This window comes from Rhizobium leguminosarum (assembly GCF_002953715.1).
Taxonomy (GTDB): domain Bacteria; phylum Pseudomonadota; class Alphaproteobacteria; order Rhizobiales; family Rhizobiaceae; genus Rhizobium; species Rhizobium leguminosarum_V.
Genome location: NZ_CP025012.1, coordinates 2465166 through 2520020 on the forward strand (window position 1 = coordinate 2465166; position 54855 = coordinate 2520020).

56 protein-coding genes and 2 pseudogenes (2 of these 58 running past the window's edge) are annotated in these 54855 nt (G+C 61.1%); 28 read left to right on the forward strand and 30 right to left on the reverse strand.

The features are described from left to right. On the forward strand, positions 1 to 1433 hold the 3' portion of the coding sequence (locus CUJ84_RS12455) for a chloride channel protein (protein WP_105006434.1). Its footprint begins 358 nt before the window's first position; 1433 of the gene's 1791 nt are visible here — the last part of the coding sequence; its start codon lies off the left edge, out of view; the stop codon is at positions 1431 to 1433. A 28-nt stretch (positions 1434 to 1461) separates the two neighbouring features. Here the strand turns inward: CUJ84_RS12455 and CUJ84_RS12460 are convergent. From CUJ84_RS12460 to CUJ84_RS12475, 4 genes and pseudogenes are all read right to left on the reverse strand, one after another. After that, a pseudogene (locus CUJ84_RS12460) lies at positions 1462 to 2759 on the reverse strand (adenylate/guanylate cyclase domain-containing protein). A gap of 103 nt (positions 2760 to 2862) precedes the next feature. Beyond that, the gene (locus CUJ84_RS12465; RefSeq protein ID WP_105008172.1) at positions 2863 to 3084 is read right to left on the reverse strand and encodes a DUF1127 domain-containing protein; all 222 of its coding nucleotides are present in this window, start codon (positions 3082 to 3084) and stop codon (positions 2863 to 2865) included. Between the two features lie 89 nt (positions 3085 to 3173). After that, positions 3174 to 3446 carry a DUF4242 domain-containing protein gene (locus CUJ84_RS12470; protein ID WP_003560176.1) on the reverse strand — a complete coding sequence of 91 codons (273 nt, stop codon included), beginning with the start codon at positions 3444 to 3446 and terminating at the stop codon, positions 3174 to 3176. 42 nt (positions 3447 to 3488) lie between these two features. After that, positions 3489 to 3974: a hypothetical protein gene (locus tag CUJ84_RS12475; RefSeq protein ID WP_105006435.1), complete on the reverse strand. Its 486-nt coding sequence runs from the start codon at positions 3972 to 3974 to the stop codon at positions 3489 to 3491. A gap of 186 nt (positions 3975 to 4160) precedes the next feature. On the opposite strand from CUJ84_RS12475, the gene CUJ84_RS12480 reads away from it, so the two are divergent. Then, on the forward strand, positions 4161 to 5294 hold the full coding sequence (locus CUJ84_RS12480; RefSeq protein WP_105006436.1) for a helix-turn-helix transcriptional regulator: 1134 nt from the start codon (positions 4161 to 4163) through the stop codon (positions 5292 to 5294). Between the two features lie 81 nt (positions 5295 to 5375). Here CUJ84_RS12480 and CUJ84_RS12485 read toward each other — a convergent pair whose 3' ends face one another. Continuing rightward, positions 5376 to 6146, reverse strand: coding sequence for an SDR family oxidoreductase (locus tag CUJ84_RS12485; RefSeq protein WP_105006437.1), 771 nt, complete (start codon positions 6144 to 6146; stop codon positions 5376 to 5378). Positions 6147 to 6268: 122 nt separating this feature from the next. Then, positions 6269 to 7723 carry a cobyric acid synthase gene (locus CUJ84_RS12490; RefSeq protein ID WP_105008173.1) on the reverse strand — a complete coding sequence of 485 codons (1455 nt, stop codon included), beginning with the start codon at positions 7721 to 7723 and terminating at the stop codon, positions 6269 to 6271. A gap of 669 nt (positions 7724 to 8392) precedes the next feature. Here CUJ84_RS12490 and CUJ84_RS12495 point away from each other — a divergent pair. Together CUJ84_RS12495 and CUJ84_RS12500 are read left to right on the forward strand one after the other, a co-directional pair. After that, positions 8393 to 9394: a glycine betaine ABC transporter substrate-binding protein gene (locus CUJ84_RS12495; RefSeq protein WP_199788701.1), complete on the forward strand. Its 1002-nt coding sequence runs from the start codon at positions 8393 to 8395 to the stop codon at positions 9392 to 9394. Positions 9395 to 9414: 20 nt separating this feature from the next. Next, the gene (locus CUJ84_RS12500; RefSeq protein WP_199788702.1) at positions 9415 to 9777 is read left to right on the forward strand and encodes a hypothetical protein; all 363 of its coding nucleotides are present in this window, start codon (positions 9415 to 9417) and stop codon (positions 9775 to 9777) included. A 79-nt stretch (positions 9778 to 9856) separates the two neighbouring features. Here the strand turns inward: CUJ84_RS12500 and CUJ84_RS12505 are convergent, their stop codons facing one another. Next, entirely contained in the window at positions 9857 to 10012 is a 156-nt protein-coding gene (locus CUJ84_RS12505) for a hypothetical protein (RefSeq protein WP_003560194.1), read from the reverse strand. Between the two features lie 168 nt (positions 10013 to 10180). Beyond that, a complete protein-coding gene (locus CUJ84_RS12510; protein WP_199788703.1) occupies positions 10181 to 11122 on the reverse strand; it encodes a LysR family transcriptional regulator in 942 nt (313 codons plus the stop codon). A 73-nt stretch (positions 11123 to 11195) separates the two neighbouring features. Between CUJ84_RS12510 and CUJ84_RS39275 the strand changes: the two genes are divergently transcribed. Continuing rightward, complete coding sequence (locus CUJ84_RS39275) at positions 11196 to 11384, forward strand: hypothetical protein (RefSeq protein ID WP_105006439.1); 189 nt, start codon at positions 11196 to 11198, stop codon at positions 11382 to 11384. Between the two features lie 112 nt (positions 11385 to 11496). Here the strand turns inward: CUJ84_RS39275 and CUJ84_RS12520 are convergent, their stop codons facing one another. Then, positions 11497 to 12105, reverse strand: a complete 609-nt coding sequence (locus CUJ84_RS12520; RefSeq protein WP_042954529.1) for a LysE/ArgO family amino acid transporter — start codon at positions 12103 to 12105, stop codon at positions 11497 to 11499. A 99-nt stretch (positions 12106 to 12204) separates the two neighbouring features. Here CUJ84_RS12520 and CUJ84_RS12525 point away from each other — a divergent pair, with 99 nt between their 5' ends. Continuing rightward, positions 12205 to 13098, forward strand: a complete 894-nt coding sequence (locus CUJ84_RS12525) for a LysR family transcriptional regulator ArgP (RefSeq protein ID WP_027684283.1) — start codon at positions 12205 to 12207, stop codon at positions 13096 to 13098. Between the two features lie 39 nt (positions 13099 to 13137). Here the strand turns inward: CUJ84_RS12525 and CUJ84_RS12530 are convergent, their stop codons facing one another. The 6 genes from CUJ84_RS12530 to CUJ84_RS12555 form a co-directional block, all read right to left on the reverse strand. Then, on the reverse strand, positions 13138 to 13497 hold the full coding sequence (locus CUJ84_RS12530) for a hypothetical protein (RefSeq protein WP_105006440.1): 360 nt from the start codon (positions 13495 to 13497) through the stop codon (positions 13138 to 13140). A gap of 110 nt (positions 13498 to 13607) precedes the next feature. Then, entirely contained in the window at positions 13608 to 14090 is a 483-nt protein-coding gene (gene greA, locus CUJ84_RS12535; RefSeq protein WP_105006441.1) for a transcription elongation factor GreA, read from the reverse strand. Positions 14091 to 14300: 210 nt separating this feature from the next. Further along, positions 14301 to 14486 (reverse strand): DUF3008 family protein, encoded by a 186-nt coding sequence (locus CUJ84_RS12540; protein WP_003560205.1) that lies wholly within the window; start codon positions 14484 to 14486, stop codon positions 14301 to 14303. A gap of 108 nt (positions 14487 to 14594) precedes the next feature. After that, on the reverse strand, positions 14595 to 14828 hold the full coding sequence (locus CUJ84_RS12545; protein ID WP_105006442.1) for a DUF2171 domain-containing protein: 234 nt from the start codon (positions 14826 to 14828) through the stop codon (positions 14595 to 14597). A gap of 81 nt (positions 14829 to 14909) precedes the next feature. Continuing rightward, a complete protein-coding gene (locus CUJ84_RS12550; protein WP_105006443.1) occupies positions 14910 to 15866 on the reverse strand; it encodes a DUF2950 domain-containing protein in 957 nt (318 codons plus the stop codon). 20 nt (positions 15867 to 15886) lie between these two features. Next, complete coding sequence (locus CUJ84_RS12555; RefSeq protein ID WP_105006444.1) at positions 15887 to 17254, reverse strand: DUF3300 domain-containing protein; 1368 nt, start codon at positions 17252 to 17254, stop codon at positions 15887 to 15889. 396 nt (positions 17255 to 17650) lie between these two features. Here CUJ84_RS12555 and CUJ84_RS12560 point away from each other — a divergent pair, with 396 nt between their 5' ends. Together CUJ84_RS12560 and CUJ84_RS12565 are read left to right on the forward strand one after the other, a co-directional pair. Continuing rightward, positions 17651 to 20362, forward strand: coding sequence for an MGH1-like glycoside hydrolase domain-containing protein (locus CUJ84_RS12560; protein WP_105006445.1), 2712 nt, complete (start codon positions 17651 to 17653; stop codon positions 20360 to 20362). A 28-nt stretch (positions 20363 to 20390) separates the two neighbouring features. Then, positions 20391 to 21395, forward strand: a complete 1005-nt coding sequence (locus tag CUJ84_RS12565; RefSeq protein ID WP_348632675.1) for an SDR family oxidoreductase — start codon at positions 20391 to 20393, stop codon at positions 21393 to 21395. Positions 21396 to 21529: 134 nt separating this feature from the next. Here the strand turns inward: CUJ84_RS12565 and CUJ84_RS12570 are convergent, their stop codons facing one another. From CUJ84_RS12570 to CUJ84_RS12580, 3 genes are all read right to left on the reverse strand, one after another. Beyond that, positions 21530 to 22558: a DUF2955 domain-containing protein gene (locus tag CUJ84_RS12570; protein WP_105006446.1), complete on the reverse strand. Its 1029-nt coding sequence runs from the start codon at positions 22556 to 22558 to the stop codon at positions 21530 to 21532. Continuing rightward, the gene (locus CUJ84_RS12575) at positions 22548 to 23654 is read right to left on the reverse strand and encodes an HlyD family secretion protein (protein ID WP_105008177.1); all 1107 of its coding nucleotides are present in this window, start codon (positions 23652 to 23654) and stop codon (positions 22548 to 22550) included. The genes CUJ84_RS12570 and CUJ84_RS12575 overlap by 11 nt, the downstream gene beginning before the upstream one ends. A gap of 187 nt (positions 23655 to 23841) precedes the next feature. Beyond that, positions 23842 to 24099, reverse strand: a complete 258-nt coding sequence (locus tag CUJ84_RS12580) for a hypothetical protein (protein WP_105006447.1) — start codon at positions 24097 to 24099, stop codon at positions 23842 to 23844. Between the two features lie 144 nt (positions 24100 to 24243). Here CUJ84_RS12580 and CUJ84_RS12585 point away from each other — a divergent pair, with 144 nt between their 5' ends. The 7 genes from CUJ84_RS12585 (at position 24244) to CUJ84_RS12615 (ending at position 32787) form a co-directional block, all read left to right on the forward strand. Continuing rightward, positions 24244 to 26061 carry an adenylate cyclase gene (locus CUJ84_RS12585; protein WP_105006448.1) on the forward strand — a complete coding sequence of 606 codons (1818 nt, stop codon included), beginning with the start codon at positions 24244 to 24246 and terminating at the stop codon, positions 26059 to 26061. 142 nt (positions 26062 to 26203) lie between these two features. Further along, a complete protein-coding gene (locus CUJ84_RS12590; RefSeq protein ID WP_105006449.1) occupies positions 26204 to 27514 on the forward strand; it encodes an alpha/beta hydrolase in 1311 nt (436 codons plus the stop codon). A gap of 47 nt (positions 27515 to 27561) precedes the next feature. Then, positions 27562 to 29718, forward strand: a complete 2157-nt coding sequence (locus CUJ84_RS12595) for a mechanosensitive ion channel family protein (protein WP_105006450.1) — start codon at positions 27562 to 27564, stop codon at positions 29716 to 29718. Between the two features lie 55 nt (positions 29719 to 29773). Beyond that, a complete protein-coding gene (locus tag CUJ84_RS12600; protein ID WP_027684270.1) occupies positions 29774 to 30187 on the forward strand; it encodes a hypothetical protein in 414 nt (137 codons plus the stop codon). Between the two features lie 107 nt (positions 30188 to 30294). Then, positions 30295 to 30942 (forward strand): MarC family protein, encoded by a 648-nt coding sequence (locus tag CUJ84_RS12605; protein WP_105006451.1) that lies wholly within the window; start codon positions 30295 to 30297, stop codon positions 30940 to 30942. Positions 30943 to 31271: 329 nt separating this feature from the next. Next, positions 31272 to 31472: a hypothetical protein gene (locus CUJ84_RS12610; protein ID WP_027684136.1), complete on the forward strand. Its 201-nt coding sequence runs from the start codon at positions 31272 to 31274 to the stop codon at positions 31470 to 31472. A gap of 295 nt (positions 31473 to 31767) precedes the next feature. After that, positions 31768 to 32787: a GlxA family transcriptional regulator gene (locus CUJ84_RS12615; RefSeq protein ID WP_003540607.1), complete on the forward strand. Its 1020-nt coding sequence runs from the start codon at positions 31768 to 31770 to the stop codon at positions 32785 to 32787. Positions 32788 to 32935: 148 nt separating this feature from the next. Here CUJ84_RS12615 and CUJ84_RS12620 read toward each other — a convergent pair whose 3' ends face one another. The 3 genes from CUJ84_RS12620 to CUJ84_RS39180 form a co-directional block, all read right to left on the reverse strand. Then, positions 32936 to 34267: a diguanylate cyclase gene (locus tag CUJ84_RS12620; RefSeq protein ID WP_047620983.1), complete on the reverse strand. Its 1332-nt coding sequence runs from the start codon at positions 34265 to 34267 to the stop codon at positions 32936 to 32938. Positions 34268 to 34453: 186 nt separating this feature from the next. Further along, positions 34454 to 35284, reverse strand: coding sequence for a response regulator (locus CUJ84_RS12625; protein WP_105006452.1), 831 nt, complete (start codon positions 35282 to 35284; stop codon positions 34454 to 34456). Positions 35285 to 35429: 145 nt separating this feature from the next. Then, a complete protein-coding gene (locus CUJ84_RS39180; protein ID WP_281069929.1) occupies positions 35430 to 35555 on the reverse strand; it encodes a hypothetical protein in 126 nt (41 codons plus the stop codon). A gap of 129 nt (positions 35556 to 35684) precedes the next feature. Between CUJ84_RS39180 and CUJ84_RS12635 the strand changes: the two genes are divergently transcribed. Then, the gene (locus tag CUJ84_RS12635) at positions 35685 to 36668 is read left to right on the forward strand and encodes a squalene cyclase (protein ID WP_105006454.1); all 984 of its coding nucleotides are present in this window, start codon (positions 35685 to 35687) and stop codon (positions 36666 to 36668) included. Here CUJ84_RS12635 and CUJ84_RS12640 read toward each other — a convergent pair. The 3 genes from CUJ84_RS12640 to CUJ84_RS12650 form a co-directional block, all read right to left on the reverse strand. Then, positions 36654 to 37265 (reverse strand): TetR/AcrR family transcriptional regulator, encoded by a 612-nt coding sequence (locus CUJ84_RS12640; protein ID WP_105006455.1) that lies wholly within the window; start codon positions 37263 to 37265, stop codon positions 36654 to 36656. The genes CUJ84_RS12635 and CUJ84_RS12640 overlap by 15 nt on opposite strands. A 19-nt stretch (positions 37266 to 37284) precedes the next feature. Next, on the reverse strand, positions 37285 to 37788 hold the full coding sequence (locus CUJ84_RS12645) for a DinB family protein (RefSeq protein WP_105006456.1): 504 nt from the start codon (positions 37786 to 37788) through the stop codon (positions 37285 to 37287). Between the two features lie 130 nt (positions 37789 to 37918). Then, complete coding sequence (locus CUJ84_RS12650) at positions 37919 to 38443, reverse strand: DUF6428 family protein (RefSeq protein WP_105006457.1); 525 nt, start codon at positions 38441 to 38443, stop codon at positions 37919 to 37921. A 42-nt stretch (positions 38444 to 38485) separates the two neighbouring features. Here CUJ84_RS12650 and CUJ84_RS12655 point away from each other — a divergent pair, with 42 nt between their 5' ends. The 5 genes and pseudogenes from CUJ84_RS12655 to arsK all read left to right on the forward strand — a co-directional run bounded on the left by CUJ84_RS12655 (position 38486) and on the right by arsK (position 41938). After that, on the forward strand, positions 38486 to 38842 hold the full coding sequence (locus CUJ84_RS12655; RefSeq protein ID WP_105006458.1) for an ArsR/SmtB family transcription factor: 357 nt from the start codon (positions 38486 to 38488) through the stop codon (positions 38840 to 38842). Between the two features lie 52 nt (positions 38843 to 38894). Further along, positions 38895 to 39590, forward strand: coding sequence for an MIP/aquaporin family protein (locus CUJ84_RS12660; protein WP_105006459.1), 696 nt, complete (start codon positions 38895 to 38897; stop codon positions 39588 to 39590). Next, entirely contained in the window at positions 39587 to 40009 is a 423-nt protein-coding gene (arsC, locus tag CUJ84_RS12665; RefSeq protein WP_105006460.1) for an arsenate reductase (glutaredoxin), read from the forward strand. The genes CUJ84_RS12660 and arsC overlap by 4 nt, the downstream gene beginning before the upstream one ends. Then, positions 39984 to 40709 (forward strand): arsenical resistance protein ArsH, encoded by a 726-nt coding sequence (arsH, locus tag CUJ84_RS12670; RefSeq protein ID WP_199788704.1) that lies wholly within the window; start codon positions 39984 to 39986, stop codon positions 40707 to 40709. Before arsC ends, arsH begins: the two co-directional genes overlap by 26 nt. After that, positions 40706 to 41938 (forward strand): annotated as a pseudogene (gene arsK / locus CUJ84_RS12675) (arsenite efflux MFS transporter ArsK). Before arsH ends, arsK begins: the two are co-directional and overlap by 4 nt. Positions 41939 to 41948: 10 nt before the next feature. Here the strand turns inward: arsK and CUJ84_RS12680 are convergent. From CUJ84_RS12680 to CUJ84_RS38750, 6 genes are all read right to left on the reverse strand, one after another. After that, positions 41949 to 42215, reverse strand: coding sequence for a hypothetical protein (locus CUJ84_RS12680; RefSeq protein ID WP_003560251.1), 267 nt, complete (start codon positions 42213 to 42215; stop codon positions 41949 to 41951). A gap of 112 nt (positions 42216 to 42327) precedes the next feature. Then, positions 42328 to 44862, reverse strand: coding sequence for a mechanosensitive ion channel family protein (locus tag CUJ84_RS12685; protein WP_105006462.1), 2535 nt, complete (start codon positions 44860 to 44862; stop codon positions 42328 to 42330). Between the two features lie 92 nt (positions 44863 to 44954). After that, positions 44955 to 45506 carry a DUF924 family protein gene (locus CUJ84_RS12690; protein WP_105006463.1) on the reverse strand — a complete coding sequence of 184 codons (552 nt, stop codon included), beginning with the start codon at positions 45504 to 45506 and terminating at the stop codon, positions 44955 to 44957. A gap of 129 nt (positions 45507 to 45635) precedes the next feature. Further along, positions 45636 to 46700, reverse strand: a complete 1065-nt coding sequence (locus CUJ84_RS12695; protein WP_105006464.1) for a sensor histidine kinase — start codon at positions 46698 to 46700, stop codon at positions 45636 to 45638. Between the two features lie 277 nt (positions 46701 to 46977). Then, complete coding sequence (locus CUJ84_RS12700; protein ID WP_105006465.1) at positions 46978 to 48423, reverse strand: MFS transporter; 1446 nt, start codon at positions 48421 to 48423, stop codon at positions 46978 to 46980. A 149-nt stretch (positions 48424 to 48572) separates the two neighbouring features. After that, on the reverse strand, positions 48573 to 48920 hold the full coding sequence (locus CUJ84_RS38750) for a hypothetical protein (RefSeq protein ID WP_245457470.1): 348 nt from the start codon (positions 48918 to 48920) through the stop codon (positions 48573 to 48575). Between the two features lie 71 nt (positions 48921 to 48991). Between CUJ84_RS38750 and CUJ84_RS12710 the strand changes: the two genes are divergently transcribed. The 7 genes from CUJ84_RS12710 to CUJ84_RS12740 form a co-directional block, all read left to right on the forward strand. Further along, positions 48992 to 50317: an ABC transporter substrate-binding protein gene (locus CUJ84_RS12710; RefSeq protein WP_105006466.1), complete on the forward strand. Its 1326-nt coding sequence runs from the start codon at positions 48992 to 48994 to the stop codon at positions 50315 to 50317. A gap of 134 nt (positions 50318 to 50451) precedes the next feature. After that, positions 50452 to 51420, forward strand: a complete 969-nt coding sequence (locus tag CUJ84_RS12715) for a carbohydrate ABC transporter permease (RefSeq protein WP_024322135.1) — start codon at positions 50452 to 50454, stop codon at positions 51418 to 51420. Continuing rightward, the gene (locus CUJ84_RS12720) at positions 51417 to 52370 is read left to right on the forward strand and encodes a carbohydrate ABC transporter permease (RefSeq protein ID WP_024322136.1); all 954 of its coding nucleotides are present in this window, start codon (positions 51417 to 51419) and stop codon (positions 52368 to 52370) included. The genes CUJ84_RS12715 and CUJ84_RS12720 overlap by 4 nt, the downstream gene beginning before the upstream one ends. Then, a complete protein-coding gene (locus CUJ84_RS12725) occupies positions 52367 to 52579 on the forward strand; it encodes a hypothetical protein (protein ID WP_027684119.1) in 213 nt (70 codons plus the stop codon). Before CUJ84_RS12720 ends, CUJ84_RS12725 begins: the two co-directional genes overlap by 4 nt. A gap of 3 nt (positions 52580 to 52582) precedes the next feature. Then, positions 52583 to 53680, forward strand: coding sequence for an ABC transporter ATP-binding protein (locus CUJ84_RS12730; protein WP_105006467.1), 1098 nt, complete (start codon positions 52583 to 52585; stop codon positions 53678 to 53680). Beyond that, the gene (locus tag CUJ84_RS12735; protein WP_018074533.1) at positions 53673 to 54680 is read left to right on the forward strand and encodes an ABC transporter ATP-binding protein; all 1008 of its coding nucleotides are present in this window, start codon (positions 53673 to 53675) and stop codon (positions 54678 to 54680) included. The genes CUJ84_RS12730 and CUJ84_RS12735 overlap by 8 nt, the downstream gene beginning before the upstream one ends. Before the next feature lie 53 nt (positions 54681 to 54733). Beyond that, on the forward strand, positions 54734 to 54855 hold the 5' end (the start) of the coding sequence (locus tag CUJ84_RS12740) for a dihydroxyacetone kinase subunit DhaK (protein ID WP_105006468.1). 1522 nt of this gene lie beyond the right edge of the window; 122 of the gene's 1644 nt are visible here — the first part of the coding sequence; the start codon lies at positions 54734 to 54736; its stop codon lies off the right edge, out of view.

Consider the following 54855-nt stretch of genomic DNA (forward strand, 5'->3'; position numbering starts at 1 on the left):
GCCGCCTGTCCTTGACCGACAGCATCATCGTTGCCGTGCAGAACCTGATCTCCAACGGTTTCGGCGCCTCGGTCGGCCTGGAGGCCGGCTATACCCAGCTTGCCGCCGGGCTCGCCTCGAAATTCGGCCTGAAGCTGCAGCTTCGCCGCTCGGACCTGCGCACCCTCGTTGGCTGCGGCGCGGCGGGCGCCATCGCCGCCGCCTTCAACGCGCCGCTGACTGGCGCTTTCTATGCTTTCGAGCTGATCATCGGCACCTATACGATCGTGTCGCTGACGCCTGTCGTCGTCTCTGCCCTTGTCTCCACCCTGATCGCAAGGCTGCTTGCCGGCAGCGATTTCACCATCGATATCGGCAGCTTCGGCTCGGTCGTGCCGGCCGATTATATCCCGGCACTGCTGCTCGGTGCTTTCTGCGCCGGTGTCGGCATCCTGATCATGCAGGGCGTCGCCTTTGTCGAAGAGCTGGCGCGCAAGAGCTCGATCGCCCCCCCCTTCCGCCCGGCCCTCGGCGGCATCATCGTCGGGCTGTTGGCGATGATCTCGCCGCAGGTGCTCTCGGCCGGCCACGGCGCGCTGCATCTCAATCTTTCCCGTGAGGTGGCAATCCCGACGCTGATCGGCCTCTTCCTCTTGAAATCCTTCGCCTCGGCGATCTCGATCGGCTCCGGCTTCAGGGGTGGGCTGTTCTTCGCCTCGCTGTTCATGGGCGCCCTGCTCGGCAAGCTCTTCGCCTATTGCGGCCCCTATTTCGCCGATGCGACGCTGACGCCCGTCATCTATGCCGTGGTCGGCATGAGTTCGCTCGCCGTCGCCGTCATCGGCGGGCCGCTGACCATGACGTTCCTGGCGCTCGAAATCACCGGCGATTTCCCGATCACGGCGCTGGTGCTCGCCGCCGTCATCACCTCCTCGCTCGTCGTGCGTTCGACCTTCGGTTACTCCTTCGCCACCTGGCGCTTTCATCTTCGCGGCGAAAGCATCCGCAGCGCCCATGACGTCGGATGGATCCGCAACCTGACGGTCGACAAGCTGATGCGCGCCGACGTCAAGACGGCAAGGGCGGGCATCTCTCTGGAGGAATTCAAGCAGGCCTTCCCGATCGGCTCGACCCAGCGCGTCATCCTCGTCGAGGAGAGCGACAAATATGCGGGCCTTGTGCTGGTGCCGGAGATCTACGCCAATCCGACCGACGCCCAGGACGAGGGCAAGGCGCTTGCCGATTTCATCCGCTACCGCAACGATTTCCTGCAGCCGCAGATGAATGCCAGGCAGGCGGCGGCGATCTTCGACAAGAGCGAAAGCGAAGCGCTCGCCGTCGTCAACAACCTGATCGAACGCAAGGTGATCGGCCAGCTCAGCGAAAGCTATACGCTGCGCCGCTACAGCGAAGAACTCGACCGCCGCCGCCGCGAGGTCTCAGGCGAGATCTGATCCGTCGTCGCGCCATCGGATCGACGCTTCAGGATACGGCGTCGGCGAGCTTGAACACGTTTACCGCTTTCGAAACCCCGCGCAACTCGAAGGATCCCAGACATTCGTTGGCGACGGCGCAGGTGACGGCGAAGCTTTCCGACATCAGAAGGTGATGTCCGAGCGTGCTGCAGAGTTTTTCGAGGCGCGAAGCCTCGTTGACGGCGCTGCCGATCACCGTGAAATCAAGCCTGCCGCGTGCGCCGATATTTCCGTAGAAGACCTCGCCGAGATGCAGCACGACATCGACGCCGATGTCAGGACCTCCATCATTCCTCCGCTGACCGTTCAGCACCTTGTTGGCTTCCAGAATATTCTTTGCGGAAGCCAGTGCGGCCATGCAGGCCTTTTGCGGATCTTCAGCATCGGTCGGAAAGATCGCCAGCACGCTATCACCCATGAACTTGAGGATCTCGCCCGAATTTTCCTCGACATGCCAGCCGATCAGCTCGAAATGTTCATTCAGAAACCCGGCGATTTCGCCCGGCTGATAAACCTCGGTCAGCGCCGTGAAGTTTCTCAGGTCCGCAAGCAGGATCGCAGCATTGATCGCCCCTCCCTTTCCCCTCTGAATATCGCCTGCAAGGATGCGTGCACTTGTCTTGGCGCCTGTATAGACGGCGAGGATATCCGATGCGGTTTTCGTTGCCGCGATACGGTAACAAGCCAGCCCCAGCGCCGGGAAGAGCTTCGCGACGATCGCCAGTTGATCATCAGAAAATCCGCCCGGCCTGTCGCTTGTGAGAGACAGACTGACTCCGCGTAGCGCAGCCTCCTTCGGGAACTCCAGCAGGCTGACCAGGTGATCCGTGCCGCCGCTATGCGCGAATTCCGCAAGCTGCGGGTAGTCATCGACACCCTCACCCTTGGCGATGTTCCAGCGACCTGACGTTTCGCCACGGCCCAAAAGAAAATAGATCGGGGTCTTTTCGAAATTCAGCACTCCTGCAGTGCCATATTCGGCATTCTCGATCGTGGTCGCACCGCCGCGCACGAAATTGGCCGAGACGCCGCCATACATGGGATGAATAGACGGCATTGAAATGCTTCCCCGCCAGATCGGAAAGCCATCCGCGATCAGCCGATCGCACAATCCGGCTATCAGCACGGCTATATGCTCGGCCGTGATTCCATGTTCTATAAGCCACTGAATATGATTGTTAATTTTCAAACCTCCACATGAGCCGCCACAATCTTAAGATGGCAAATCGGGCAAATGGGCGGCAATCCGAACCGGGTCGCCACGACATCCAGTGATAGCCCGACCAAACCGATGTTTCTAGCCATCGAGCTCAGCCACCACAACCGTAGGGCAGATGGCAGAGAGATTGATACCGGTATCGACGCACTGCGAGGTTTTACGCCCGATGCGGACGCCCGCCGTGAGACACTAGCGGAACCTGCTCCAGTCTGCATCCTGGGAGGCGACGAAGGGTATTTCGCCCCTCGACACGGCAATGTCTTTCAGCATGTGATCTGGCAAGGCGCCAAGCTGATTTGCCGCCGATCGCCTGCGCCGCCGGACGACAAGGGCGCGCAGCGGAGAGGTAAGCAGCGCCATCACTTTGCGCAGTCGCACCTCGACCGCGCCGGACAAGAGCTTCTCGTTCATTGTGATCCCCATGAATTTGCGCATGCCGATGGCAAGATCGCAACCCGGAGAACCGGCCGGTGACTCGTTCGCCGGCCGGTTCCGACATCCTAGCGCGCCGAATGAGGGCCGATGAGCGTCGTGATCTCCGTCACCCGGTCCGCCGGAAAGCCACCCTTTTCCGCGTGCCGATAGACCGCTTCCGCGCTCTCGGCCTCATGAACGCAGTACATCTTGTCCCCGGTCACATAGCTGGTGATCCAGGTATAGGGTTCGCCGAGGGACGCCACGACGGCGTTGGATTTCGCCGAGATCTCGCGCAGGGTTTCCTTGTCCATGTCCCCGAGACCTGGAATGTTTCGTTCGACAACGAATTGCGGCATTGTTTTATCCTTTCATGATGTTTTGAGTGAGCTGGCGCTTCATCAACCGTGCGCATGCCGGCAACTGACGTCAGGGTTCATGTCGGCGAACGGTCCCTTCGGATTGTTCTTCCATGCCCAGACGTGCAGCTCGTAGAAAGCTGGAAGGCCGTAGCGGTTCGGGGCGTTCGTGAAACTGAACAGCTGGCCGCCGAGATTGGCGGGACCTTTCGTGGTGATGTATTCGACAGCGACGAGTTTCATCTTGCCGTGTTCGTCAGGCTCGTACATCACGGCCTCCGGCCTGGTGAGATCAATGGCCTCATCCTTGATGAGGTCGGCACTGACATAGTGGATACCCATCGCACCTCCATCTACGCCGCTGGTGCATGGGATCGGCGAATAGCCTTCCTTGACGGCCTGGTTGACGTCCCGGAAGCGCGCATTGGCCTCCCGGACCTGTTCCGGCAGGCCGCCGCCGCCGAGCGCTGCAGCCGGAAGAGCTGCCATAATGAGAAGCGCCGCGATCGGCGCTTTTGTCGCTTTCATGAAGATTGCCCTCCAATTTCTGGTTGTCCAAGCCGATTGGATTCCGGCCGGCAGTGCGTTGTAAAAAATCCGCGCGATGAAACATCTCCCGCATGGGGGATGAAATCTTCCGCAAATCCCGGAAATGAAGGCGCCATGGCCGGCGACAATTGACCGGGCTGGCCGGGCTGATGCAGGATTGTGATCATGGAACAGCAGCTGTCGGAAATTATTGGCGCTATTTATGATTGCGTGGCCCGGGAGGATGCCTGGCCAAACGCTCTTCGTCTGATCAATGGTCAGGTGAATGGTTTTCTAACCACGCTTGCCGTCTTCGACACCACCACGCGGTCCGCACGGCTGGCCCAGATCGCCTGCGACGACGGAGAGGCCATCCGCACCCTCGTCGCGCATGCGAAGGACGTCCCGTTCTTCCACCTTCTCCACCGAATGGAGATCGATCAGCCGGATACGCTGGAGCGGATGTTTTCCCTCTATGGACCCGATGGCGAAGCCGTCTGGAAGAGTGGTGCGCTCTACCAGAACTTTCATGCCAGGTATGGGGTTCTAAACTCGATCGACATGGCCGTGCTGAAGCGCCCGACCCGTGTCGGGACGATCAACATTTCGGTGCAATACGAACCGAGCGAACGACGTGGCTTCGACATCGTCGGGCTGCTCGGTCCGCATATCCGCCGTGCCGTGACGATCCACGACATGTTCGAGATGGAGCGCGCCGAAGCCGCCGTCCTCAGGGAGGTCATCGACGCCCTCGATCATGCGGTCTTCATCGTTGCAGAAGACATGACAATCCTCTTCGCCAATGAAGCCGCCGAAGCACGGCTGCGCGAGCAGCACGTGGTCCACTCGCTTTCAGGCCGTCTGGCCGCTCGCTACAGTTATGCAGGCGCCGCCCTTTCCAACGCCGTGGCGCTTGGCGCGCGCGACGAAATCAGTCTCGCAGCCGCTGGGATCGATGTTCCTCTTGCCTCGGCGGAGCGCCCCGCCGTCGCTCACGTTCTGCCGTTGCAGCGGCGCTCCGAAAGGGGACGCTTTGAAAGCCGGGCGGCGGCGGCGATCTTTCTCGCCGCGGCGGGAACGGTGATCCAGTCGGCCGTCGATGCCGTTGCTGCCCTTTTTGCTCTCACGCCTGCCGAACGGCGCGTGGTCGGCTACGTGTCCGAAGGCATGACGCGATCCGAGATCGCAAATGCACAGGGCGTTGCCGACGGCACCGTGAAATCGCAACTGGCCGCCATCTACGACAAGACGGGAGCGGAAGACCAGCGCAGCCTGCAGCAGCTCGTACGCGAACTCAGCCCACCTGTCAGGCGCACCTAAGAAGTCGACATCAACCTTCGGCCGACTGACAGCAGATGCGAAAAGGCACGCCGGCGCGACAGCAGATGCGGGCATCTCCGCTCACATCCTGATCGTCATTCCGCCGTCGACCGTCAGCACATGGCCGTTGACGAAGGAAGCGGCGCCGCTTGCCAGAAACAGCGCCGCGCCAGCGATCTCGTCTGGCCGTCCCCAGCGCTGGACCGGGATGCGCTGGCGCACGAAGGGCATCAATTCCTCATTCTGAGCCATCACCGCATTCGTCTCGGTGGCGAACCAGCCGGGCGCAATCGCGTTGCTGGTGATGCCGTACGGGCCGAACTCGACCGCCATGCCGCGCATCAGGCCGGTCAGGCCCTGCTTGGCTGCTGGATAGACGCAGTCGCCAGGCATGACGACATGGCCGCTGATCGAGGTCACCGCGATCAGCCGGCCGTGATTGCGTCGCTTCATCAACACGGCAGCGTCGCGCGAAAGCGTGATCGCCGCCGCCAGATCGGTGCGCAGCAGCTCTATGATCGCATCATCGTCGAATTCAGCCAGCGGCCGCCGGTCGCGGGCACCGACATTGTTGATCAAAATATCGAGACGACCATGGATCTTGTCGATATCGGCCACCGCAGCACGCTGTGCCTCGCGATCGGCGATATCGAATGCGGCGGCCTCCGCCGTGCCGCCCGCGGCACGGATGGCCCTGACGGCGCCTTCCAGCGTCGCCGCCGTGCGTCCGTTGACGATGACATGCGCGCCGGCTTCTGCGAGGGCGCGCGCCATCTCGAAGCCCAGACCACGGCCGCCGCCGGTCACCAGCGCTACCTGCCCTGCCAGTGAAAATCTATCCAATACGCTCATAGTTTTCGTCACTCTCAACCGGGTCAGTCGCGACAATTAATGGACTCAGTCAACTAATTTGGCAATAGCCGAACGACGGCACCGAATGATGGAGAGGCAGCCCCGTCCGGTACACATCGGGCCTAACCGAGCAGCCCGGCCAGCCAGCGTGGATCGAGATGACGTTCCAATTCCCGGGCGACGTCGTCGAGCGCCTGCTCGACGCTCTCGCGGTAATTCCTCCGCTCGCCTGATAGCCCGAAGCTTTGAAGCAGCCGGGCGCGGTAGGCGTCGCTGCCGAAGAGCCCGTGCAGATAGGTGCCCATGATCCGGCCGTCGGCCGACAGCGCCCCGTCGGGCGCGCCATCGATGATCGCCGAAGGCCTGATGCAATCCGGACCGCGGGTGATGCCGAGATGGATCTGGTAGCCGGCAAGCGGCGCGTCAAATTCCGCGGAGCGAGCCTGGCTGTTGCGCACGGTCTTTTCCGGCGCCATCTCGGTCTCGATGTCGAGCAGCCCAAGCCCCGGCGTCTCGAGCGTCCCGCCCTCGATGCCGAGCGGATCATGTACCGCGCGGCCGAGCATCTGATAGCCGCCGCAAATGCCGATCACCCGGCCGCCGCGCCTGACATGCGCCTGGAGGTCGCGGTCCCAGCCCTCAGCCCTGAAGTCGGCGAGATCCGATATCGTCGATTTCGAGCCGGGAAGCACAACGAGGCTCGCATCGGCAGGGATCCGCTCGCCTGATCGCACGAAGACCAGTTCGACATCCGGCTCGGTCTTCAGCGGATCGAGATCGTCGAAATTGGCGATGCGCGGCAGCACCGGCACGGCGATCTTCAGCGCGCCCGTCCCGCCCCTCGCCAACCGTTCGAGCACGGCCGAATCTTCGGCCGGCAGGCGCGCAGCACCCCTCAGCCAGGGCACGACGCCGAAACACGGCCAGCCGGTAAAGCCTTCGATGGCGCGGATGCCGTCGTCAAACAGCGAGACGTCGCCGCGGAACTTGTTGATGATATAGCCCGCAATCATCGCCCGGTCGCCATCATCGAGGATCGCATGCGTGCCGACCAGCGAGGCGATGACACCGCCGCGGTCAATATCGCCGACAAGCACGACGGGCACGCCGGCCCGCGTCGCAAAGCCCATATTGGCGATATCGCCGGGCCTGAGATTGATCTCGGCCGGCGATCCCGCACCTTCGACGATAACGAGGTCGGCACCCGCAGCCACTTTTTCGAAACTTTCGAGCACGGCGCCGAGCAACTCAGGCTTCAGCCGCTGATAGTCGCGTCCCTTCGCCTGTCCGAACACCCTGCCCTGGACGATGATCTGGCTGCCATTGTCCGATTGCGGCTTGAGCAGCACAGGGTTCATGTGGACCGAGGATGGCGTGCGCGCAGCCAGCGACTGCAGCCACTGCGCCCGGCCGATCTCGCCGCCGTCATCGGCGACCGCCGCATTGTTCGACATATTCTGTGGCTTGAACGGCCGGACCGTCAGCCCGCGATTGGCCGCCAGCCGGCAGAGCCCTGCGACCAGAACCGTCTTGCCGACATCGGAGCCGGTTCCCTGCAGCATGATCGCTCTTGCCATGGTGGCCCGCATTCGCCTCTCGTTCAGGCGAGGCCTACAATGGGCGGTAATCCCAGGTCAAGACTTGGCCTCGGTCAAGACTTGGCCCCAGTCACGTTCCCACACAAACGCGAAAACCGCGCATGGCCTTGGCTCTGCGCGGTTTGCCGATAAACTCAGGCGTCTTCGCCCTTACACGGCGAAGCTCGCTTTCTCCGGTACGCACTACCTGAACCAGAGAAGCGGCGGTCATTGCTGCCACGCCCCAACTGATAACGGCACATTCTTACCGGAGAGTTATTGAAGGCTTACGCAAATGTTAATTTCGATCTTTTTTGACATTCTCGTCGAAATTTCTGCCGAAGATCCGCCGCCGGTCGCCAAGAGCGTGCTTTTCGCCCAAGGGCGCCAATTTCGGGATGCCGACATAAATTCTTCGAATTCAATAATTTAGTCACGCAACCATAAGCAGAAGATGGTTGATTTCTGCGAGCGAACGCGTAGGCTCCGTCATAACGCGCCATTGTCGAACATGGCCTGCGACGAGTTGCCGGAGCCGCAAGGACGGACGGTGCCATGAACCGGAAAGCCTGTTGCTGTATCGCCCGGCAGGCGTTTTCCCCTCGGGTGCCAGAGATATTTGTCGGTTGATTTCAGAGCCTGCGCGTCCGCCTAAGAAGAATTCGGGGAATGACGATGAAGACGTTTCTGATTCCGGCCGTCTTTGCCGCGGCTCTTTCTACCGTTGCGCCGGCTGAAGCAGCCGAATGCGGCAGCGTTTCGATCGCCGAAATGAAGTGGGCCTCGGCAGGCATTGCGGCGAGCTTCGACAAGATCATCCTGGAAAAGGGATACGGCTGTTCCGTCACCATCGTCGATGGCGACACCCTGCCGACCTTTGCCTCGATGAACGAGAAAGGCGCCCCTGACATCGCCTCGGAATACTGGATCAATTCGGTTAGGGCCCTGCTCGATCAGGCCGTCAATAGCGGCCGGTTGGTGCAGGGAGCCGAGATCCTTGCCGACGGCGCCGTCGAAGGCTGGTGGATCCCGAAATTCATCGCCGACGCCCACCCCGACATCCGCTCGGTCGAGGACGCGCTGAAACATCCCGAACTCTTTCCAGCCGAGGACGACCTGTCGAAGGGCGCAGTTTACAACTGTCCCGCCGACTGGAGCTGCCAGATATCAACCACCAACCTGTTCAAGGCGCTTGCCGCCGACAAGAAGAGCTTCGAGCTTGTCGAGACCGGCAGCCCCGAACGGCTCGATGCCTCGATTGCCCGCGCCTTCGACAACAAGATCGGCTGGCTCGGTTATTACTGGGCGCCGACTGCCATCCTCGGCAAATACGACATGACGCGCCTGAGCTTCGGCGTCGGCCACAACAAGAATGAATGGGACCGCTGTACCGCGGTTGCCGGCTGTGTCAGGCCCGAGCTCAATTCCTACCCGGTCTCGCGCGCCTTCACACTGATGACCAGGTCCTTCGCCAGCCGCGCCGGACCTGTCACGACCTATCTCAAGACCCGCAAATGGGACAATGCGACGATCAACCAGGTGCTCGCCTGGCAGGACGAAAACCGCGCAAGCAACGAGGATGCCGCGATCTATTTCCTTCGCAACTACGAGAGCCTGTGGACGAAATGGGTGCCGGTCGATGTAGCCGAGAAGGTTAAGGCGAGCTTATAACGGCCAAAACACGATCAAGCATGGACGATTCGATGACAGGCAATGTTCCCTTTCCCGACCGCGATACCGTTGCGGAAAAGCTCGCTGGGCTGTCGGAGACCGACAAGTCATACCTGGCGCTGCTCATGGAAAACGCCGCCCAGGACGACAACCTACTCGACGGCCTGCGCCGCCATCTCGATCTCGCCGCCGGATCGCGTTTCCTGAACTCGCTGAAGCTCGAAAATCTGGGAATCTGGCTCGGAAGTCATACGCCGGACCGGCTGCAGATCCGGCTGATGGAAACCGCCCGCTCTAGCCAACATCCCGCCTACCAAGCCTTCCGGACCGGTCTCGACCGATCCGGCGGGCTGGAAAAGCTTTATCCCCCGGTCATCCGTTAGGATGATCCGGACGCGGCCGATAGTTGATCCCCGGGGTCAGCACCTGATCCGGCGACTCTAGCAGCGATCTGAACGGTCGTTACTTCTTCGCGGCGCGGTCGACTGAGCGGCCGGCGTCCTGCGTGGCGTTCACGGTATTTGCCGTATCTTTTCCGATGCCGCGGATCGTATTGCCGCAGGAGGAAAGGGCAAGAAGAACCATAAAAGCTGCGGCAATTTTGGCCGTTGTCGTCATCTCGGATATCCTTGTTTGAAATCAACCCCGAACGGCGACAATTGCCGTCCCGCGCCAATAACGCACGACAAACCAAAAGGTTCACTGGCCATAAATATACCCGCTAGAGACACGCGTCCGATAGGACGCGCTATCACTTTCGATCGGCGCATAATCTGTCCGATACAGCTAGGCAGCGACCGCCTTTGCTCTCTCGGCAAAGGCGCCGCGAATGCTGTCAGCCACCGTCTCGATCGGCCCCGACACCTGCGAGGCGGTCAGCAGGCGGATGTCGAAGGCGCCGAGTTCCGGCAGCCCTTCCTGGGGCCCGAGGATCGCCATGTCTTCGTTGACATAGGACAGCGGCAGCGGCGCGATGGCGAGATCGGAAAGCACGGCGGCGCGCTGCGCCATCGTGTGGCCGCTGAGATAAGCGACGCGATAATGCCGCTTGTTGCGTTCGAGCTGGGAGAGCGCCTCCTGGCGCCAGATGCAGCCGTCTTCCCAGATCGAGATCGGCAGCGGATCGCGGCGATGCGCCGAACCGCACTTGGCGCCGGCCCAGACCAGCCGCTCGCGGAACACCACCTCTCCGCCCGTCGGGAACGGCCGTGTCGCACAGTTGATCAACGCGAGGTCGAGCCGCTGCTCCTCCATGCGCTTCTTCAAACCCTGGCTCATGTCGATCGTCACATCGACCATGATGCCGGGATAGCTCTCGGCGAAACTCTTCAGGATGCTCGGCAGCAGCCGTTCGCCGATATCCTCCGGCGCGCCGAGGCGCACGACGCCGCTGAGCTCCGGCATGATGAATCGCGACACCGCCTCGTTCGACAGAGCCAGCATGTTGCGGGCATAGGACAGCAACATCTCACCGTGGCGCGTCAGCGATACCGAGCGGGCGTCGCGCAGAAACAGCGTTGCCCCCAGTTGTTCCTCAAGCTTCTTGATCTGCATCGACACCGCCGATGGCGTGCGGAAGACCGCCTCTGCGGCGGTCGAAAAATTGCCTGTCTCTGCGATCGCCACGAAGGTACGCAGCACCTCGTTGTCAAGCAGCGGAATGGGACGGCGAAATGGAATGCTCATCGTCACATCTTTCAATTTTTCTGATTTATAACCCCATATCATTTTGTTTGATTGAATGTCAATTGAACCCGATATTTCGCGTGTCGGCAGCTAAATGCAGCCAAGGAGGCCCGACATGTCTCAAACAACCATCTGGAATATCGTACAGGCCCTTTCCGCATTCAAGGCGCAAAGGCGCAGGGATGCCAACCACGAGCATGCGCTCCGGGAGTTAAGGCGCTTTCCGCCACATCTGCTGGCAGATTGCCAGCGCGAGCTAGAGTTGGCCGTCCCGGAGCGCCGCGCGTGCGATGGGACGCGGTAGAGACGCTTGATCGCTTTGAATCCGGTCATAATCTGGGCAGATCGATGCCGGTCAACTCACAACGTCGCCGCTCGACCTGCGCTGCAGCGGATGATCGACGGTCGAACGCCGATCACATCCCGCCCAGCAATTTGAAGGCAATGATCCACATCGTGAAAGCGACGAGCGTTTCCAGCATGCGCCAGGATGAAGGTTTGGAGAAAATCGGCCGCAACCGCTTTGCGCCATATCCGAGCGAAAAGAAGAACAGGAAGGAACCCGTCACCGCCCCTGCCGCAAAAGAAGTCTGCTCTCCCGGATATCGAGTCGATATCGTGCCGAGCAGCACGACCGTGTCGAGATAGACGTGCGGATTGAGCCAGGTGAGTGCGAGGCAGGTCGCGAGTGTCTGCCGAAAGCTTGACGACTTTGCTTCCCCGGCCGTCAGAGCAGCGGAGGATCGCAAGGCGGAATAGAGGCTTCTTGCTCCGTACCAGACCAGAAATGCGGCTCCGCCGTAGCGCATGACCGGATCGAGCCAGGGCATGAACCTGGCGATTTGCTGGAGACTGGTCACGCCAAGCACGATCAGCGCAGCATCCGATACAGCGCATGCGAGGCAGACGGCAAAGACATGTTCGTTGCGCAAGCCCTGGCGGAGGATAAAGGCGTTCTGCGCGCCGATGGCGACAATCAGGCTAAGGCCCATCATCAGGCCGGTTCCATAGATCGAAAAATTCATCGCTTCGGCCAACGCCCTCATTTCGGTGAGGTTGCGCTATCGTGATTGGAAGAATTAGGCTAATTAATCCAGCTTACTCCAATTGAGTAAAACTAATCCATGCTCGACTATCCCGCTCTGCGCGCCGTCGCAACCATTGTCCAGACAGGCAGCTTCGAAAGAGCTGCGACCGTCCTGAATGTGACGCCTTCGGCCATCTCGCAACGTGTGAAGCAGCTCGAGGAGCGTCTTGGCCTCGTCCTCATCGTCAGAGGCACGCCGTGCACGGCGACGGAAAAGGGAGAATGGCTCTGCCGCCATATGGAAAATGTCGGCATGCTCGAAGCCGAACTCTTCGGGCAACTGCCGGCTCTCGTCCATCCTGACGAACCACGGCAAAGGGTCACGCTTCAAATCGCGACGAACGCCGACAGTCTCGGCACATGGTTCGTCGAAGCCATGTCGAATTTCGCCAGGAGCTCTTCCTATCTGCTGAACGTCGCTGTCGACGACCAGGACCATACTGCCGAATGGCTGCAGCGCGGGCGGGTGATCGCCGCCGTCACCAGCCTGGAAAAGCCGGTCCGCGGATGCCGGCGTTTTGCCCTCGGCATTCTGCGTTACCACGCAACGGCAACCCCCGACTTCGTCGCACGCCACTTTCCGCATGGCGTGACATCTGAGGCAATCCGCAACGCTCCGGCGCTGACCTTCAATCAGAAGGACCGGCTGCAAAGCAGCTGGGTACGACGGATGTTCGGCCGCGATCTCGACTATCCCACCCACTGGCTGCCGTCGCCGCAGAGTTTCGTCGAGGCGAGCCTCTCCGGCATGGGATGGGGGATGAACCCGACCCAGCTGACCCGCGAGCATCTCGCGTCCGGACGGCTGGTCGAGCTGGTGCCCGACACACCGCTCGATGTCCCGCTCTACTGGCAGATAAACCGCCTCGCCGCCGATCGCCTGGCGGATCTGACGCGCGACGTCATCACGGTGGCCAAGCGCCGTCTTTGACGCGTCACTCAAGAATGCAGCAGAACCGGGTCGCTTTTATCAGACGTAAGCCGTGCGGCTGCCGAACTCGCTGGTCTCGTCAAAATTCGTCGTGCCGATACGCTCGCTTTCGCCGGAAAGTTCTTTCGGAGCGTCACCGGCAGGCTTCGATGCAGCAGACGCCTGAGTTTGGCTGCTCTCGCTCGCTTCGAGCTTGGCGATCTTCGCCTCCAGCGTATCGATGGATTTTTCGATCGTGGCCTTCTCTTGCTCGTCCTGCGTTTCCGACAGGGCTGCCTTCTTTTCGGCAAGCTGCGCCTCAAGAGAGGCAAGCTGATCCGACGAACTGGAAGACGAGGTTGTAGCGGCTGAACTCAAAATGGTGGATGCAGAACTGGAAATTGCGCTGACCATGAGCATGACTTTCGATGGTGGAATGTCATCGTTCTAGCCACGGATGGTAAAGGTTCGATAAATAAAGTACCGGATGGTACCAAAATAATGAGGAAGGCTACGCGAATAGCGCTCTCCTATGCGATGGCGATGATTTCCAGTTCCTGGCCGCCCGTCTCCACTACATCGCCGACAGCCTTGCCCATCAGCAACCGCGCCACCGGGGAAACGTAGGAAATTGATCCGGCCTTAGGATCGGCTTCGTCCTCTCCGACGACACGATAGGTCTGCACACGCCCGTCGTCACGGCGAAAAGTCACCGTGCCACCGAAGGCGACGGTGTCGGTTGACGTAGGGTAAGGAACGAGCTGGGCGGTGCGAAGTCTCACGGCTAAGTAACGAAGATCACGCAAAGGATTGGCTGTCTGCCGCCGCCGTTCGTTCACGTCGTCGATGGTGCTCGCGCCATCATAGGCCTCGCGAGCCTCTTTAAACTGCAGCTCGAGAGCCTTCAATCCCGCTTCCGTGACAAGGTTCGGATGCGCCGAAATCGGACGATCGGGCAGCAGGGTTTCCGAAGCGGTTTCGAAACTCTCTTCCTTGGTAAAAGCGACGGCCAATCTCGGACTCCGTTTTAGCGCGATGCGCTCTTCTAGCTGATGGGCAATTGCCTCGAAACGATTGTCGGAACCATACACCGACCGCGGACGAACCGCCAATCTTGCTTCATAAGCAGCCGTCACCGGCGGCAGGGGCAACCGCTTTCAAGGTCACCGCCCCGTAGTTAAGAGGCGGGAATGTCCTGCAAGGCATGGCGGTGCTCGGCACCCCTACTTCGAAACGTGCTGGGGTTTGCCCTTCCTCTTGGTCGAGGCGAACTCCTCGAGCTGCTTTTCGCTCATGGATTCGACCATTTGTTTCGAGGCGCCTTTGAGTTCGCTCTTGGGCGTCTCGCCGCGCTTGGCCGAAAGTGCGGCGCCTGCCGCCTTCTGCTGGGCCTTGGACTTGGCTGGCATATCGATCTCCTATCGCTTGAACGGGGCGGTGGCCGGCGTCAAAGCCACCATGCTCTAACCATCCTGTTCTAAGGAGGCTGCGGCCCGCAAGCCGCAGCCAACCGGCTGTCAGTTGATGGTGGCCCATTGCATCCGGACATCCCTGGCGCTCTTCGACAGATGGACGTGAGCATCCACGTGATCGACCCAATCGATCGGGATCAAGTGGTGCTTGCCGTCTTCCGAGTCGAGCTTCGTCAGCTTGATGCGCGTGGGGCCGTCGAGATGATCGACTGTGCCGACATGGGTGCCGTCGGCAGCCCGCACTTCCATATGTTCACGGATCTGCTCTGCGGAAATCATCGTTTCCTCCTTTGCATCATTGTCAGGTACGAAGCGGCAACGAGGTGGAGCAGACTTGGTTCCCAACACGCGCGACCGTGTTCAATCAGCAGTCACGTCCCAGTTGTCACCCGGGTTGAAGGTCCTGACCCCGGCAGCTATTTTTTCGGTCTCCCGGCCGAGATCGGCCTGGTAGACCGTGCCGTTCGCATTCACGACGAAGGTGTGCACGCCGGTTTCGCCATATCGGATCGGCCAGGCGATAAGGGCAAATCCTGCGATCATGTTGCCGTTGATCACATAATCGAACTCTCCGCCCGCGATGTTCGGTCCCTGGCTGTCGATGATCCTGTAGCGATAGCCGTAATAGCCCTCGCCGGCCTTGGCCTTATCAAGCGCCGCATTATCTTCGAGGGCGTTGCCCGCCGGGCTATCACCCTCGCCCAGATCAGGCGACCAATAGAGACCGTCCGTTTTGCCGTCGCTGCTGATCAGTTTCTGGGCATATTCCAGAACGCCGTCACCGTCGTGGTCGGCGGAAGAATATTCCTTTTGGGCGTCGACATAGGCCTGCATCGTGTCGATGGTCTGCAATTCGTTCTCGCCGACGCGACGATCGATGATCTCCTCGAATCCGGCATAGGTGTCGAAGCCCCATTTGCCATCATCGCCCTTCACGATCGGAAATGGCAGAGGCCATAATTTGTCGCCGATCTCGATGATCTTGCGGTCATCGACATCCCTAACGACGGTCTTCTTCTTCGTGCCGTCCCGGATCTGTGCGTAGGTGTCCATCACCCCTTCGCCTGCCTTCGCTTTGGCTGCATCAATACCCAGCAGCGCCGCAAACTTATCGAAGTCGTCGGCCGCCAGGGCCGCCTTGAAGGCGTCAACGGCTTGTTCCGGCGTCTCGAATACGGGCGGATCGCTCTGCGAAGCGAAGCCCGAGATGACGGTCGCATCGGATGGCTCTGCTGCAGATGCAGGAACCGGATTGGTGGCGAGAGCCGCAAAAGCGAACACCGAACCCAGAAGCATGTTTCTGACTGACTTGGTCATGACTTTCCTCCTTCTTCCGGTTATCGACGACGGCCGCCACCACCACCGCCGCGGCGGATTTCTCCCCGACCGCCGCCGCGATTGCCGCCGGCCATGGCCTGTCTGCCACGGTTGGACTGCATCTGGGCGCGCCTGCCACTGTCGACCTGACCGAGCGCCGACGGCTTTCTGGGCCGGCTGTCGACCCGGGCAGCAGGTTTCGGCTTTGCGACCGGGCGTTTGGCGTTGGGCGCTGGTCTGGCGTTTTCGGCAGCCCTGTTCGGCGTCCTTGCGTCGGGCCTGCGGTTCTGTGCTGCCTGCGCTCCCTTCCCGCCCCCGGGAGCCGCTCCTATATTGCCCGCCTTGTTGCGAGCAGCATTTACCCTGTCCGCATCGATCTTGCTCTTGCGGACATCGTTGACGCTGACTTTGCCTGGCTGGTCGCGGATCGTGTTCGCACGGTCGTTGCCTCTTGTGCCGACCCTGTTGCTGGCGTTCGCCTCGATGCTGGTCCGGAAGGAGCTGCGGTCGATCTTGTTGAACTGCGCGCCGTCGAAACCGATCTTGCTGCGGTCGACATTCTTCCAGTCGACGTCGTTGATATTCACTTTGCCGTTGATGTTGTTGAAGCACTTGTTGCAGTCGATATCGACGTCGCCGTTCCAGCGCCCGCCCCATACACCCCAGCGGTTCCAGTCGACGGCGGCGGCCCACACAGCTCCCGTCACCACGCCCGCGAAAAAGGTGGCTGTGGGATAGTAGTAGTTCGGATAGGGCTCGGAATAGTAGCCGACAGGCTCGGCCACATAGTTCGGTTCATACAGCATCTCCGGCGCGTATTGCGGAACGTAGATCTTCTCAGGACTGGCGGAGACGATCACGACGTTGTCGTTCTCCTGGCTGACTTTGATCTTGTCATCGGTCTTGATGATGCCGTCGGCGACCGCTTTGTCGCGCAGTTGCTGTATAGCGATCAGAACGTCCTTTTGCTGGTAGGAGAGCGCCTCTCCGAGAGACTGCGTCCAGTCCAGATCCTCGCTCATCATCGTCACGATCTGAGGGTAGTTCAGCAGCGATACGATGCTGCCGTCCCACGTCGTCTTCGGCTTGAGCCCGGGCTGCTTCTTCAGGGTTTCGAGGAACCGGGCAGCTTCCACCACCTGCAGCGGATAGAGCGACGCCGACGTGACAAGCGCAACCAGTTCGTCCGGATAAAGCGCGATCCGCGCCACCAGGATTTCGAGTTCGTCCTCGCTCAGCGGCGCCGGCGCGTCATCCTCCGCCGCGACGGGATTGGAAGCGGCAGGCTCCTGCGCGACGGCAGTCAGAGTCGGATGTGGCGAAAACGGGAAACCTGCAAAAGGCAGGAACAGGCCCGTGGCGAGTAACAATGCGTGAGGTCTAGCCATCTCAAATCCTCCTTGCGGTCAGACATGGTGTGTAGGCTGTCGACTATTGTATCTTCGCTCGTGCCGCATGCTCCTCCGAGTGGAGGAGGATTGATAGTTAAACATCGGCCAAGCCGTCTTTGCTCCGAATTTACAGCAAATACCGCTCCAGGCGTAGTCGCGGGACTGATCTGTTACGTATGTTACAGTAACACACTTACAAAAACGGAGTTCAGCGCGCAGGCTGAAATCGACCGCGTGCAGGATCTCCCCTCTGCTTTTGCGGGAGTGTAGATGGGCCGCCATAGCTACCCCTCCGTCAGTTCAGCCGCCTGATCACGAAGTCATGGGCACGGACCACTGCCTCCTTTGAAGGCGATATGGCACGCCAATTATCAGTGACCGCGAGGGCGCGTGATGAATGCTGAATCCCAGCGCCTCCGAGAGGCGCGAGACGGAAAAGCCGACTGGAAAAAATGGGGTCCCTACCTGTCCGAACGGCAATGGGGAACCGTCCGCGAGGATTACAGCGAGGGTGGCGATTCATGGGACTACTTCACCCACGACCAGGCCCGGTCGCGCGCCTATCGCTGGGGCGAAGACGGTCTGGCGGGTATCAGCGACAGCAAACAGCGGCTGTGTTTTGCGCTGGCCCTCTGGAATGGACAAGATCCCATCCTGAAGGAGCGACTGTTCGGCCTTACCAACAGTGAGGGCAATCACGGCGAGGATGTGAAGGAGTACTACTTCTACCTGGATTCGACCCCGACCCACTCGTACATGAAGTATCTCTATAAATATCCTCAAGCCGCCTACCCCTACGACGACCTGGTGAACACCAATAGCCGGCGTGGGAAGGGCGAGCTCGAATACGAACTGATCGATACCGGCGTGTTCGACGCCGATCGCTACTTCGACGTCTTCGTCGAATATGCCAAGGCAGCACCCGAGGACATCCTTGTCGAGATCACCATTGCCAATCGCGGGCCGGAAGCCGCCACCCTGCACGTGCTGCCGACATTATGGTTCAGGAATAGATGGTCCTGGGGTGAAGAACGTGACAAGCCAACCCTGAAACGTGTGGAGTGGAATGACCCTCCGGCTGTGATCGCGGCCAAAGCGGCACCTGGGCTGCCGGCAGAAGCGGACGCCACACGGTATCTCTATTGCGACGGCTCGCCGGCACTGCTGTTCACCGAGAATGAGACGAACACGCAACGTCTATTCGGCATTCCAAGCACGACTCCGTTCGTCAAGGATGGGATTGACAGCTTCGTCGTGCATGCCCGTCCCGCCGTGAACCCGCAACAGATCGGAACCAAGGCCGCAGCCCATTACGTCGTTATCGTGGATGCAGGGCAATCCCAGACGTTGCGGTTGCGGCTCTGCGACGTGCCGCCGGCTGCAGGATCCAAGCCTGTCCGGCCAATGTTCGATCGTTCGTTCGATGACGCGATGCGGGCGCGTCGGCGCGAAGCCGACGAGTTCTACGCTTCGATCACGCCGCCGTCGATGACGACCGACGCCGCCGCTGTCATGCGTCAGGCTCTGGCAGGCATGATGTGGGGCAAGCAATTCTATCTATACGACGTGAACAGATGGCTGGACGAACACGGCGTCGATCCGTTCGATCCGAAGCGCCGGATCGAACAGCGCAACGTCGGCTGGCATCATATGTACAATGCCGACATCATCTCCATGCCGGACAAGTGGGAATACCCCTGGTATGCGGCCTGGGATCTGGCATTCCAGGTGATCGCTCTGACGATGGTCGATCCCGACTTCGGCAAGGATCAGATCGATCTGATGCTGCGCGAAGCCTATATGCATCCGAACGGGCAAATACCGGCGTACGAGTGGAACTTCGGCGACGTCAATCCGCCTGTCCACGCCTGGGCGACGATCTTCACCTACCGCCTGGAGCAGGCGCAGTCAGGCAATGGCGACGTCGCCTGGCTTCAGAGATCCTTCCAGAAACTGCTTCTGAACTTCACCTGGTGGGTCAACCGCAAGGACCGATCCGGCAAGAACGTCTTCGAAGGCGGCTTCCTCGGGCTGGACAATATCGGGGTGTTCGACCGCAGCGCGCCGCTGCCGACCGGGGGCTATCTGGAGCAGGCAGACGGCACGGCATGGATGGCGCTCTACTGCCAGAACATGATGGAGATCGCCACCGAACTGGCTCTCAAGGGCGCCGGCGGCGAGGAGATGGTGCTCAAGTTTACGCAGCATTTCCTATGGATAGCGTCGGCGATGATCCACGCCGGCGACGAGGTCGGAATGTGGGACGAGGAGGACGGGTTCTTCTACGACGTCCTCCGCCTGCCGGATGGGCAGGCTCAGCGTCTCAAAGTCCGCTCAATGGTCGGTTTGCTTCCGCTTTGTGCCGCCACCGCATTCGAGGGCGACCTCTTCCAACGGTATCCCGAGGTCGTCAGGCAGATGAAGCATTTCTTCGATGCGCGCCCGGAATTGATCGCCTTCATCCATGACCCGCGCAAGCCCGGCCACGCCGATCGCCGGCTCGCCTCGATACTGGACGAGAGCAAGCTCCGCCGTGTGCTGTCGACGATGCTCGACGAGAACGAATTCCTCAGCTCCTACGGCATCAGGGCACTGTCGCGCTATCACGATGAGCATCCCTACGTCTTCCAGGTCGGCGATCATGAGCACCGCGTAGCCTATCTCCCGGCGGAATCCGACAGCGGCATGTTTGGCGGAAACTCGAATTGGCGTGGCCCGATATGGATGCCGATGAACGGTCTGATCATCCGGGCGCTGCTGCAATACTACAGCTACTACGGCAACGATTTCACCGTTGAATGTCCCACGGGTTCCGGCCGTCACATGAACCTCTATCAGGTCGCTGAGGAACTTACCCAGCGCTTGTCGGCCATCTTCCTGCGAGGAAGCGACGGCAAACGACCCGTGTTCGGCGGGCAAGCCAGGTTCCAGGACGGTCAGTACTGGCGCGACTGCCTGCAGTTCTACGAATATTTTCACGGCGACAACGGCGCCGGTCTTGGCGCGAACCACCAGACGGGCTGGACCGGCTTCATCGCTCGGGCGATGCATCTCTTCGCCTCGGGTTCCGCTGAGGCGTGGCTTGAACGCGCCAGGACCTCCTAGAGCAACTTCAGCAAAGTGCGCAGCGGTTTTGCGTTCGGAATTGCATGAAAACAAAGAGATAGAGCGCTTCCGCGATTCAAAGAAAACGGGGGTGCTCCAGGCGCAAATGCTGGGCGGCGCCGATCGAATTCACGCCGGACGGCTCGGTTCCGGCAAACGAGGAGTGGTCATCATGGAAAGTTACTACGAGAACCGGCAATTGCCTCAACCGGTAATCCCAACCCTGTCACCGGTCCATCTGCTGAAGGGCCAGACCGCCCTCGTTACCGGTGCCAATTCCGGAATCGGTCGTGGGATCGCCCTTGCTCTCGGCATGGCCGGAGCGAACGTGGTCGTCAATTACGTCACGGCGCCTGAGGACGCCACACGGGTTGTCGACGAGATCCAGCAGGGCGGTGGGCGCGCGCTTGCGGTCGCGGCCGACGTCGCCAACGAGGCGCAGGTCGAGGCGATGTTCGCGACCGCCATCAAGGAGTTCGGCACGGTCGACGTGTTCGTCAACAACGCCGGGCTTCAGAGGGATGCCCCCTTTCATGAGATGACGAGCGCCCAATGGGACACCGTCATGAACGTCAACCTCAAGGGAGCGTTTCTATGTTCGCGCGCCGCTGTCCGGGAGTTTCTCCGGCGGGGCGTACGGCCCGATGTTTCCGTGGCGGCCGGCAAGATCGTATTCATCAGCTCGGTTCACGAAGTCATTCCCTGGGCCGGACACGTGAACTATGCGGCGTCGAAAGGAGGACTGATGCTCCTCATGAAAAGCCTGGCCCAGGAGGTCGCCGAAAAGCGCATCCGCGTCAACAGCATCGCCCCCGGTGCCATTCGCACGCCGATCAATACCAGCGCGTGGGAAACCTTGGAAGCCTACGCGGAGCTGATGAAGCTCATCCCGTACAAGCGCATCGGCGAGGCGGAGGAGATCGGCCGGACGGCGGTGTGGCTTGCATCTGATTTCACCGACTACATCGTCGGCTCGACGATCTACGTCGACGGCGGAATGACGCTCTACCCCGGTTTCGAAACCGGCGGCTAACGCATGTCGCGCAAAAGTGTGCAGCGGTTTTGCGATAACGACATGCGTAAAAAGAAAGATCTAAAGCGCGAGGAGCAGATCTGAAAGACTGGGACGCGCTTTAGCTTTTCAGGGCGCTGCAGAAGCGAAGTGCGTCATGCCGATATTCTCGTCGCATTGCTGGTCCGCGGCCACAGGATGGCGGCAAACAGCAGCGCGTAGATCAAGGCCGCCGCAACATAGACGATACGGGTGGCGAAGGATTCTGCGGCACTCCCCGGCAGAGGCGAAACCCCGAGGCCAAAGAGGATCAGGAATGTCGTCAGGGCGCCGGCAAAAACCGGGGCGTCCTTCGAGCGGGCGGCCGCGCGCCCTCCGATGAGCAGGACAACGACGAGAACGATGAGGAAGATCGAGAGGAGATTGGGGCGCAGCGACAGCGCGGCATAGGCAACGGAGGCAAGCACGCCGCCGAACAGATTGACGAGCACGAGCCCGATCGCCGTCCGCGCGCTCGCGGCAACGTCGAGCTGCCCGAGCAACGACGCCACGGTGATGGGAATAACCGCCGCAGCGTTCAGATTGTCGCTCGTCAGGCAGATCACGACGGAGCCGAGAAGGATGACCGTGTTTGCCAGTGCCCGAAGAAAGGCCGGCGGCCGCTCGTCGATTGCCACCACCTCGACCTCCTGGGAGAACGGCTCGGGAAAGACCGCATGGGCGAACCACATCAGGACCGTGCCTGATAATACCCCGGCGACCAGGATGGACAGGATGGAGTTGGCGAGTTCCTTGTTCAGGATGCCGAGCAGAGGCACGATGATCGAAACGACGAGCACGAGAAAGACCGCCGGTCCTCCCTTTCCCGTCGACTGTGCGGCGAAGCACGCAAAATAGGTCAGCCCCAGGATCAGAAGAAAGGGCGCCGGATGGTCGCCGAGCACGTTGGTCAGAACCATCATCGCCATCCCGGCGATCAGGATGACCATCGCTGCGCCGACTGTCTTCGCAAGCGGCATGGGTCGCGAACTTCCGAGCAGAAACTGGGCGGCAAAGAGCGGACCGAGGAAGGGCACGATAGCCCCCGCATAGACTGCGAGCGTGAAGCCGATGGAGACCGCGAACGCAACCCGAAGCCCCTTGCGTTTCTGCTCCTCGACCGCGGGGCTCCTCTCAGTTGACATAGGTCAGCACCGACATGATGCGGATCCAGAGCGATCCCCAGGCATTGGTGACCGGGTTGTCGCCGGTGTAGATGACGACGGTCGCCTGCGATCCGTAGCGCACGCCGCCCTTGGGCCGCTGCGCCTCCTCGATGATGAGCCGGACTGGAAACCGTTGCGGCTCCTGCACCCAGCCGCTATCGCTCCGGATCGTCGGCAATCCAGTGTTCGGGTCCGTGCTGCCTTGTGATACGCCGAAACCAACGCTCTCGACTTGCGCCGGAAACACCCGACCGGGAAGCGCGTCGAAAAGGACTTCCGCCCGGTTACCGACTGCGACCTTCTCGAGGCTGTTCTCCTTGAAGGCGGCGGTGATCCAGATCGTTCCGACATCGATAAAGGTCATGGCTGACTGTCCAGCCGACACGACCTTACCGGTCGTAAGTTGGAGGTTGGTCACGACCCCGGCCGAAGGTGCCTGAACGGTGGTCCGCACCAGATCGAGTCGTGCCTTTTCGAGCGCTGCCAGAGCTGCCCGGAGCTGCGGATTGTCATTTCCGCTCGGCCCGAGCTGCTCCTTGGCCTTGGCCAGCTCAGCCTCGGCACCGGTGACGGCCGCCTCTGACTGACCGAAAGCCGATCTGGTTGATTCAGCCCGCGCTTTTGAATACACACCCCTCTTTTCCAGCTCTTCGGCGCGCGCAGATTGTTCGCGCAGATTGTCCCGATCGACCTGGGCCGTTACGAGCTTTGCCTGCGCCGCATCGACAGCAGCCGTTGACGCGCCCATTGACTGGCCGACACTTGCAAGACTCGCCTCGGCCTCACTGACCGCGAGCTCGTAGCGCTCGGGATCGATACGAAAGAGAACCTGATCGGCCTCGACGCGCGAGTTGTCGACGACGCCGACTTCCACCACCCGGCCGGTGACTTCGGGCGCGATGCCAACGATATAGGCCTGAACCTGAGCCTGCGAGGTCGATGGCGTGCGCCGTTCCATGAAGATGGAGAGGGCAAACAGGACGAGCGCCAAGAGGACGACGATGAGGGCTATCCTGCGGAGTGGATTCCGAGGCGTCGGGGAAATGACAGGCTCGTCCAAGTTTTCGGAAACCACGGCAATATCCTTCGGAAGCATTTCGTTTCGTGGAAGCGCAAAGTTTCAGCGCAGGACGTCTATCGCGATGGTCGCTACCGGGCGATGGAACGCAAGTAGGTAACCGTAACATACGCCTCGCGATGGCTTGCGCCGGCCTAATGCATGTCGCGCAAAACTGTGCAGCGATGCGCTTTAGGCGCGCGTATCAGCGACCGGGTGGCGGTACCGAGGCGTCAAGCGCGCCCTCTATCTCCTTGGAGAGTTCTACGATCAGTTCCTGGTATTCGACGACGCGCTCATCGCGCTTCGGATCGGTTGAGACGTTCCATTTTTGCAGCGCCGATTGGGCGTCGGCAAAATCCCTGCAGATTTCCCGAAAGTCCTCACTGCGGGCAGAGAGATCATCGATCGCCTTGATCCTGGCTGGAAATTGCCGACGGACTGCGGTCATGCCTTCGTCCATGGTTCACTCCTTAACGGCAGTTGGAACGCTGCTTCTGCAACCTGTGCCAAGCCTGATCTTCGTGGACGACGGAGGGTTCGTGGAGTATGTTACTGTAATATACGGTCTGGCAGTGATGTGACTCAACGGGGGATTGGGGCAGACATGCAGACGTGGATACCAGCAGAGGGGTCTCCAGCACCCATTTCTTTGAGGCCGGCGCCTCGAGCCGACGACATCAGGGAGCAACTGGAACGTGTCGTCTCCAGCCCTGAATTTCCAGGTGTCGGTCGCGCCGCAGCGTTTCTCCGCTATGTCGTCTCGGAAACCCTTGAGGATCGGGGCAACCGGATCAAAGCCTATTCGATTGCGATCGAGGTATTCGGCCGAGATGCCGGCTTCACCCAGGACGATCCGGTGGTCAGGATCGAGGCCGGACGGCTGCGGCGGTCGCTTGAGCGCTACTATCTCGTCGCCGGGCAACATGATCCGGTCAGGATCGACATTCCCAAAGGCGGATATATCCCAACCTTCACCTGGTCATGTCCGGCGTCAGTCGACATTGGACACGAAGAAGCGGGCGAAACATCGCGCTCTGAGGTCCGCTCCCGACGCTGGTGGCACGCAAGGCGGATCTTGTTGCCGGGTGTTGCCCTCGCTGCAGTGGCTATTTCGCTCTATTGGATCGGAACGCGGCCTCCCGCTCCCTCGCTCGAACGCGCCACAAGCCTGTCACCGGATCGTCCGGCCCTCGTGGTGGCCCCCTTTACCAATCTCGGCGAAGGGCCGGAGGCGCAGCTCTACACGGCCGGCCTGACCGAGGAACTGATGACCATCCTGCCACGGTTCAAGGAGATCAAGGTCTTCGGCCGCGAAACGTCCAAATCCCTCCCCGCGGATGTGGGCGCATCCGAGATCCGGGCCGAATTCGGCGCACGCTATCTCCTTGCCGGCGGCGTACGTATTTCGGGCAAGCGTCTTCGTGTGACGGCCAGGTTGCTCGACACGTCGGACGGCGAGATCCTCTGGTCGGAGAACTATGACAATGATCTCGCATCAGAGGACCTGTTTGCGATCCAGACGGATGTCGCCAGAAAGGTCGCGACCGCCATCGCCCAACCCTACGGGGTCATGGCACAGGTCGACTCCGCCAGTCCGCCGCCGGACGATCTCGGTGCATATGAGTGCACTTTGCGCTTCTATGCCTATCGTTCGGAACTGAGCGCCGAAGCGCATGCGCGCGTCCGGGATTGCCTCGAGGCCGCGCTCGCGCGGTTTCCGAACTACGCGACCGCTTGGGCAATGCTGTCAATCGTCTATCTCGATGAGGACCGCTACAAGTTCAATCCGACGCCAGGCCAGGATGCAGCCATACAGCGTGCCCTCGATGCCGCCAGGCGCGCAACGCAGATCGATCCGAACAATACGCGCGGACTTCAAGCGCTGATGACGGCGCTGTTCTTCGACAGGCAGCTCGCTGAATCACTTCGTGTTGGCGAGCAGGCGCTCGCCACCAACCCCAACGACACCGAACTGATGGGCGAGTTCGGAACCAGGCTTGCGATCGCCGGCCAGTGGCAGCGTGGAGCGGCCCTCCTGGACCAGGCCATCGCTCTTAATCCGGGCAGCGGCGGCTTCTACCACGGAACGCGAGCTCTGGCCGCCTACATGCTCCACGACAACCACACCGCCGTGCTGGAGATCCGGCAGGCGAACATGCAGAAATTCCCTCTCTTCCATGTTGTCGCCGCCATCATCTACGCGGAGGCTGGCATGATGGACGACGCCCGCCGGGAAGGACAGGTGTTCGTCAGCATGCGACCTGACTTCCTGCCGAACCTTGTAACGGAACTCGCAATGCGCAACATGCAGCCTGAAGATCGCGACCGTCTGATCGAAGGACTTCGCAAGGCGGGGATGACGGTGCCCGATCCCGATGCAATCGCGTCGACCGCCGTGACCTCGGATCTGCAACCCCGCTGATACTGTCTCGCCGACCGTAACATACCCGATCATACGGGTAAGCTAGCTGATCTTCGCATAGTCTCGCCCGGTGCCGACTTCGACCGCCGCGGCGTGCGGCGTCGAGGCCTGCCCGAACTTGACAGGGCGATGAGGAACAGCAGTGAGCACAAAGTGTCGCAATGGCCGAATTCGACCAAGCCCTTCCCCAGGTCTGCAATGGATCTCGGCTCTCCTGCTGCTCTGCGCATTAGCCGGATGTGGCGGCCACGCAAAGAACGTGCTCATCCCCGTTGCCGATAGCGCGCCCAATTCCACCAAGGTCGACATGCTCGTGGCCACGACGCGCAGCCGCTCGACGATACAAGGCGAGATGTTCACGGGCGAACGCGCACTCGCCCCGGCTTTTGCCGACATCACAGTGTCCATTCCCCCAGCGAACGTCCGCAAGGTCGGCGAAGTCGCCTGGCCGCGAAGGCTTCCATCCAACCCGGCAACCGACTTCGCAACCTTGAAAGCCGACGAGATCACGCGCGACGACGCCAAGAAATGGCTGAGCGCCTCGGTCAGGAAGAGCCGCGACCGCAGCGTGCTGGTGTTCATCCACGGCTTCAACAACCGCTTCGAAGACTCCGTCTATCGCTTCGCCCAGATCGTCAAGGATTCCGGCGTCCATAGCGCGCCCGTGCTGGTGACATGGCCGTCGCGCGGCAGTCTGCTTGCATATGGATATGACAGGGAGAGCACGAACTACACGCGTAACGCATTGGAGACGCTCTTCCAGTATCTCGCCAAGGATCCAGAGGTGAAGGAAGTCTCGATCCTTGCGCATTCCATGGGGAACTGGCTGGCGCTGGAAGCCCTTCGCCAGATGGCGATCCGCAACGGCCGCCTTCCCTCAAAGTTCGAGAATGTGATGCTGGCCTCGCCCGACGTGGATGTCGATGTCTTCCGCCAGCAGATCGTCGACATGGGCAAGCAGCACCCAAAGTTCACTCTGTTCGTTTCGCGAGACGACCGCGCGCTCGCAGTATCCCGCAGGGTATGGGGTGACGTCGCCAGACTCGGCGCCATCGATCCCGAGCAGGCACCCTTCAAGAAGGAACTGGCCGACAGCCAGATCACGGTGATCGACCTCACCAAGGTTAAGGCGGGCGACAGGCTGAACCACGGAAAGTTCGCGGAATCGCCCGAAGTCGTTCAACTGATCGGGGCGCGGATTTCCGACGGCCAGACACTAACCGACAGCAAGGTCGGGCTCGGGGATAAGATCCTCGCCGCGACGACGAGCACGGCGGCGGCGGCGGGCAGCGCAGCCGGCCTGATCCTTGCCGCCCCTGTCGCCGTCGTCGATGCCGACACCAGAGATAATTACGCCGGCCAGGTGAGTGGCCTCACGGGTCCTGTGGGTACACAGCCGCGAGCGCCCGACTGCACTGCCGCAGGCCGATCGAAGGAGTCGTGCAGGCCGTGACGGTTCAGAAACCGGCAAACTGACGTTCTTAGAGATCAGGATAGACAATGCCACTACTTTCCAAGATCCGTATGTTTAAACCGCTTTTCACCGGGGCCGCCCTGGCTTCCGTTCTCCTTTGCGCCTCGATTGCCGTGGCGCAGAGCGTGACGCCTGCGACCCCACAGCCAGAAAGTGTCCAGCGCTTTATCGGGATGTTCTCGGATCCCGATGTCCAGCGCTTCCTGCAGCAGCAGTCGGAAGCAGCCAAGGCCGTGGCGGAACCACCCTTGGAAACCCCGAACGCCGACCCTTCATTCTCGGAATTCGCAATGCGATTCCGTGCCCACGCCTCCAATCTTCTCGGCGCCATCCAGTCCTTTCCCCTGGAGACGATGCGAGGCGGGGCGGTGCTCGAACGGGACATCCAGGCGAACGGCGGGACACGGCCGATCTTCCTGGTCGCTGCCTTCGTCGCCGTCGGGCTGGCCGCGCAATGGCTATTCTGGTGGATCAGCGCCGGCTGGCGCTCATGGATGGCGCGCGCGCCCTTTGCCACGGTTCGCGAGAGGGTGGTCGCGCTGGCCGCGAGGCTTCTATGGGCGGCATGTTACGTCCTTTCCTTCGGGCTCGGCAGCATCGGCTTCTTCCTGCTGTTCCAATGGCCGCCTGTTATCAGGGAGATCGTCGTCGGCTATCTCTTCGCGATCGTTGTCTTCCGTCTGGCAAGCGCATTTTTCGACGTGCTTCTGGCGCCACGGGCGGAGGAAGAGGGCCGGTTCCGTGTCGTCCCGATCACTAGGGATGCCGCCGGCCACTGGGCGAAACGCCTGAGTTATCTCGTCGGCTGGTATGCCTTTGGCTGGGTGACCATCCGCCTGCTCGGCACCCTCGGCTTTTCCGTTCCGGCCCGGCAACTCGTCGCCTATTCCCTCGGCCTCGTGCTCCTCGTCATCGGCATCGAAGCCGTTTGGAGACGTCCGTCCCGATTGTCTGCCGGCCAAGCCAGCCGGATCGGCCTGCGGGCGCGGAACTGGCTCTGGACGGTCTACTTCGTCGCCGTCTGGCTGCTGTGGGTGGTCGGAGCCATGAAGCTGTTCTGGATCGCGGTAGTCTGTGCCGCCCTGCCCGGCGCCATCGCCCTCACCAAGGCGTCGGTCAACAATATTCTGCGCTCTTCCGCGGACGAAGACGACGGGCACAAGAAAGGCACCGTCGTCTCGGTGATCGTCGAGCGTGGTATCAGGGCAGCGCTGATCGTCGGCGCGATCGTTCTGCTTGCGGACGCCCTGGACGTCAGGCTGACGCAGATGACGATGCAGGATTCGCCGATTCTGCGCCTTGTTCGCGGCCTCCTCAGTGCCGGGATCATTCTCCTGGTTGTCGATCTCGCCTGGAGCGTCGTGAAAGTGCTGATCGATCGCAAGCTGGGCGACACCGAGGCCGTCCTTGAAGTCGGCAGCGAACGGGAGCGGCGGCGCACGCGTCTTAGAACCCTGCTGCCGATCCTTCGCAATTTCCTGATGATCCTCTTCGTCGCCATCGCGATCATGATGGCGCTGTCGTCGCTCGGCGTGGAAATCGGCCCGTTGATCGCAGGTGCCGGCGTGGTCGGCGTCGCCATCGGTTTCGGGGCACAGACCGTGGTCAAGGACGTGATCAGCGGGATGTTCTACCTGCTCGACGACGCCTTCCGGGTTGGCGAGTATATCCAGAGCGGCAGCTACAAGGGCACCGTCGAATCGTTCAGCTTGCGATCCATCAAGCTCCGGCACCAGCGCGGTGCGGTCTACATCGTCCCCTTCAGCGAGCTCGGAGCAGTCCAGAATATGAGCCGCGACTGGGCGATCGAGAAGATGACGATCACCATTACCTACGATTCCGACATCGAGAAGGCCCGCAAGATCATCAAGAAGATCGGCCTGGAGCTGTTCGAGGATCCGGAATTCAAACCGACGACGCTCGAGCCGCTGAAGATGCAGGGGATCGACAGCCTGGGCGACTCCGGTCTGCTCTTGCGGATGAAGGTCATGACGCTTCCGGGCCAGCAGTTCACGCTGAAGCGGCGAGCCCTGCGAATGATCCACGAGGCGTTCAACGAAAATGGCATCAAGCTCGCCGTGCCCACAGTCCAGGTCTCAGGCGGGAAGGACGACGCTGTTGCAGCCGCTGCCCAGCAGACGCTCGCAGCGCAGAGTGCGGCGACAGCCGCGAACCCGGCCTGAGAGCGGCACGCTTCAGGCCATGAAACAAGACACGAAAGCAATGGGAGGAAATGAAATGAAGTTCCTGATCAACCTATCGCATGTGCTTGCGACACTTGCCGTGCTGATGATGGTCTGCGCGCCCGTCCTCGTTCCGGCGACGGCCGAAGCCGCACGCCGCGGCGTGGCGGCATGCGGCCCTAGGGGCTGCGGTGCTGCGGCCTGCGGGCCGCGCGGATGCGCCGCAGTTGGACGCGCCCGTCCGGCATACCGTCCTGCCGTTCGGCCGCCCGTGCGGCGCGGCGTCGTGGTCGTCGCCCCTCGCCGCTACTGGCGTCCGGGTACTGCTATTGCCGCGGGTGCTGCCATCGGCTTCGTCGCCGGAGCTGCTGCCGTTTCATTGGCAGGTACGCCGCCGCAGTCTGGTCAATGCTGGTACTACACCTCGCCCGCCAAGACGACGGGCTTCTGGGACGTATGCCCGCGCTGAACGACTCGCAGAAAGACTGGCGAGTCTGTTTGGTTCACTTCTTCACCACCCTCCCCAAAGTGGGGAGGCCTCGATTTTCGCGTCACAAATTCTAGAGGGTACGTTCAATGGATTTCACAGTCATCGATGCCGCACTCGTCGGAAAACTTCTGCTGCTGCTTCTGATCGGCCTCGGGCCGAAGATCGCCCTGGTGCCGTTTCTGGAAAAGACCCACGCCTTCGATACCGAAACCAAGGCGCGCATCGGCCGCCAGATGGTTATGATAGCCGTCGTCACGGCCCTGATCCTTTTCGCCACCGGCGCTCTGCTGATGCGGCTTCTCCACATCACGGGTGGCGCGGTCGCCGTCGCCGGCGGCATCATCCTCGCGCTGATCGCCATCAAGATGGCATCAGGACCGACAGAGAAGCCGCATGACGACATTGCGGCTCCGGTCGATCCAGACAAGCTGGCCGTATTTCCGCTTGCCGTCCCTTACCTGCTCAATCCTGTCGGCATCACGGTCGTCATCATCGCCTCCGGTGAAGTCGTCTCGATCGCCAGCGCGATACTCGTCATCGGCCTGATCCTGATCGTCGGCGCGTTGGACTATCTGGTGTTCACCAACATCGACAAGCTAGCCAAGCGTATGAAGCCAGTCACCATGATCGTCTCGGAGGTCGTTTTCGGCATTCTACTGACCGCAGTCGCAGTCCAGCTGATCGTCGCCGGGCTTGGAAATCTTGGCATCATCACCCCGACTGCCGCGCATTAGATGCGGATGATTTTGGCCCGTGTCGGCCTAAAATCTGAACCCGGATTTAAATCAAGGAAATAGAGCCGAAAGCCGCTCGGTTTTCGGCACCATGCTCAGCTGCGGATTTGCTATCCCCTGCGTGGAATGTCCGGGGATTAAAGTCGGTGACAGACTGCAATGTTGTCGCCGCCGGCTGGCGAGCGTACGGCGATCATTCAATATCTCTGATGTTATCCATAAGTTCTATTCGTTTGAATGATGAGTTTATGAGGCCCATATTGTGATCATCGACATGGACGAACCTCCCATTAACGACCATGCCCCTGACCCAAGAAAGGAACCGGAAAATGACCACGCTCACCTATCGCGGTGGTGGTAAGTCCCTCACCTCCGGCCACGGCCGCTTTGATCTGGCACATTATGCCCGCAAGCTCACCCTCGCCTGGACACGCTGGCAGACGGCTCGCGAAATCGAAGCCATGCCCTTCGACATCCGCAAGGACATCGGCTGGCCGAGCACGGACGACAGCAAACACCGGACCATGTAATGAATGCGACATTCCACTCAAGATAAGGGCGGCGTTAGCGTTGTGCAACGCCGCCTTTTTCGTGGCCTGATCGTCCATTCCCAAGCCCTTTTCAGTCTTGAATTTCAGTCGCCTATCAGCCCGTCATCCGCCCTGTCCGCAGCCATTCCGGCAGTTTGACCGGCCAAATCGTGGCCGATGTCGCATATTTGCTCTTCCCGGCCGCATTTTTCCATGCCAGTGTCGCTTTCAGGACATCGGCGCGACGCATTCCGCGCAACGAATGTGTCATCGCCCCTCGAGCATGGATTTCGCTATGAACAGGATGCAGATCAAGAAGCGTTCGGTAGTCTTCTTTATGGTACCGCAATTCACCATGCTGCCCTTTTCGGCGGCCGTGGACACCTTGCGCATCGCCAATCGCATGCTCGGCTATCAGGCCTATACCTGGCGGCTGACCTCTGTCGATGGAGAAAAGGTCTATTCTTCCTGCGGCATCGGCGTCGAGGCAAATTCCTCGCTTGCCGAGGAGCGCCGTCATCTCGGCGGCGAAAACCGGCCGGGCATGGTGCTCGTCTGTTCCGGCATCGATGTCGAGCAGTTCAACAACAAGTCGGTCAATGCCTGGCTGCGTGAATGCTACAATCGCGGCGTCGCCGTCGGCAGCCTCTGTACGGGCGCGCATGTGCTTGCCCAGGCCGGCCTCCTGAACGGCAAGCGCTGCGCCATCCACTGGGAAAACCTGCCGGGCTTTTCGGAAGCCTTCCCGCAGGCGGAAGTCTATGCAGATCTCTACGAGATCGACGGCAATCTCTACACCTGCGCCGGCGGCACCGCCTCGCTCGACATGATGCTGAACCTCGTCGGCGAGGACTTTGGCGAAAGCCTTGTTAACCGCATCTGCGAGCAGCACCTGACCGACCGCGTGCGCAACCCGCACGACCGCCAGCGTCTGCCGCTGCGCGCCCGTCTCGGTGTGCAGAATGCCAAGGTGCTGTCGATCATCGAGCTGATGGAAGGCAATCTCGCCGAGCCGCTCTCGCTGATCGAGATCGCCGACGGCGCCGGCCTCTCGCGCCGCCAGATCGAACGGCTGTTCCGCCAGGAGATGGGCCGTTCGCCTGCCCGCTACTATCTGGAAATCCGCCTCGACCGCGCGCGCCACCTTCTGGTGCAGTCGTCGATGCCCGTCGTCGAGGTCGCCGTCGCCTGCGGCTTCGTCTCGGCCTCGCACTTCTCCAAGTGTTATCGCGAACTCTACCATCGCTCACCGCAGCAGGAGCGCGCCGAGCGCAAGATGACCATGGCGACCGCTCGCCAGGCCGTCGCCGCCTGAGACGATAAGAAGGCGGTCGCCGCCTGAGACAATAAAAAGGCCGTCGCTGCTTGAGACGATAAGACGACCGTTGCCGCCTGAGGTATTGGAAATGCCAGTTGCCGCCTGATGTGAAAGGCGGCGGCTTGGCTCCGCCCTTCGGATGGCGCTATTGCGCAGCCTCTTCCGTCATCCTGGCGTCGGAATAGACCTGGTTGCGGCCCCTGTGTTTGGCCATGTAGAGAAACTGGTCGGCGGCGTTGAGGTAATTCTCGAAAGTCTCGTAACCGCCGATCTCGGCGATGCCGATCGAAATCGTGACGCCGAGCTCCTCGTCGTCGGCCGTTACCTTCAGCCGCGAAATGTCCGAGCGGATCTCGTCGCAGAGCTTGGTCGCGGCAGCGGAATCCATCTGCGGGAAAAGGATGGCGAATTCCTCGCCCCCGAGGCGCGACAGAAGATTGTCGCTGCCCTCGAAAATCGTAAACAGCCTGTTTGCGACAGCCTTCAGCACCTTGTCGCCGATCTCGTGGCCATAGGTGTCGTTCAGCCGCTTGAAATGGTCGATATCGAGAATGGCGACGGAGCTCGGTACCTTCAGCCGCAGGCACTCGTTCACCAGCTTCGGGCCGTTGTCGTAGAAATAGCGGCGGTTATAGAGGCCGGTCAGGTAGTCACAGGCCGCCGCCGCCCTCAGCTGCCGCATCTGCGCCAGCGTTTCGGCATTGTTGGCGATGCGGCATTGCAGCTCCTCGGCAACGAAAGGTCGGTAAACAAAATCGCTGGCGCCGGCCTTGAGGAAACTCGCCGAAAGCATGCGGTCGTTGGAGGAGGAAACGCCGATAACACGCAGCCTGTCCGAGCCGAAACGATGGCGGATGCGCCGCGTCAGCTCGTAGCCGCTCATATCGGGCATGTGGTGATCGGTGACGACGAGTTCGATATCGCTGTAGGCCTCGAGCGCCGCCAGCGCCTCGAGCCCCGAATTTGCCTCGACGACAAGATATTGCTGTGCCTTGAGCAGGTCGACGAGCACCTGGCGCGCCGAGACGACATCGTCGACGACCAGCACCCGTGTCTTGCGGTTGGAGATCGCCCGTCGGACAGTCGCGACCAGATTGTCGAGCGCGAATTCATTGTCCTTCAGCACGTAATCGATGACATTGCGCTCCATGATCTTGTTGCGCGTGTTGAGATCGAATGTCGCGGTGAAGACGATCGCCGGGATATCGTGCTCGATCGTGCAGTCGAGCGCTTCACCATAGGGCGAATCCGGCAGGTTGAGATCGACGACGGCCATGGTGTAGCCGTGACCGTCCTCGGCAAGTTCCTTGCGAAGAGCCTTCAGCGACGGGCAGGATTTGACGGCAAGGCCGAGCTCCGTCTGGAACCGATGACAGAGCACGGCGGAAAACATCCGGGAATCTTCAACCAGAAGTATCTTGAGCCCGCCGGAGCGCAGCCCGATACCATCCCGCTGGAAATCCGCTTGAAAAGCCACAGCTCCTACTCCCCGATGCGTCCGTTGGGCTCGACTCGGCCCTCTCCCCGGCGGGGACGATAACCGAGAGGCCTGTGCGCGTGAAGGGGATAAATAACGGCGACATTACCTGTAATTGCAGAAATTCGACGACTGTCCCCGACCGTGATATCCGGCCCCCTGGCGATACTGATACGGGAAGAGCCGTCAGGCAACCGCCCGCTCCTTGCGCATCGATTGAATCTGCAGCAGCGTATCGAGGTTCTGGTTGACGCGGCAATAGAACTCCTCGTCGATGAAGGGACGCAGCATGAAATCATTGCCGCCGGCCTTCAGGAATCGCGCCGAAAGCAGCCGGTTCGAGGAGGAGGAAACACCGATGATGCGCAGCTCGTGCGAGCCGATATTGGAGCGGATGCGCCGCGTCAGCTCGAAGCCGTCTATGTCGGGCATGTTGTAGTCGGTGATCATCAGGCCGATATCGCGGTTGGCCTTCAGGATCTCCAGCGCCTTGCCGCCGTTCTCGGCAACGCTCACGCGGAAATTGTAGCGCTTCAGCCGGCTCGACAGCAGGGCGCGCGCCGTCGCACTATCATCGACGATCAGCACGTGATGGCGATGATTGGTGAGGAAGCGGCAGATCGATTCCGCCAGCAGGTCGACGGCGAAGATATTGTCCTTGAGGATATAGTCGACGATATCCTTGGCCATCAGCTTGTCGCGCATGCTTTCATGGAAGGTACCGGTAAAGACGATTGTGGGTATGGAGAGATCGACCAGATATTCGAGCGCTTCGCCGTTTTCGGCGCCGGGCAGATTGATGTTCGAGATCGCCAGCGTGATCGGATCGGAAGACTTGTCGTAGGAAACCTGCAGATCCTCGAAGCTACGGCAAATCTCGACATCGATATCGAACAGCTCCTTGAGGCGTTTGCTGATCATCGAGGTGAATACGTTGGAATCTTCTGCGACAATAATACGCGCACCAGCAAACATTTCCCCGGAATATTGCATCCCCGAAATACCTAGAAACGCCATAGCAAACCTTTGATGTAAAATCTGTCCCCGGATCAAACTGATACATCAATTGATTTGAATAATTATTAATCGGCGCGCCCAGTTCTAAACGAAGAGGCGGCCCGATGAGGCCGACTCCGACTTCTTTGCGGATATGATTAAGAAATCAGGCGCGAAGCGCCGCATTCTCGGCATCGAACGGGCTTTCGCCGACAGCCATCGCATTATAGGTCGACCCGAGGATTTTGATCTTCAGCTTCGTGCCTTCCCTGACATAGTCCGGCCGCGGCATCGCAAGCGCCAGCGCTTGACGCGACCACGTCGGATTTAGACGATTTCCCGTGGGCCGGTCCGGGTGGCACTGCTCAGCCGAAGCGATTATAAACGAGCCATCGACCCGATCCGCCGACAGGTTCGCCCCATGATCCAATTCGACCCGGTGATCGAATGGCTTCTCGACTCCGATCCGTCGATCCGGTGGCAGGTGATGCGCGACCTGCTCGATGCCCCGGAGCGGGAATGGATGGTCGAGCGGGCCAAAGTCGAGACGGAGGGCTGGGGCGCCAGGCTGCTCTCCTGCCGGGATGAGGACGGGCAATGGGCGGGCGGCGCCTTCTTGCCCGCCGGTTTCGACGCCGGCGAGTGGAAGGAGCGCGGCCAACCGTGGACGGCCACGACCTTCTCGCTGTCGCAATTGAGGGAATTCGGTCTCGATCCCGCCTGCGCGTGCGCCAGGCGCACCGTCAAATTGATCGGCGCCAACGCCCGTTGGGAAGAAGGCGGCCAGCCCTACTGGGAAGGCGAAGTCGAGGAATGCATCAACGGCCGCACCATTGCCGATGGCGCCTATTTCGGGATCGACGTGTCGCCCATCGTCGACAGGTTGGCCGGCGAGCGTCTCGACGACGGCGGCTGGAACTGCGAGCGGATCGATGGCTCTGTCCGCTCATCTTTCGCCAGCACCATCAACGTGCTGGAAGGCTTGCTGGAATACGAGAGATCGACCGGCGGCACGCATCGGTCTCGAGAAGCGCGCAGGACGGGCGAGGAGTTTCTGCTGACCCGCAACCTCTTTCGCCGTCTCGGCACCGGCGAGCCGGCCGACGAGCGCTTCCTGCACTTCCTGCACCCGAACCGCTGGCGCTACGACATTCTGCGCGCGCTCGACTATTTCCGCTCCAGCGCCATCCTGACCGGCACCAATCCCGATCCGCGCCTCGGCGAGGCGATCGAGCACCTGCGTTCCAGACGCCTGCAGGACGGCAGCTGGCCGCTCGACGGGAGCCCTGCAGGTCGGGTGTGGTTCGAAGTCGATGACGGGCAAGACAAGCCGTCGCGCTGGGTGACGCTCCGGGCGATGCGGGTGCTCAGATGGTGGGATGCCCAGCCCTCAATCAACGCCTGACGGCAGATCCAGCGCGCGCAGGAAATGCGCCTCGATCGCCCGCAGCAATTCGGCGCGATCGGATGGTGCCTCACCGATGCCGGGCTGATTGACCACGCCGTGCAGGGCATTGAACAGAAACACCGCCGTGAAGCCTGGGTCACTGACCGACCAGGCATTCTCGCCAGCGCCAGCGGCAAGCAATTCGTTCAGATGGTCGATCAGGATGTTGCGCGAAAGCCCTTCCCGCGTCGCGGGAGGTGCAGCCACGAAGGCAAGATGATGCAGCCCTGCCGCGTCGAGATAACCTGTGGCGCATGCCGTCGACCAGGCGGCAAGCTTCCCGTGCCAATCCTCTTGCCGCCGTCCTTCGACCGCCGTGACGATGCCATCCAGCACGCCCTGCACGAAACGGGCGCGCAGCGCCTGGAGAACATCGGCCTTCGAGGAGAAGTGCAGGTAAAACGTTCCCTTGGCGACCCCCGCCCCCGTCGTGATCTCCTCGATCGTGGTCTGCTCCAGGCCCCTTTCCAGAAACAGCCGCTCGGCCGATGTCATCAGCTCGTCGCGTCGCTCTTCGGGGGGCTTGGTTCTCGGTTTTGAAACATTGGCCGGCATCGGCAGGACTGGTCCACTCTCACTGACGACGCGCGGGATCGGTTCTGTGCAGGTAGCCGGTAAACACGTCGCGCATTGCGGTGCTCTCGATATCAGGCAGCAGGCGACCGACTTCACCGCGATGATAACCGGCATGCGTCACCACATGGGCCAGCATCTCCTCGCGGGACATGCGTCCGCGTCCGCGATCGGTGAAGGTGAAGTCGACGAACTCCTCCATTTCCGGAAGGGTTATACGCGAGGTGTAATCGATATACCAACGGTCCGTTTCCCGGATATCGGCCGACAGCTGCGCCAAGGGCGGCGCTTCGCTGCTCCAGCTCGCCGCGTAGGAATGATCCAGTCGTTGAAGATTGGCGATGAAGATACGATCAACGAGATGGGCGTGATTGAGCACACGAAGGGCTGAGCGAAAGTCGTCGGATCGCACCTCAGCCCCGAGCGCGTTCAAGGCATCGAGAAGCTCGTCGTCAACGCTGGCTTTGTACTGGAACAGAGAGTTCAACAGGGTCTGTGCGCTCATTGCGATCTCCGGGCGTAAACAGGTGGCGCCGGCATCAAGCCAGCATCCTCAATTTATACCACTGACTGGTGGTCAGTCAATACAATCCGGATCTCGCTGCCGCCCGACCCCCGGACGGTCTCATGTGTTGTCAAGCGCAGCAGCTGCTCGTTGCCGCTTGCGGCCCACAGCAGGCTGCCGCCTTGCGGTTTTCCTCTGCCAGCCAGCGATCGCGTGGCTTGCAGCTTGCCGGCCGCGGCGAAAGCGAAACATGGACGGCGCCGGCGCTGAGAATCGGCATCGCCGCGCAATACAGTTGCATCGGGCGCACGCCATCACTGACTTCGAAGGTCAGCTTCGCCGAACTATCCAGCTGCACGTAATCGGTAACCTTGCGGATGATGGAATAGAACTTGCCGGCCGGCATATGCGTGCGCTCGCCTTCCTCGATATCCCAAAGCTGGATGAATATCTCCGCCCACGCCTCGGGATTGGCGCCGCAATCCAGGCCCGAGAATTGGCCCGCCTTGACCTCGGTGACATGATAGCCAGGCTTCACCGACTTGCCGTCATAATAGAAAATCAGCGGAGAATCCTTGGCGCTGGCAAGCGTGCCGAGCAGCAGGCCGAGATCGATGTCGTTCTCTTGAATTTTGCTGTTGTCGATGACGTTCATATCAGCTAATCCTCGTTTCAACGTTTCAAGGATTATTGAAATATGGATCAACGTCAAGCCCTCATCGCATTCGGCGCGCTCTCGCAGGAAACGCGTCTGCACATCGTCCGCATGCTTGTGGTCTCGGGCCTGGATGGCATGGCGGCGGGCTCGATCGCGGAGAAAGCGGAGGTCTCGCCGTCCAATATCTCCTTCCACCTGAAGGAGCTCGAACGCTCAGGCCTGATTACGCAACAGCGCGAATCCCGCTCGATCATCTACACCGCCAATTACGAGGCGCTGGGCCGCCTGATCCGCTTCCTGATGGAGGATTGCTGCGGCGGAAACCCCGAGATCTGCGCGCCGGCTGCCGCCGTCGCCGCCTGCTGTGCACCTGCGACGAAAGAGGAACTGCAATGACCGCAGACCGCATTGGCGATGCGCCGTTCCGCGGCACGACGAGGATGGGCTGATGACGGGGTTCGATCTACCACGCCGGCTCGTCGCCGAGGGTCTCGGCACCGCCATGCTGGTCGCGACCGTTGTCGGGTCGGGTATCATGGCGACATCGCTGACGCAGGACGTAGGACTTGCCCTGCTCGACAACACGCTCGCGACCGGCGCCATCCTGGTGGTGCTGGTCACTGTGCTCGGACCGATCTCCGGCGCCCACTTCAACCCGGCGGTCTCGCTGATCTTGGCGATGTCGCGCACGCTGGCAAAACGCGATCTCGCCGGATATATCGCTGCGCAAATCTTCGGCGGCATCGTCGGGACCGTCGCCGCCCATCTGATGTTTGCCCTGCCGCTTCTGGAAATGTCGAGCAAGGTGCGCACCGGCGGCGCGCAATGGTTTTCGGAAGGCGTAGCGACCTTCGGCCTGGTGGCAGTGATCCTCGCCGGCATCAAGTTCGAGCGGAAGGCGGTGCCGTGGCTGGTCGGGCTCTATATCACCGCCGCCTACTGGTTCACCGCTTCGACCTCCTTCGCCAATCCGGCCGTCGCTTTGGCCCGTTCGCTGACCGACACCTTCTCCGGCATCCGCCCGATCGATCTTCCTGGCTTCTGGATCGCCGAAATCACAGGCGCGGTCGCAGCCCTTCTCCTCTTCACCTGGCTGTTGCAGCCGGGCACTCCATCAACCCTGTCGTCAGAGGCAAAGCTATGAACGTTACCATCTACCACAACCCTGCCTGCGGCACGTCCCGCAACACACTGGCGATGATCCGCAATGCCGGCATCGAACCTGATATCATCGAATATCTGGAAAAACCGCCGTCACGTCACGAACTGGTCAGGATGATTGCCGATGCCGGCCTGACCGTGCGCGATGCCATTCGTCAGAAGGATACGCCCTATGCCGAACTCGGCCTCGACAATCCCGATCTAAGCGACGATCAGCTTCTCGACGCGATGCTGAAAGACCCGATCCTGATCAACCGGCCTTTCGTCGTCACTCCTCTCGGTACGCGCCTGTCGCGACCGTCGGAACTTGTCCTCGAAATCCTGCCGGAAACGCAGAAGGGCGCCTTCACCAAGGAAGATGGCGAGAAAGTGCTCGATGCCGAGGGCAAGCGCATTGTCTGATCTGCCTGCCGTATCGCCGATGCATCTGCGTCAACCGGATATGGACGCACTCAGGCCGGCGTTCTCGACGCACAAGCCGCGCATCCTGATCCTTTATGGCTCCTTGCGAGCGGTGTCCTATAGCCGCCTTCTCGCACAGGAGGCGGCACGACTGCTCGAATATTTCGGCTGTGAAGTGCGTATCTTCAATCCGGAAGGTCTGCCGTTGCCCGACGCCGAGCCGGCGAGCCACCCAAAAGTTCAGGAACTGAGAGAATTGTCGGCATGGTCGGAAGGCCAGGTATGGGTCAGCCCTGAGCGTCATGGCGCGATGACCGGTATCATGAAAGCGCAGATCGACTGGATTCCGTTGTCGGTTGGCTCGGTCCGGCCAACGCAAGGCAAGACGCTGGCGGTGATGCAGGTCTCCGGCGGTTCCCAGTCCTTCAACGCGGTGGGTCAGCTCCGCATTCTTGGCCGCTGGATGCGGATGATCACTATCCCCAATCAGTCCTCGGTTGCCAAAGCTTTCCAGGAATTCGACGCGGACGGCCGTATGAAACCATCATCCTATTACGACCGCGTCGTCGACGTCTGCGAGGAACTGGTGAAGTTCACGCTGCTGACCCGTGATGCCTCGAACTATCTGACCGACCGCTACAGCGAGCGGAAAGAAGAAGCCGAAAAGCTCGAACAGCGCGTGAGCCTCAGATCGCTATGATAATCAGCACCGAACGACCGCCAGTAGCGGCCATTGTCGCACTCGGGCTCACGCAGATCATCGGTTATGGATCGCTCTATTACAGCTTCAGCATCCTCGCCCCTGACATGGCCCGTGATCTGGGCTAGTCATCGGAATGGATCTTCGGTGCGCTCTCCGCGGCCCTTCTGATCGGCGGCTTGGCCGCACCTCTCATGGGCACATGGATCGATCGCTTCGGCGCAGGCAGGATCATGACATCGGGCTCGGCGATTGCCGCCGCTGCCCTCGTCGCCTGTGCCTTCGCGCCGGGAAAGATCGCTTTCGTCGCGGCATTGATCGGCATCGAGATCGCCTCGAACCTGGTGCAATATGGCGCCGCCTTTGCCCTGCTCGTGCAGATCAGGCCGCGCGTCGCCCAGCGCAGCATCACCTACCTGACGCTGATCGCCGGCTTCGCCTCGACCATCTTCTGGCCGATCACCACGGCGCTGCATGCGCATCTGTCATGGCAGAACGTCTATCTGATCTTCGCCGCGCTCAATCTCGTGGTCTGCCTGCCCATTCATGCCTGGCTCTCCCGTGGCATCAGCCAAACCAGGAGACGGACCGGAGAGGAGGCCGCAAAACGCGTCGATCCGAGCCTTCCGCCGTCTGTGCGCCGGCCGGCCTTTATCCTGATGGTGACCGGCTTTGCTTTGGAAAGCTTCGTGAACTCAGCGCTTCTGGTTCACATGGTGCCTGTGATGTCGGCACTCGGCCTCGGCGCCATGGCGGTGGTGGTCGGAACGCTCTTCGGCCCGTCGCAAGTGCTGAGCCGCCTTATCAACATGGTCTTTGGCGAGAGCTTGTCGCAAGTGATGCTGGCGATCATCTGCGCCATCCTGCTGCCGACAGCCCTTGTCATCCTCACCGCCACCGCACCCTCGATGCCCGGCGCATTGGTCTTCGCCGTCGTCTTCGGCCTCGGCTCGGGCCTTAACAGCATCGTCTACGGAACCTTGCCGCTAGCGCTCTTCGGAAGCGATGGCTACGGCCGGCGGCAAGGACAAATCATGTCGGTCCGTCTCGTCGTCTCCTCGATGGCGCCATTCGCGCTTGCATTCCTGATGGGCAATCTCGGCGTCTCATGGTCACTGTCGATCGCAGCATTGCTCAGCACCGTCGCCGTCGCCGCATTCTTCACCATTATGCGGCTGACGCGCCCGGTTGACGGGCCGGGAACGGTTCCCAATCCCGGAGAAATTTGAGCGCGATAATCTACTTGACGACCGCCGAGCCCTTGACGATGTCGATCGTCTCGCCGCCGTCGAGCCCGATGCGGTCGCCGTCGGGCGTCGTCATGAAGCAGCCCGAGGGGCAGAGGCTTTCCGAAGCACCGGCATCGACGACGACCTCGACGCGCTGGCCGCTCTCGGTGATGACGAGCACGACGGCGGCTGGATCGGTATTGGTGATGGATGCCGCTTCAGCCGCGGGCGCGGCAAGCAGCGGGACAAGCAGAACGGCGGCAAATCTTGCCATCATATGCGGCGGCGCTGGCGCGCCCTCCCCTCGAACGATCGGTGCTGCCCCCGGCAGCGATCCCGATAGGGGAGATCATGCACATATAGCTGTGAATGATGGCTGAATGGCCCGTTCAGCCTTTCCGATTGCCGTCTGCCGTCTTGCTGCGCAATTGCCGCACCGGCTGCTCTTCCTCCTCCATGGGCGTGTCCGCCGAGTTTTCCTGCTCGTTGGGTTGATCCCTGCCCACATCGGCAAGCGCGGGACGAGCCTCTCGATGGATGGTAAGATCGGTCTGCGGCAGCGGGATCTCAATGCCCTCGGCCTTGAAGCGCTTAAGGATCTCGATCCTGAGATTGTTGCGCACCGCCATGCCGTCGCCCATGTCGGCGAGGAAGAAACGCAGCTCGAAATCCAGCGAATAAGGCCCGAAGCGCAGGAATTCGACATGCGGCTCCGGATTGCGCATGACGAGCGGTATCTTGGCCGTCAGTTCCAGTAGGATGTCCATCACCTGCTGCGGATCGGCGTTGTAGGCGACGGAAACCGGAATTTCCGAGCGGCCGATCTTGTTGCGGTGTGTCCAGTTACCGACGAGGCCGTTGATCAGCTCCGAATTCGGCACGATGATCGACTGCTTGCGGAAGGTCTCGATCTCCGTGGCGCGCACAGAAATGCGTTTGACGATGCCTTCGGCCGTGCCGGAAACGACATGGTCGCCGACCTTGAATGGCCGCTCAACGAGCAGGATCAGGCCGGAGACAAAGTTGGAGACGATGTTCTGCAGGCCGAAACCGATGCCGACCGAAAGTGCGGAGGCCACGAGCGCGAAGCTCGACAGATCGATGCCCGCTGCCGAAACGCCGATGATTGCCGCAATACCGACGCCGAGATAGCCGATCCCGGTCTTGACCGAATTGCGCACGCCGAGATCGACATGGCTTCTTGCCATGACATTGCCATCGAGCCAGCGCTGCAGCCAGCGCGTCAGCAGGTAAACGCCGGCAAACAGCAGGATGCCGGTGCAGATGCCGAGCAACGAGATGCTGATACCGCCGAGCCTGACCTCGGTGAACAGCCGATAGGCAAGAATCTGCAGGTCCTGCACATGGAAACCCCAGAGCAGCAGGATCAGCGGGATGCCGACGAGAAGCGCTACTGCATAGATCGCAAGGCCGACGACCAGGCCAGCCTGGTCGATCGCCACCGGCCCGAGCTTGTAGCGGCGCGTCAGGAAGCGCGCAAAGAAGGTGTCGCCGAAGCTCTCCTGCCTGGATATCGCCTTGCCGGAGAGCAGACCGACATACATGGTGACGACGACCGCGCCGGTGATGATGAGCTGTGTGGCGACGAAGCGCGCCAGCCCGACATACCCCGTCAGCGCGGTCAGGATGAGACCGGCGCCGACGACGCGCAGGATGATCGCCATGCCGCGCGGCCAATGCCGGCCCGGCGCATCGGGATCACCGTTCCTGGCCAGCATCGGTTTGCCGAACGACACCGAAATGAGGATCAGGCCGATGATCAGCGCCGCAATCAGGCTCCTGACCACGGTCAGCACCAGCGGCGAGCCCATCGCCTCGCCGATCGTGCCGAAGAGATAATCGAGCGCGTTGACGACGGCCATCGCCAGCAGGCAATAGCCGATCGAGCGCGCGCCGCGATTGGAAAGCCGAACGAGCCGCCAATGCGGTTCGTTCGGCGCGAAGATGGCGTTGACGAAGCGGCCGACGAAATAGACGAGCCCGATCGCTGCGAACAGAGCGCCGATGACAGGTGCGATGTCGGGCCTCAGCACATTGAAACCGTTGAGGAAGAAGAACGAGGTGACGAGCAGCACAGAGAGCGCCAACGTGCGGATCAGTGTCGACCAGAAGGCGATCGACAGCCGGCCGATATAGGACGGGCTCTCCACTGCTTCGTCGCGGCGCAGATACGAGCCGAACAGCCGGTAACTGCCGGAGAGCAGGATCAGCGCCGAGGCGAGCGACAGGAAGATCGCGGCAAACATCGGGAAACGCTTGAATTTCCAGACGAAGGTGGCCCAACTGGACAGGGCCTGCGAGAATTCGCTGGCCTCGTGCACGAAGGCGCTGGCGGCATCGTCGAGCACCGAGACCGAAATCTCGGTACGCCTGAGAAGCGTATCGGCAAACAGCCGCCGCCGCATCTCGGTGATCTCGTTGACGAGCTTCGTTACTGTGATCGACAGGTTTTCGGCGTCGCCCGTCAGCGCGTTGATCTGCGCGCGTTCGGCGGCGAGCGTATTGCGTTCCTGGGTGACGATCTCGGCCTCCGGCGGCTGCCCGTCCTTCGGCGGATCGCCGATCTCGGCAAGCCGGTTCTTGATCTGGTCGAAACGCGGCCTGAGATTGACCGATATGGTGATGACGGCGCGGCTAAGTTCGTCGGCTTTGGTCGCAAGCCCGACCAGGGCATCGTCATTATCGGCATTCTGCTTGGCGCCGTCCTGAAGCGCCGTCAGTTGGACCTTCGCCTTGTCGATCTCCTTTGTCGCCTGGTCGAGCGGCGTATCGGCAAGCGGCGCCTGCGCGGCCGCCGGTGCCTGTGGCTCCTGCGCAAAGGCCGCAGCACCCTTGAAATGCGCGCCGGCGACCGCCAGCGTCAGCAGAAGAATGGTGCGAAGCAGGATAGGTCTCAGCCGCAAAAGCGCCTCCGGAAGGGTTGTCGTCGGGGGTAGAATGCCAGCTTGTCATAGTAAAGAAAGGCGACAGAAAGGCGGAGGCTCCCTGGAAAGGCCTAGAAACCGGCGCCGGGCTTGGAAAGATAGTCGCGCTCCACCGCCGTCGACTCCCGCCCGAGCATGGCATTGCGGTGCGGAAAACGGCCATAGGCAGCGATCACGTCGTGGTGGCGGATCGCATAGTCGAGATATTCTTCATCGCCGAGGGCGGTAAACAACGCCACCGATCGTTCCTGTTCGCCAAGGTCTTCGGCATGTTCGAACGGCAAGTAGAAGAAGGTACGGCATGCGGCCTCCACCCCCCGGTCGGCGCCGGATGTCAGCGCGAGTTTGGCTTCGCGAAGTGCCAGCCCGTCGGTGGCAACGGCAAGCGGCGTGCCGCGATAGATGTTGCGGGGAAACTGGTCGAGCACGATGACAGCCGCCAGCCGGCTCTCCGCATCCGCCCGCCATTCGACGCCCACACCCGCAGCAAGGGCCAGATGGGTATCGCGAAAGACCGTGCTGATCTCCGCGTCGAGGTCAGGCGTCGGGCGGAACCACAGCTCCCTGCCACATCTGACGAACCAGAAATCATAGATTTCCTTCGGTGTGCGGATGGTCGTCATGTTCCTCCCCTAGCGTCATGTCTCTTGATTATTTGTCTATAATATATTGTAAAGATTGGATAAACTTCGTTCTGTACGCGGCAAACTCAGCGTCGAACGAGAGAAACATCGCCGAGTCCAACGTCAACCCTACTTCGCCTCATGCAACGAAAACACCAGCGTCGCCTTGGTCCCGTCATGGCCGGGATCATAGGCGAAATCCGATTTCAAGCTGGCGGCCATGGCCGTCAGGATGCGTGTACCAAGGCCGGTTCCCCTGGCCGGGCTCGATGGATCGAAACCGGCGCCGTCATCCTCGACGATGACACGCAATGCCTCGTCCGTCTGGTCGACGATGACGCGGATCTCGCCTGACACGCTGTCCGGATAGGCATATTTGAAGGCATTGGTGACGAGTTCGCTGACGATCAGCCCGAGCGTGATCACCTTGTCGGTCGCCAGATTGACCGGCTGCGCGGTGAGCACGATCCGATGCGGCCGCTTGTCGTCGCGCATCGAGGCTTCAAGTTCGGTGAGCAGGCTGTTCAGATATTCGTCGACCTGCACCGAGCCGACCTGCCGATTGGTGTAGAGCCGGCGGTGCACGCTGGCGATGGCGTTGATGCGCATCTGCGTTTCGTGTAGCGCATCGATCGCCACCTGGTCTTTGGTCATCGAGGATTGCATGCGGATCAGCGCGCCAACGAGGCCGAGGCTGTTGGCGATGCGGTGATTGACCTCGGCAAGCAGCATTTCGGCAAGGTCACGCTGCTGGCGGATCACCTCCTGCGCCTGCGCCGTCTCGCGGCGAAAACGCGCCCGCTCCAACGCCTGTTCGAGCGCGGCCGCGAGCAGGTCGAAATAATCGGCTGATATCCCCTTGAGCATGTAGTCGTCGGCACCGGCCTTCAGCGCCGCGACCGCGATGCTGGTATCGTCCGAACCCGTCGCATAGATCACCGGCGGATGATCCGGCATTGCCGTGATGCAGGGCAGAATGTCGAGGCCGGTCTCGCCGGCCAGGATATGATCGAGCAAGACGGCGTCGATACCGCCTTCGCCGAGTCTCGCAAGGCCGGCCGCGCCGCTCTCGGCCCACTCGACCAAAAAACCACGCCGACGCAGGTTTTTCTGCATCAGTAGGGCAAGCCCTTCGTCGTCGTCGATATAGAGGATGTGGATCAGGGCATCCGCATCGCCGCTAGAATTGCTCATTCCGTCTCCCGGCGTTCTCTCGCAGCGACGACCGCCCGCAAGCGTCCGAGTCGTCCGCATGGCAATGTCGTATTGCATTGGCCGCCTGGGGTAAACAGCGGTTATCCCTCGCTCTTGTCGCAGGCGGCGCGGAAGGAGGATGTCGGGAATCCGGCATTTTCAGAACATGACCCTGGCCTGGGGAGTATCCCATGGAAGCCGTTGAAGGAGATGGGAAAACGAAGAACCTGAAATGAGATGCATAAACGCCGAGCGGCCCGATTGGTTCCGCAGCAAGCTAACTTTTCTGGAATTTCCGATGGCCGGATACTTCGGCCCCCGCCTCCGCCGGCAATTGCAGGAAGCGCAGCGACGAGACGACGCCGATCGCGCCGACCACGACAAAAGCCCAGCGGAAATCGGCAAGAACCGGATTGTCGGCGCCCCTGAGAGCCGAGCCGATGTTGAGCACGGCCGCCGCCACCGCCACGCCGAGCAGCATCGATACCTGCTGCAGCATGCTCGACAGCGTCGAGGCCGAGCTTCGCTGCGCCGGGCCGATATCGGCGAAGGCCAACGTGTTCAGCGCGGTGAACTCCATCGACCGCGACAGGCCGGCGAGAAAGAGCAGCGCATGGATGAAAAACGGCGGCGTCTCCGGCGAAAGGAAACCGCAGGCGGCGATCGAAAGCGCCGCGATAAGCCCGTTGACCCCAAGCACGGTGCGAAAGCCGAATAAGCGCAGCAGCGGCGTCGTCACCGCCTTCATGCTGAAATTGCCGAGGAAATAGACGAGCAAATAGGCGCCGGCGGCAATCGAGCTCAGGCCGAAGCCGAGCTGGAACAGCAGAGGCAGCAGGAACGGCGTCGCATTGATGGCCATCCGGCAGGCCGTGCCCGCCGACAGCGTCGACATCGAGAAGGTCTGGATGCGGAAGGCCGAAAGGTCGAGCAGCGGATTGTCGACGGCGAGGAAATGCCGCGTCGCCATGACAGACAGTACGATGCCCGCCGCCAGCATTGATATGACGGGCAAAAGCCCGCCGTCCCATTTGACCGAGAGTTCGAGGGCGGCGAGCAGAAAGGTCAGTCCCGCAGCACTGAGGACGAAGCCCAGGAGATCCAGCCGGCCCGGATTGGTCTCGCGCTGCTCCGGCACGAAACGCAGCACCAGCGCGATGCCGAGAATGCCGATCGGGATGTTGATGAGGAAGTTCCAGTGCCAGCTGGCATAGGTGGTGATGAAGCCGCCGAGCACCGGGCCGATCACCGGCGCCGTCAGCGCCGGCCAGGTGATCAGCGCGATCGCCTGGACGAGTTCCGACTTGCGGGCGTTTTTCAGCACGATGATACGCCCGACCGGCGTCATCAGCGCGCTGCCCGCCCCCTGCACTGCGCGCCACAGCACAAATTCCGCAAGGCTGCCGGACAGCCCGCAAAACAGCGAGGCGCCGGTAAAGACCGCAATCGACATCAGGAAGATGCGGCGCGCACCGAACCGGTCGCCGAGCCAGCCCGACAGCGGAATGAAGGCGGCCATCGTCAGCATGTAGACAGTGATGCCGATGCTCATCGACACCGGCTGCACGCCGAAGCTTGCCGCCATCTGCGGCAACGAGGTGGTGACGATCGTGCCGTCGAGGATCTGCATGAAGAAGGAAACGGCAACGACCAGCGCCACGATCTTCGCCTGGCGGCCGCTCGCGGCCTCTTGCCCATTCTCGCTCGTCTCTGCCGTGGTCATGGATCTGCCAATAAAAATTCCGGATGACGCGGCGGGGAAACGGGAAGGAAGCCGATCGGAGATCTGCCGCGCGGGGGACCGCGGACATGGAAAGCCGCGCATTGGCTGAATACGCTCGTTGCAGCCGGGCGGAAAGGCTAAATCTCGCACTACGCAGGAATATTCCCGATGCAGCCGGATAGCTGGCCGCTATCGATCCCAAGAAAGGATTCAAGAAAAAGGCCCCGCCGAAGCGAGGCCAAGCTTGATCCGCTCCGGGGAAAAACAGGAGCGGCGCGCAGTCCATATCGTGCGATCCATGTTGCAGCGAGGTCAGATGTCGCTGCATCGGTACGCTCGCCAAAGAATTTTCGAGATCGGCTGAAAAGATCGGCTCCCAAAAGTATCCCCCATGTGGCGCCACACCTGTCGCATTGCAGCAACGATTGACGCTTGCAATGTTTATAAAAATGGATATCACTAAACATATTGCTAAACATGATGATTGAGGAGTTCATGTGAGCATTCTCTGAAGTGGGTGAACATGCGACGCCGGCGGGGAGCCGGCCCTTGGTTCTGGGAGGAACTTATGCAGAAAACATCGAAAGCCCTTTTCGGGCTGGCCACGGCATTCGTCATGTCGTCGGCATTGCCCAATCTCGCCAAAGCCGATGAATTGACGCTGTGCTGGGCCGCATGGGACCCCGCCAATGCGCTCGTCGAGCTGTCGAAAGATTTCACCGCCAAGACCGGCACGCAGATGAAGTTCGAATTCGTTCCCTGGACGAGTTATGCCGACCGCTTCCTCAACGAGCTGAATTCCCACGGCAAGCTCTGCGATCTCATCATCGGCGACAGCCAGTGGATCGGCGGCTCCGCCGAGAACGGCCACTATGTCAAACTCAACGACTTCTTCGACAAGGAAGGCATCAAGATGGATGACTTCGTGCCGGCGACGGTCGTCGGCTACTCGGAATGGCCGAAGAATACCCCGAACTACTGGGCGCTGCCCGCCATGGGCGACGTCGTCGGCTGGACCTACCGCAAGGACTGGTTCGAAAAGCCGGAACTGCAGAAGGAATTCAAGGAAAAGTACGGCCACGATCTTGCAGCCCCGAAGACCTATGACGAGCTGAAGCAGATCGCCGAGTTCTTCCAGAAGCGCCAGATTGACGGCAAGACCGTCTACGGCGCCTCGATCTATACCGAGCGCGGCTCCGAAGGTATCACCATGGGCGTCACCAACGTGCTCTACGACTGGGGCTTCCAGTATGAGAACCCGAAGAAGGCCTACGACATGGAAGGCTTCGTCAACTCGGCCGACGCGGTCAAGGGCCTCGAATTCTACAAGTCGCTTTATGATTGCTGCACACCGCCCGGCAGCTCCAACGTCTACATGGTCGAATCCGCCGACGCCTTCAAATCCGGCCAGGTCGCCATGCAGATGAACTTCGCCTTCACCTGGCCCGGCCTTTACAAGGACGAAAAGGTCGGCGGCGACAGGATCGGCTTCTTCCCCAATCCGGCTGAAAAGGCCCACTTCGCCCAGCTTGGCGGCCAAGGCATCTCGGTGGTTTCCTACTCCGACAAGCGCGATGCCGCCCTGCAATACATCAAATGGTTCGCACAGCCCGATGTGCAGGCCAAGTGGTGGGAACTCGGCGGCTTCTCCTGCCTGAACTCCGTCGTTAACGCGCCGGGCTTTGCCAAGAGCCAGCCCTATGCCCAGGCCTTCCTGGACTCGATGGCGATCGTCAAGGATTTCTGGGCCGAGCCGAGCTACGCCTCGCTGCTGCAGGCCATGCAGAAGCGCGTCCATAACTACGTGGTCGCCGGCAACGGCACCGCCAAGGAGGCGCTCGACGGGCTGGTGAAGGACTGGAGCGACGTCTTCAAGGACGACGGCAAGATCTAGTGCCCGACGGGATAGGCGGCATCCCTCTGCGCGCCATCCTCACCAGGTTGGCGGCCCGGATCGGCAGACGAGCCGGGCCGCCAGATCTCCCATATCCCAAAAGACCCCGTACCCCAAAAAGACCAGGTGAAAACTTGACTATTTCCCAATCCTCCATCGTCGAGAAGGCCGCCGACGCAACAGCCAGGGCAACGCCGGTCTCGGTCGCCCGGCGCGTCCGTGGCCTCTCCGACAGGGCGATCGCCTGGCTATTCATTGCGCCTGCCATCACCTTGCTGCTGGCGATCAACATCTTCCCGCTGCTTTGGGCGGTCTATCTCTCCTTCACCAATTACCGCGCCAATCGGCCGAATGCGCCAGTCCTGGGCGTCGGCTTCGGAAATTACCAGCGCGTCCTCAACGATCCCGATATCTGGCAGGCGATGCAGACCACCGCGCATTTCGTCTTCTGGACGATCGTGCTGCAGACGGTGATCGGCTTCACGCTCGCCTATCTGATCGACCGCAAGTTTCGCGGCCATGCCTTCTGGACGACGATCATCCTGATCCCGATGATGCTGTCGCCCGCCGTCGTCGGCAACTTCTGGCGCTTCCTCTACGAGCCGCAGATCGGCCTCTTCGCCTATGCCGTGTCGCTGGTGTCTGGCATTCCGACATCGGATATCCAGATGCTCGGCAATGTCTCGCTGGCGCCATGGGCGATCGTCATCGTCGATACCTGGATGTGGACGCCCTATGTGATGCTGATCTGCCTCGCCGGCCTGCGCTCCATCCCCGACTATATCTACGAGGCGGCCGAGGTCGATCGTGCCTCGCCGTGGCGCCAGTTCTGGTCGATCACCGTGCCGATGGCCCTGCCCTTCATCATGCTCGCCGTGCTCTTCCGCGGCATCGAGAATTTCAAGATGTTCGACATGGTGACGCTGCTCACCGGCGGCGGGCCGGGCTCGGTCACAGAGGTCGCCTCGATCACGCTGAAACGCGCCGCCTTCGAAAGCTGGGCGACCGGCCGGGCCTCGGCCTTCGCCATCATCCTCTTCGTCGCGGTGTTCGGCCTCGCCAACATCTACGTCAAGGCATTGAACAAGGTGAAGCAACGATGAGCGCCGCCAACTCAGCCCATTCGGTCGTCGAACCGAGCCTGTCCAGCAAGCGCATCGCCGGCACCATCGTCGTCGTCTATGCGCTGATCACCCTCATTCCGCTCGTCTGGATCTTCCTGACCAGCATCAAGTCGCCGCCGGATTCGATCAGCTATCCCCCCAAGATCGTCTTCACGCCGTCGCTCGAAGGCTATTGCAACCTGTTCACCACGCGCACGCGGCAGACGCCCGACTATATCGCCTCGCTGCCGGCGCCGGCCGGCGCCTGCGATGAGGTGACGCGCAAGCGCAACATGGTGATTGCCGGCCCGTCGAACTTCGTGCCGCGCTTCGTCAATTCGCTGGTGATCGCCTTCGGCTCCACCTTCCTCGCGGTCTTCCTCGGCACGCTCGCCGCCTACGGCTTCTCGCGCTTCAAGGTGCCGCTCGCCGACGACCTGCTGTTCTTCATCCTGTCGACGCGGATGATGCCGCCGATTGCCGTCGCCATCCCGATCTACCTGATGTATCGCGAACTCGGCCTGTCGGACACGGCCTTGGGCATGATCCTGCTCTACACCGCCGTCAACGTCTCGCTCGCCGTGTGGCTGCTCAAGGGCTTCATCGACGAAATTCCGCGCGAATACGAGGAAGCGGCGATGATCGACGGCTATACGAGACTGCAGGCCTTCCGCAAGGTCGTGCTGCCGCAGGCAACGACGGGCATCGCCGCGACCGCGATCTTTTGCCTGATCTTCGCCTGGAACGAATATGCCTTCGCCGCTCTTCTGACCTCGGGCGAGGCCCAGACCGCGCCGCCCTTCATCCCGACGATCATCGGCGAAGGCGGGCAGGACTGGCCGGCGGTCGCGGCCGGTACGACGATCTTCCTGATCCCGATCCTCGTCTTCACCATTCTCTTGCGCAAACAACTGCTGCGCGGCATCACCTTCGGAGCCGTCCGCAAATGAGCCATCTGATCGAAACACCCACCCCAGCCCGTCCGAAACGGCCGTTCTTCCTGCGCCGCGGCCCGATGGAAACCATCGCGACCGTGCTGATCGCGTTGGGCTTCCTGATGCTGTTCCAGCCCTTCCTGCTGGTGCTCTACACCTATTCGCTGGTGACCCTGCTTGCAGGCACCGTCATGTTCATCATCGTTTCGAAATTCCCGGAGTAAACCATGGCGGACATCCGGATCGAAAATCTTCGCAAGGAATTCGGCAGCTTCGTCGCAGTTCAGGATTCCAGCTTCACCGTCGATGACGGCGAGTTCCTGGCGCTGCTCGGGCCTTCCGGCTGCGGCAAGACCACCACGCTGCGCATGATCGCCGGCCTCGAGCTGCCAAGCAGCGGCAAGATCTATCTCGACGGTGAGGACGTCACCTTCAACCGCGCCAGCGCCCGCGACATCGCCTTCGTCTTCCAGCTCTTCGCGCTCTACCCGCATATGAACGTGCGTAGGAATATCGGCTTCCCGCTGCTGTCGCAGGGCATGGCCAAGGCTGAAATCCGTCAACGCGTGGAAGAGACCGCCCGCCTGCTGCAGATCGACCATATTCTCAACCGCTCGGTATCGGGCCTTGCCGGCGGCGACCGGCAGCGCGTGGCGCTCGGCCGCGCCATCGTCCGGCGTCCGAAATGCTTCCTGATGGACGAGCCGCTCGGCACGCTCGACGCCGAGTTCCGCGAGATCATGGTCCACGAATTGCGCGAGCTGCACAATCGCATCCACGCGACCACCGTCTACGTCACTCATGACCAGCACGAGGCAATGGCGATGGCCGACAAGATCGCCGTGATGAACCATGGCGTCATCGAGCAGTTCGGCACGCCACAGGAGATCTACGCCAAGCCCGCGACCATGTATGTCGCCGATTTCATTGGCTCGCCGCCGATGAACTTCATGCGCTTCACCTCCGGCTTGAAAAGCGGCGACAAATCCATCCTGCTCGACGGCATCGACGTCGCCGTTCCCGAGATCCACCAGGACATGGCCGAGAGCGAGCTGGCCCTCGGCGTGCGGCCGGAGCATATCCGCTTCAACGACGCATCGCGGCTCCGCGGTGCCGTCTATGGCAGCGAATATCTCGGCACCAACCAGGTCGTGGCTGTGGAAACCCCGGGCGGCCTGATCAAGGCCCGCGTTCCCGCCAATCGCAGCTTCCAGATCGGCGAGAGGGTCGGCCTGGAATTCAATCCGGCGAAACTCGCGCTCTTCGACTGCACGTCGGGCCGTGCCGTACCGTCCTCGCTCTATCAGGAGACCCGGCATGGCTGATGTCGTCCTCAGGAACCTCGCCAAGCGCTTCGGCGACACCCAGGCCTTAGTCGATCTCGATCTCTCGATCCGCGACGGAGAGTTCGTCGTGCTGCTCGGTCCCACAGGCGCGGGCAAGACGACGACGCTGCGGCTGATCGCCGGCCTCGAAAAGCCAGATAGCGGCCGCATCGAGATCGGCGGCCGCAATGTCGCAGCCGAAGCACCGGCCGAACGCGACGTCGCCTTCGTCTTCCAGCAATATTCGCTCTATCCGCATATGACGGTTTACGAGAACCTCGCCTTCCCGCTGAAGGCGCCGGTCCGCAAACTGAGCGCCGAAGAGATCGACCGCCGCGTCCGCGAGGTCGCGCGCATGGTCCGGATCGACCACAAGCTGGAGAACCGCTCGACCAGGCTTTCCGGGGGCGAGATGCAGCGTGTCGCGATCGGCCGGGCACTGGTGCGCCGGCCGGCGATCTATCTGATGGATGAACCGCTGTCCTCGCTCGACGCCAAGCTGCGCGCCGAACTGCGCCTGGAGCTGAAGCGTATCCAGAAGGAGCTTGGCTCGACGCTGCTCTATGTCACCCACGACCAGGTGGAAGCCATGACCATGGCCGACCGTATCGGCATCGTCGCCGAGGGACGGCTGATGCAAGTGGGAACACCGCGCGAAATCTACGGCAATCCCGCCAACCTGCATGTCGCCGCCCGCCTCGGCCAGCCGCACATCAACCTGTTGCCTGCGGACCTGCTCCCGGGCGGCCAGCCGCCGGCCGGCACGAAAACCGTCGGTGCGCGCACCGAACATCTCGACATCATTGTCGGCAAGGATGCCAATGCAGAGATCGACTGGATCGAACATCTCGGCGACCAGAACCATCTGCACATCAGGGCTGGCAATCACAAGCTCGTCACACTTGCGGATCCATATCTGGCGATCGCCCCGGGAGACCGGATCAGCCTGACGTTGCGCGATCCACTTTATTTCGACGCCGGTGGACAGCGTCTTTCCTGACCGGCAGACAGACATGATGATGGCATGAAAAACAAACAGACGGGTCTCAATCGATGAAACACTTCTTCAACCGCAGGGAAAACATCGTCACCGAAGCTTTGGACGGTCTGCTTCTGACCAGCAGTGCCGGCCGTCTGGCCCGCCTCGACAGCTTTCCCGACATCAAGGTGATCCT

What these genes read in the sequence shown, in the direction of transcription:
- CUJ84_RS12465 (WP_105008172.1), bottom strand. Translation starts at nt 3,084, where the DNA reads ATGAACGAGAAGCTCTTGTCCGGCGCGGTCGAGGTGCGACTGCGCAAA.
- CUJ84_RS12470 (WP_003560176.1), bottom strand. Translation starts at nt 3,446, where the DNA reads ATGCCGCAATTCGTTGTCGAACGAAACATTCCAGGTCTCGGGGACATG.
- CUJ84_RS12475 (WP_105006435.1), bottom strand. Translation starts at nt 3,974, where the DNA reads ATGAAAGCGACAAAAGCGCCGATCGCGGCGCTTCTCATTATGGCAGCT.
- CUJ84_RS12480 (WP_105006436.1), top strand. Translation starts at nt 4,161, where the DNA reads ATGGAACAGCAGCTGTCGGAAATTATTGGCGCTATTTATGATTGCGTG.
- CUJ84_RS12485 (WP_105006437.1), bottom strand. Translation starts at nt 6,146, where the DNA reads ATGAGCGTATTGGATAGATTTTCACTGGCAGGGCAGGTAGCGCTGGTG.
- CUJ84_RS12490 (WP_105008173.1), bottom strand. Translation starts at nt 7,723, where the DNA reads ATGGCAAGAGCGATCATGCTGCAGGGAACCGGCTCCGATGTCGGCAAG.
- CUJ84_RS12495 (WP_199788701.1), top strand. Translation starts at nt 8,393, where the DNA reads ATGACGATGAAGACGTTTCTGATTCCGGCCGTCTTTGCCGCGGCTCTT.
- CUJ84_RS12500 (WP_199788702.1), top strand. Translation starts at nt 9,415, where the DNA reads ATGGACGATTCGATGACAGGCAATGTTCCCTTTCCCGACCGCGATACC.
- CUJ84_RS12505 (WP_003560194.1), bottom strand. Translation starts at nt 10,012, where the DNA reads ATGACGACAACGGCCAAAATTGCCGCAGCTTTTATGGTTCTTCTTGCC.
- CUJ84_RS12510 (WP_199788703.1), bottom strand. Translation starts at nt 11,122, where the DNA reads ATGATATGGGGTTATAAATCAGAAAAATTGAAAGATGTGACGATGAGC.
- CUJ84_RS39275 (WP_105006439.1), top strand. Translation starts at nt 11,196, where the DNA reads ATGTCTCAAACAACCATCTGGAATATCGTACAGGCCCTTTCCGCATTC.
- CUJ84_RS12520 (WP_042954529.1), bottom strand. Translation starts at nt 12,105, where the DNA reads ATGAATTTTTCGATCTATGGAACCGGCCTGATGATGGGCCTTAGCCTG.
- CUJ84_RS12525 (WP_027684283.1), top strand. Translation starts at nt 12,205, where the DNA reads ATGCTCGACTATCCCGCTCTGCGCGCCGTCGCAACCATTGTCCAGACA.
- CUJ84_RS12530 (WP_105006440.1), bottom strand. Translation starts at nt 13,497, where the DNA reads ATGCTCATGGTCAGCGCAATTTCCAGTTCTGCATCCACCATTTTGAGT.
- CUJ84_RS12540 (WP_003560205.1), bottom strand. Translation starts at nt 14,486, where the DNA reads ATGCCAGCCAAGTCCAAGGCCCAGCAGAAGGCGGCAGGCGCCGCACTT.
- CUJ84_RS12545 (WP_105006442.1), bottom strand. Translation starts at nt 14,828, where the DNA reads ATGATTTCCGCAGAGCAGATCCGTGAACATATGGAAGTGCGGGCTGCC.
- CUJ84_RS12550 (WP_105006443.1), bottom strand. Translation starts at nt 15,866, where the DNA reads ATGACCAAGTCAGTCAGAAACATGCTTCTGGGTTCGGTGTTCGCTTTT.
- CUJ84_RS12555 (WP_105006444.1), bottom strand. Translation starts at nt 17,254, where the DNA reads ATGGCTAGACCTCACGCATTGTTACTCGCCACGGGCCTGTTCCTGCCT.
- CUJ84_RS12560 (WP_105006445.1), top strand. Translation starts at nt 17,651, where the DNA reads ATGAATGCTGAATCCCAGCGCCTCCGAGAGGCGCGAGACGGAAAAGCC.
- CUJ84_RS12570 (WP_105006446.1), bottom strand. Translation starts at nt 22,558, where the DNA reads ATGTCAACTGAGAGGAGCCCCGCGGTCGAGGAGCAGAAACGCAAGGGG.
- CUJ84_RS12580 (WP_105006447.1), bottom strand. Translation starts at nt 24,099, where the DNA reads ATGGACGAAGGCATGACCGCAGTCCGTCGGCAATTTCCAGCCAGGATC.
- CUJ84_RS12585 (WP_105006448.1), top strand. Translation starts at nt 24,244, where the DNA reads ATGCAGACGTGGATACCAGCAGAGGGGTCTCCAGCACCCATTTCTTTG.
- CUJ84_RS12595 (WP_105006450.1), top strand. Translation starts at nt 27,562, where the DNA reads ATGCCACTACTTTCCAAGATCCGTATGTTTAAACCGCTTTTCACCGGG.
- CUJ84_RS12600 (WP_027684270.1), top strand. Translation starts at nt 29,774, where the DNA reads ATGAAGTTCCTGATCAACCTATCGCATGTGCTTGCGACACTTGCCGTG.
- CUJ84_RS12605 (WP_105006451.1), top strand. Translation starts at nt 30,295, where the DNA reads ATGGATTTCACAGTCATCGATGCCGCACTCGTCGGAAAACTTCTGCTG.
- CUJ84_RS12610 (WP_027684136.1), top strand. Translation starts at nt 31,272, where the DNA reads ATGACCACGCTCACCTATCGCGGTGGTGGTAAGTCCCTCACCTCCGGC.
- CUJ84_RS12615 (WP_003540607.1), top strand. Translation starts at nt 31,768, where the DNA reads ATGAACAGGATGCAGATCAAGAAGCGTTCGGTAGTCTTCTTTATGGTA.
- CUJ84_RS12625 (WP_105006452.1), bottom strand. Translation starts at nt 35,284, where the DNA reads ATGGCGTTTCTAGGTATTTCGGGGATGCAATATTCCGGGGAAATGTTT.
- CUJ84_RS39180 (WP_281069929.1), bottom strand. Translation starts at nt 35,555, where the DNA reads ATGCCGCGGCCGGACTATGTCAGGGAAGGCACGAAGCTGAAGATCAAA.
- CUJ84_RS12635 (WP_105006454.1), top strand. Translation starts at nt 35,685, where the DNA reads ATGATCCAATTCGACCCGGTGATCGAATGGCTTCTCGACTCCGATCCG.
- CUJ84_RS12640 (WP_105006455.1), bottom strand. Translation starts at nt 37,265, where the DNA reads ATGCCGGCCAATGTTTCAAAACCGAGAACCAAGCCCCCCGAAGAGCGA.
- CUJ84_RS12645 (WP_105006456.1), bottom strand. Translation starts at nt 37,788, where the DNA reads ATGAGCGCACAGACCCTGTTGAACTCTCTGTTCCAGTACAAAGCCAGC.
- CUJ84_RS12650 (WP_105006457.1), bottom strand. Translation starts at nt 38,443, where the DNA reads ATGAACGTCATCGACAACAGCAAAATTCAAGAGAACGACATCGATCTC.
- CUJ84_RS12655 (WP_105006458.1), top strand. Translation starts at nt 38,486, where the DNA reads ATGGATCAACGTCAAGCCCTCATCGCATTCGGCGCGCTCTCGCAGGAA.
- CUJ84_RS12660 (WP_105006459.1), top strand. Translation starts at nt 38,895, where the DNA reads ATGACGGGGTTCGATCTACCACGCCGGCTCGTCGCCGAGGGTCTCGGC.
- arsC (WP_105006460.1), top strand. Translation starts at nt 39,587, where the DNA reads ATGAACGTTACCATCTACCACAACCCTGCCTGCGGCACGTCCCGCAAC.
- arsH (WP_199788704.1), top strand. Translation starts at nt 39,984, where the DNA reads ATGCCGAGGGCAAGCGCATTGTCTGATCTGCCTGCCGTATCGCCGATG.
- CUJ84_RS12680 (WP_003560251.1), bottom strand. Translation starts at nt 42,215, where the DNA reads ATGATGGCAAGATTTGCCGCCGTTCTGCTTGTCCCGCTGCTTGCCGCG.
- CUJ84_RS12690 (WP_105006463.1), bottom strand. Translation starts at nt 45,506, where the DNA reads ATGACGACCATCCGCACACCGAAGGAAATCTATGATTTCTGGTTCGTC.
- CUJ84_RS12695 (WP_105006464.1), bottom strand. Translation starts at nt 46,700, where the DNA reads ATGAGCAATTCTAGCGGCGATGCGGATGCCCTGATCCACATCCTCTAT.
- CUJ84_RS12700 (WP_105006465.1), bottom strand. Translation starts at nt 48,423, where the DNA reads ATGACCACGGCAGAGACGAGCGAGAATGGGCAAGAGGCCGCGAGCGGC.
- CUJ84_RS38750 (WP_245457470.1), bottom strand. Translation starts at nt 48,920, where the DNA reads ATGAACTCCTCAATCATCATGTTTAGCAATATGTTTAGTGATATCCAT.
- CUJ84_RS12710 (WP_105006466.1), top strand. Translation starts at nt 48,992, where the DNA reads ATGCAGAAAACATCGAAAGCCCTTTTCGGGCTGGCCACGGCATTCGTC.
- CUJ84_RS12720 (WP_024322136.1), top strand. Translation starts at nt 51,417, where the DNA reads ATGAGCGCCGCCAACTCAGCCCATTCGGTCGTCGAACCGAGCCTGTCC.
- CUJ84_RS12725 (WP_027684119.1), top strand. Translation starts at nt 52,367, where the DNA reads ATGAGCCATCTGATCGAAACACCCACCCCAGCCCGTCCGAAACGGCCG.
- CUJ84_RS12730 (WP_105006467.1), top strand. Translation starts at nt 52,583, where the DNA reads ATGGCGGACATCCGGATCGAAAATCTTCGCAAGGAATTCGGCAGCTTC.
- CUJ84_RS12735 (WP_018074533.1), top strand. Translation starts at nt 53,673, where the DNA reads ATGGCTGATGTCGTCCTCAGGAACCTCGCCAAGCGCTTCGGCGACACC.